Origin of the sequence: Photobacterium galatheae (assembly GCF_000695255.1) — a bacterium.
Classification (GTDB): domain Bacteria; phylum Pseudomonadota; class Gammaproteobacteria; order Enterobacterales; family Vibrionaceae; genus Photobacterium; species Photobacterium galatheae.
Window position 1 is genome coordinate 1 of sequence record NZ_JMIB01000002.1, and the last position, 57,671, is coordinate 57,671.

The 57,671-nt window shown below is 50.4% G+C and carries 56 protein-coding genes (1 of these 56 running past the window's edge); 29 read left to right on the forward strand and 27 right to left on the reverse strand.

Features of this window, described 5'->3' with window-relative positions; all coding sequences use genetic code 11:
• Positions 1-153: 153 nt before the first annotated feature.
• From EA58_RS00420 to EA58_RS00430, 3 genes are all read right to left on the reverse strand, one after another.
• A complete protein-coding gene (locus EA58_RS00420; RefSeq protein WP_036747632.1) occupies positions 154-1,764 on the reverse strand; it encodes an RNA-directed DNA polymerase in 1,611 nt (536 codons plus the stop codon).
• A gap of 184 nt (positions 1,765-1,948) precedes the next feature.
• Positions 1,949-2,167, reverse strand: a complete 219-nt coding sequence (locus tag EA58_RS21790) for a hypothetical protein (protein WP_036747636.1) — start codon at positions 2,165-2,167, stop codon at positions 1,949-1,951.
• Positions 2,167-2,379 (reverse strand): hypothetical protein, encoded by a 213-nt coding sequence (locus EA58_RS00430; protein WP_036747639.1) that lies wholly within the window; start codon positions 2,377-2,379, stop codon positions 2,167-2,169. The genes EA58_RS21790 and EA58_RS00430 overlap by 1 nt, the downstream gene beginning before the upstream one ends.
• A gap of 405 nt (positions 2,380-2,784) precedes the next feature.
• On the opposite strand from EA58_RS00430, the gene EA58_RS00435 reads away from it, so the two are divergent.
• Both EA58_RS00435 and EA58_RS00440 read left to right on the forward strand, forming a co-directional pair.
• Positions 2,785-3,051: a hypothetical protein gene (locus tag EA58_RS00435; RefSeq protein ID WP_036747641.1), complete on the forward strand. Its 267-nt coding sequence runs from the start codon at positions 2,785-2,787 to the stop codon at positions 3,049-3,051.
• Positions 3,041-3,454 carry a hypothetical protein gene (locus EA58_RS00440; protein WP_036747643.1) on the forward strand — a complete coding sequence of 138 codons (414 nt, stop codon included), beginning with the start codon at positions 3,041-3,043 and terminating at the stop codon, positions 3,452-3,454. The genes EA58_RS00435 and EA58_RS00440 overlap by 11 nt, the downstream gene beginning before the upstream one ends.
• Before the next feature lie 194 nt (positions 3,455-3,648).
• Here the strand turns inward: EA58_RS00440 and EA58_RS00445 are convergent, their stop codons facing one another.
• From EA58_RS00445 to EA58_RS00455, 3 genes are all read right to left on the reverse strand, one after another.
• Positions 3,649-4,149 (reverse strand): hypothetical protein, encoded by a 501-nt coding sequence (locus EA58_RS00445; protein ID WP_036747645.1) that lies wholly within the window; start codon positions 4,147-4,149, stop codon positions 3,649-3,651.
• A 523-nt stretch (positions 4,150-4,672) separates the two neighbouring features.
• A complete protein-coding gene (locus tag EA58_RS00450; RefSeq protein WP_036747647.1) occupies positions 4,673-4,870 on the reverse strand; it encodes a hypothetical protein in 198 nt (65 codons plus the stop codon).
• Positions 4,871-4,960: 90 nt separating this feature from the next.
• Positions 4,961-5,227, reverse strand: coding sequence for a hypothetical protein (locus EA58_RS00455; RefSeq protein ID WP_036747650.1), 267 nt, complete (start codon positions 5,225-5,227; stop codon positions 4,961-4,963).
• A 551-nt stretch (positions 5,228-5,778) separates the two neighbouring features.
• On the opposite strand from EA58_RS00455, the gene EA58_RS00460 reads away from it, so the two are divergent.
• The 24 genes from EA58_RS00460 (at position 5,779) to EA58_RS00580 (ending at position 38,258) form a co-directional block, all read left to right on the forward strand.
• On the forward strand, positions 5,779-6,585 hold the full coding sequence (locus EA58_RS00460; protein ID WP_036747653.1) for a hypothetical protein: 807 nt from the start codon (positions 5,779-5,781) through the stop codon (positions 6,583-6,585).
• A gap of 306 nt (positions 6,586-6,891) precedes the next feature.
• On the forward strand, positions 6,892-7,224 hold the full coding sequence (locus tag EA58_RS00465; RefSeq protein ID WP_036747655.1) for an STAS domain-containing protein: 333 nt from the start codon (positions 6,892-6,894) through the stop codon (positions 7,222-7,224).
• A gap of 16 nt (positions 7,225-7,240) precedes the next feature.
• On the forward strand, positions 7,241-8,086 hold the full coding sequence (locus EA58_RS00470) for an OmpA family protein (RefSeq protein WP_051641799.1): 846 nt from the start codon (positions 7,241-7,243) through the stop codon (positions 8,084-8,086).
• Positions 8,086-10,188 (forward strand): SLBB domain-containing protein, encoded by a 2,103-nt coding sequence (locus EA58_RS00475; RefSeq protein ID WP_036747657.1) that lies wholly within the window; start codon positions 8,086-8,088, stop codon positions 10,186-10,188. The genes EA58_RS00470 and EA58_RS00475 overlap by 1 nt, the downstream gene beginning before the upstream one ends.
• The gene (locus EA58_RS00480; protein WP_036747658.1) at positions 10,185-10,895 is read left to right on the forward strand and encodes a P-loop NTPase family protein; all 711 of its coding nucleotides are present in this window, start codon (positions 10,185-10,187) and stop codon (positions 10,893-10,895) included. Before EA58_RS00475 ends, EA58_RS00480 begins: the two co-directional genes overlap by 4 nt.
• A gap of 82 nt (positions 10,896-10,977) precedes the next feature.
• Complete coding sequence (locus EA58_RS00485; RefSeq protein WP_161781004.1) at positions 10,978-12,558, forward strand: SpoIIE family protein phosphatase; 1,581 nt, start codon at positions 10,978-10,980, stop codon at positions 12,556-12,558.
• A 48-nt stretch (positions 12,559-12,606) separates the two neighbouring features.
• A complete protein-coding gene (locus EA58_RS00490; protein WP_036747660.1) occupies positions 12,607-13,419 on the forward strand; it encodes a phosphate/phosphite/phosphonate ABC transporter substrate-binding protein in 813 nt (270 codons plus the stop codon).
• An 11-nt stretch (positions 13,420-13,430) separates the two neighbouring features.
• Positions 13,431-16,565 (forward strand): PAS domain S-box protein, encoded by a 3,135-nt coding sequence (locus EA58_RS20745; RefSeq protein WP_051641801.1) that lies wholly within the window; start codon positions 13,431-13,433, stop codon positions 16,563-16,565.
• 208 nt (positions 16,566-16,773) lie between these two features.
• On the forward strand, positions 16,774-17,871 hold the full coding sequence (locus tag EA58_RS00505) for a glycosyltransferase family 4 protein (RefSeq protein ID WP_051641802.1): 1,098 nt from the start codon (positions 16,774-16,776) through the stop codon (positions 17,869-17,871).
• A 204-nt stretch (positions 17,872-18,075) separates the two neighbouring features.
• Complete coding sequence (locus EA58_RS00510) at positions 18,076-19,347, forward strand: glycosyltransferase family 4 protein (RefSeq protein ID WP_051641803.1); 1,272 nt, start codon at positions 18,076-18,078, stop codon at positions 19,345-19,347.
• A complete protein-coding gene (locus tag EA58_RS00515; protein WP_051641804.1) occupies positions 19,334-20,512 on the forward strand; it encodes a glycosyltransferase family 4 protein in 1,179 nt (392 codons plus the stop codon). Before EA58_RS00510 ends, EA58_RS00515 begins: the two co-directional genes overlap by 14 nt.
• Entirely contained in the window at positions 20,505-21,929 is a 1,425-nt protein-coding gene (locus EA58_RS00520; RefSeq protein WP_036747662.1) for a lipopolysaccharide biosynthesis protein, read from the forward strand. The genes EA58_RS00515 and EA58_RS00520 overlap by 8 nt, the downstream gene beginning before the upstream one ends.
• Positions 21,926-23,392: an O-antigen ligase family protein gene (locus tag EA58_RS00525; RefSeq protein ID WP_081819507.1), complete on the forward strand. Its 1,467-nt coding sequence runs from the start codon at positions 21,926-21,928 to the stop codon at positions 23,390-23,392. Before EA58_RS00520 ends, EA58_RS00525 begins: the two co-directional genes overlap by 4 nt.
• 86 nt (positions 23,393-23,478) lie before the next feature.
• Positions 23,479-24,249, forward strand: coding sequence for an acyltransferase (locus tag EA58_RS00530; protein ID WP_036747665.1), 771 nt, complete (start codon positions 23,479-23,481; stop codon positions 24,247-24,249).
• Positions 24,239-25,366 (forward strand): glycosyltransferase, encoded by a 1,128-nt coding sequence (locus EA58_RS00535; RefSeq protein WP_036747666.1) that lies wholly within the window; start codon positions 24,239-24,241, stop codon positions 25,364-25,366. Before EA58_RS00530 ends, EA58_RS00535 begins: the two co-directional genes overlap by 11 nt.
• Positions 25,363-26,859 (forward strand): GumC family protein, encoded by a 1,497-nt coding sequence (locus EA58_RS00540; RefSeq protein ID WP_036747890.1) that lies wholly within the window; start codon positions 25,363-25,365, stop codon positions 26,857-26,859. Before EA58_RS00535 ends, EA58_RS00540 begins: the two co-directional genes overlap by 4 nt.
• Before the next feature lie 484 nt (positions 26,860-27,343).
• Complete coding sequence (locus tag EA58_RS00545; RefSeq protein WP_036747669.1) at positions 27,344-28,429, forward strand: glycosyltransferase; 1,086 nt, start codon at positions 27,344-27,346, stop codon at positions 28,427-28,429.
• A 58-nt stretch (positions 28,430-28,487) separates the two neighbouring features.
• Positions 28,488-30,374, forward strand: coding sequence for a sugar transferase (locus EA58_RS21930; RefSeq protein ID WP_036747671.1), 1,887 nt, complete (start codon positions 28,488-28,490; stop codon positions 30,372-30,374).
• Positions 30,375-30,594: 220 nt separating this feature from the next.
• The gene (locus tag EA58_RS00555; protein WP_036747674.1) at positions 30,595-31,866 is read left to right on the forward strand and encodes a lamin tail domain-containing protein; all 1,272 of its coding nucleotides are present in this window, start codon (positions 30,595-30,597) and stop codon (positions 31,864-31,866) included.
• Positions 31,867-32,149: 283 nt separating this feature from the next.
• Positions 32,150-32,818, forward strand: coding sequence for an SDR family NAD(P)-dependent oxidoreductase (locus EA58_RS00560; RefSeq protein ID WP_036747676.1), 669 nt, complete (start codon positions 32,150-32,152; stop codon positions 32,816-32,818).
• A gap of 157 nt (positions 32,819-32,975) precedes the next feature.
• Entirely contained in the window at positions 32,976-33,722 is a 747-nt protein-coding gene (locus tag EA58_RS00565) for a helix-turn-helix domain-containing protein (protein WP_036747677.1), read from the forward strand.
• A 175-nt stretch (positions 33,723-33,897) separates the two neighbouring features.
• Positions 33,898-35,928 carry a VIT and vWA domain-containing protein gene (locus EA58_RS00570; RefSeq protein WP_081819508.1) on the forward strand — a complete coding sequence of 677 codons (2,031 nt, stop codon included), beginning with the start codon at positions 33,898-33,900 and terminating at the stop codon, positions 35,926-35,928.
• A 197-nt stretch (positions 35,929-36,125) separates the two neighbouring features.
• The gene (locus tag EA58_RS00575) at positions 36,126-37,823 is read left to right on the forward strand and encodes a BCCT family transporter (RefSeq protein ID WP_036747679.1); all 1,698 of its coding nucleotides are present in this window, start codon (positions 36,126-36,128) and stop codon (positions 37,821-37,823) included.
• Positions 37,824-37,886: 63 nt separating this feature from the next.
• On the forward strand, positions 37,887-38,258 hold the full coding sequence (locus EA58_RS00580; RefSeq protein ID WP_036747681.1) for a hypothetical protein: 372 nt from the start codon (positions 37,887-37,889) through the stop codon (positions 38,256-38,258).
• A gap of 94 nt (positions 38,259-38,352) precedes the next feature.
• Here the strand turns inward: EA58_RS00580 and EA58_RS00585 are convergent, their stop codons facing one another.
• The 7 genes from EA58_RS00585 to kynA form a co-directional block, all read right to left on the reverse strand.
• On the reverse strand, positions 38,353-38,952 hold the full coding sequence (locus EA58_RS00585) for an MliC family protein (RefSeq protein ID WP_036747683.1): 600 nt from the start codon (positions 38,950-38,952) through the stop codon (positions 38,353-38,355).
• A 105-nt stretch (positions 38,953-39,057) separates the two neighbouring features.
• Positions 39,058-39,480: a MarR family winged helix-turn-helix transcriptional regulator gene (locus tag EA58_RS00590; RefSeq protein WP_051641807.1), complete on the reverse strand. Its 423-nt coding sequence runs from the start codon at positions 39,478-39,480 to the stop codon at positions 39,058-39,060.
• A gap of 107 nt (positions 39,481-39,587) precedes the next feature.
• The gene (locus tag EA58_RS00595) at positions 39,588-40,454 is read right to left on the reverse strand and encodes an AraC family transcriptional regulator (RefSeq protein ID WP_036747685.1); all 867 of its coding nucleotides are present in this window, start codon (positions 40,452-40,454) and stop codon (positions 39,588-39,590) included.
• A 68-nt stretch (positions 40,455-40,522) separates the two neighbouring features.
• Entirely contained in the window at positions 40,523-40,765 is a 243-nt protein-coding gene (locus tag EA58_RS00600) for a hypothetical protein (RefSeq protein WP_036747687.1), read from the reverse strand.
• Positions 40,766-40,990: 225 nt separating this feature from the next.
• Entirely contained in the window at positions 40,991-42,232 is a 1,242-nt protein-coding gene (gene kynU / locus EA58_RS00605) for a kynureninase (protein ID WP_036747690.1), read from the reverse strand.
• A gap of 28 nt (positions 42,233-42,260) precedes the next feature.
• Positions 42,261-42,890 carry an arylformamidase gene (gene kynB, locus EA58_RS00610; RefSeq protein WP_036747692.1) on the reverse strand — a complete coding sequence of 210 codons (630 nt, stop codon included), beginning with the start codon at positions 42,888-42,890 and terminating at the stop codon, positions 42,261-42,263.
• The gene (kynA, locus tag EA58_RS00615) at positions 42,883-43,761 is read right to left on the reverse strand and encodes a tryptophan 2,3-dioxygenase (RefSeq protein WP_036747695.1); all 879 of its coding nucleotides are present in this window, start codon (positions 43,759-43,761) and stop codon (positions 42,883-42,885) included. The genes kynB and kynA overlap by 8 nt, the downstream gene beginning before the upstream one ends.
• A gap of 116 nt (positions 43,762-43,877) precedes the next feature.
• Here kynA and EA58_RS00620 point away from each other — a divergent pair, with 116 nt between their 5' ends.
• Positions 43,878-44,783, forward strand: coding sequence for a LysR family transcriptional regulator (locus EA58_RS00620; RefSeq protein ID WP_200872137.1), 906 nt, complete (start codon positions 43,878-43,880; stop codon positions 44,781-44,783).
• On the opposite strand, the gene EA58_RS00625 is transcribed toward EA58_RS00620, so the two are convergent.
• The 11 genes from EA58_RS00625 to EA58_RS00670 all read right to left on the reverse strand — a co-directional run bounded on the left by EA58_RS00625 (position 44,731) and on the right by EA58_RS00670 (position 53,941).
• Positions 44,731-45,231 (reverse strand): GNAT family N-acetyltransferase, encoded by a 501-nt coding sequence (locus EA58_RS00625; RefSeq protein WP_051641808.1) that lies wholly within the window; start codon positions 45,229-45,231, stop codon positions 44,731-44,733. The genes EA58_RS00620 and EA58_RS00625 overlap by 53 nt on opposite strands.
• Positions 45,232-45,263: 32 nt before the next feature.
• Positions 45,264-45,704, reverse strand: a complete 441-nt coding sequence (locus EA58_RS00630) for an NUDIX domain-containing protein (protein WP_051641809.1) — start codon at positions 45,702-45,704, stop codon at positions 45,264-45,266.
• Complete coding sequence (locus EA58_RS00635; RefSeq protein ID WP_036747697.1) at positions 45,704-46,147, reverse strand: VOC family protein; 444 nt, start codon at positions 46,145-46,147, stop codon at positions 45,704-45,706. The genes EA58_RS00630 and EA58_RS00635 overlap by 1 nt, the downstream gene beginning before the upstream one ends.
• A 32-nt stretch (positions 46,148-46,179) precedes the next feature.
• Entirely contained in the window at positions 46,180-46,596 is a 417-nt protein-coding gene (locus tag EA58_RS00640; protein ID WP_036747904.1) for a GNAT family N-acetyltransferase, read from the reverse strand.
• 287 nt (positions 46,597-46,883) lie between these two features.
• Positions 46,884-47,012, reverse strand: a complete 129-nt coding sequence (locus EA58_RS22105; RefSeq protein WP_268748937.1) for a hypothetical protein — start codon at positions 47,010-47,012, stop codon at positions 46,884-46,886.
• 115 nt (positions 47,013-47,127) lie between these two features.
• Positions 47,128-47,706: a nucleotidyltransferase family protein gene (locus EA58_RS00645; RefSeq protein WP_235199515.1), complete on the reverse strand. Its 579-nt coding sequence runs from the start codon at positions 47,704-47,706 to the stop codon at positions 47,128-47,130.
• Positions 47,703-48,275 carry a DUF6151 family protein gene (locus tag EA58_RS00650; protein ID WP_036747699.1) on the reverse strand — a complete coding sequence of 191 codons (573 nt, stop codon included), beginning with the start codon at positions 48,273-48,275 and terminating at the stop codon, positions 47,703-47,705. Before EA58_RS00650 ends, EA58_RS00645 begins: the two co-directional genes overlap by 4 nt.
• Positions 48,276-48,310: 35 nt before the next feature.
• Complete coding sequence (locus tag EA58_RS00655; protein WP_051641810.1) at positions 48,311-48,664, reverse strand: hypothetical protein; 354 nt, start codon at positions 48,662-48,664, stop codon at positions 48,311-48,313.
• A 98-nt stretch (positions 48,665-48,762) separates the two neighbouring features.
• Positions 48,763-51,882, reverse strand: a complete 3,120-nt coding sequence (locus EA58_RS00660; RefSeq protein ID WP_036747701.1) for an efflux RND transporter permease subunit — start codon at positions 51,880-51,882, stop codon at positions 48,763-48,765.
• The gene (locus tag EA58_RS00665) at positions 51,879-53,285 is read right to left on the reverse strand and encodes an efflux RND transporter periplasmic adaptor subunit (RefSeq protein ID WP_036747703.1); all 1,407 of its coding nucleotides are present in this window, start codon (positions 53,283-53,285) and stop codon (positions 51,879-51,881) included. Before EA58_RS00665 ends, EA58_RS00660 begins: the two co-directional genes overlap by 4 nt.
• A complete protein-coding gene (locus EA58_RS00670; protein WP_051641811.1) occupies positions 53,285-53,941 on the reverse strand; it encodes a TetR/AcrR family transcriptional regulator in 657 nt (218 codons plus the stop codon). Before EA58_RS00670 ends, EA58_RS00665 begins: the two co-directional genes overlap by 1 nt.
• Before the next feature lie 298 nt (positions 53,942-54,239).
• Between EA58_RS00670 and EA58_RS00675 the strand changes: the two genes are divergently transcribed.
• On the forward strand, positions 54,240-54,851 hold the full coding sequence (locus EA58_RS00675) for a beta/gamma crystallin domain-containing protein (RefSeq protein ID WP_161781005.1): 612 nt from the start codon (positions 54,240-54,242) through the stop codon (positions 54,849-54,851).
• Positions 54,852-54,942: 91 nt separating this feature from the next.
• Here EA58_RS00675 and EA58_RS00680 read toward each other — a convergent pair whose 3' ends face one another.
• The 3 genes from EA58_RS00680 to EA58_RS00690 form a co-directional block, all read right to left on the reverse strand.
• On the reverse strand, positions 54,943-55,359 hold the full coding sequence (locus tag EA58_RS00680) for an ACT domain-containing protein (RefSeq protein ID WP_036747708.1): 417 nt from the start codon (positions 55,357-55,359) through the stop codon (positions 54,943-54,945).
• Positions 55,360-55,395: 36 nt separating this feature from the next.
• Complete coding sequence (locus tag EA58_RS00685) at positions 55,396-55,881, reverse strand: GNAT family N-acetyltransferase (protein ID WP_036747914.1); 486 nt, start codon at positions 55,879-55,881, stop codon at positions 55,396-55,398.
• Positions 55,882-55,974: 93 nt separating this feature from the next.
• The gene (locus EA58_RS00690) at positions 55,975-56,196 is read right to left on the reverse strand and encodes a DUF7661 family protein (RefSeq protein WP_036747710.1); all 222 of its coding nucleotides are present in this window, start codon (positions 56,194-56,196) and stop codon (positions 55,975-55,977) included.
• A gap of 1,071 nt (positions 56,197-57,267) precedes the next feature.
• Here EA58_RS00690 and EA58_RS00695 point away from each other — a divergent pair.
• Positions 57,268-57,671, forward strand: the 5' end (the start) of a protein-coding gene (locus tag EA58_RS00695) for an alanine/glycine:cation symporter family protein (protein ID WP_051641812.1). It continues 982 nt past the right edge of the window; 404 of the gene's 1,386 nt are visible here — the first part of the coding sequence; its start codon is at positions 57,268-57,270; its stop codon lies off the right edge, out of view.

Consider the following 57,671-nt stretch of genomic DNA (forward strand, 5'->3'; position numbering starts at 1 on the left):
AAACGGAAAAGCCCCTGAGGATAAACTCAGGGGCTCGGTCGCCATCAATGTGGGGAGAGTGGCAGAAGCTTGGAAGCGGTGGGAGGGGGATATATCATTGTATCAAACCCTCAGCATTAAACTTTAAACATTAAAGACACTTTATTAGCATACTTAGAACGGATTATTACCCATGGGGCGATCTCGATACAAGAAATACCTAAGTTGCTCTGCAGTTAGTCGGCTAAAGTTTTGATACCTAATTTTAGGATCGTATCGTTCTAATTGAGCTGGGTCATAAAAAGAAACGTCATATTCAGATAGCGTTGAAAATCCGCCTGAATTTTCAATGTAATCAGTTCCGTCAATTGACGCAAGCCACCCCTTTCTGAGAGCCTCGTAGGCTAGAAGCCAGTTACCTGTTTTTAGTTCTGATTGAGTCATCAAGCTTGACCAAAAGTCGAAACTGACATCTCTTGAAATTAATCCTCTTTGCTGGGCATCCAGTGTCAGCAAAGCAATAAAAGAGTTTTCAATATTTTTCAAACTATCAATTACATTTGAATCAAAATCAAGATTTAACAGCATCATCCCCCATATCGCCCAACAAATCTCACTTGTATGGCTTTGCCGAGAATTCTCAGTAATAATAAACTGCAATGTCTTTTTAACTTCAGAGAGTTCAATTATAATTCCGGCATTCTTATAGAACGCGATAAAATCAATTACAATTGGTAACGTGGATGGTTCTGCTATTGCCCATTGTAATAGAATACGTTGATAAAGACTGTAGTTTTCACTTTGCACGATATGAGATGAGGTCCGTACAACTGCATACTTTAATATTGGTTCACTTGGCTCTTCAGATAAAAACTCCATCGTCATGTCAAAGAATGCTAATAAACTTCTTCTTTGTGCCGCAGGAGTTACCATCTTGATATCAAACTTTTGAAGTTCATGCAGCCACTTAGGATCGACTTCAAGAGGTAATTCAATAATTTGTGTTTTTGATGTATTCAGCTCTAGCTCGAATGAAGCGAGTACCTCTTGAAGTGTAGATAAAATAATTTCTGCTTCTTGGAGAGTTTTGCACCCAAACTCAAAGTCATCTATATATCGATGATAGTTAGAACCAATCCTCTCGACTAGTTGTTTATCAACTTCTGACATTATCAATTCAGCAATAGCATAAGAGGTATCAGTACCTATGGGTATGCCCTTTGTCTGTTGATCTTGACCATTTCTAATTATCGTATCAATTTTATTACCAAGGCTATTTCGAAATCTCCTTTGCATTTTAGCAACAGGTTTTGTATGTATCGCCCAAGGTATACTATGTGTATAAATTGTTGAGTAGAAGTTTGAAATATCTGCTTTCAAGATATATCTAGATGCTGTACGTGTTTTTAGTTTGGACTCTGGCAGATGCGAAAACCCTTTTTCCCACTTTAGAGCTCTAGACTTATCATCTTCAACAGGCTTACTTAAAGATTGAGAAGAACGATTATATACTTCCTCAAACTCAGCCCAATGATCAGAAATTAACTTTGATATATGATAGTAATTTATTGGATTTGGGACGCTCAAAGGACGACGTAACTTACCTCTTCTTGCCAAATTATACTTTGCACATTCACTTGTATATTTGGGTCCGTCGCGTCCGTAAGAAAAAGGAGATAAATCCTGAATTTCAGGGTTTAATAGAACTCTACTATAATCTTCGGTACTGAAAACACCAGGCAACTCTTGCGGAAAATAACCCTTTTTTAAAAGCTTTTCTATCATATCACTCGACCTTATTTCATATGGCTAATATTATATTTTTACAAGCCCATACAATACCCATGATGCATACTCAATTCCTTGCACATGCTCAAATTATGCAATAAAACATAAATTTCAACCAATTTCATTACCCAAAGAGTGGTAAAGCAAACGCCATCTCTGGCGTTTGCTTACTCCGATCACATCAATAGAAGCTCAGCCCCACCGGCACTTCCACCCACTGCTTACACCTGCACAGCGCGACGCCCTCTGCGACTTTGACGCAGCGGGATCGGATGACGCCTTGGTGGGTGAAGATGCAGTGGCCGTATTCGCAGACGACGGCGGGGTACGGCCCCGACAGTTCCTGATACATGACATCGAGTCGTTTTGGTTCAAGTTCGGTAATATGAGCCTGTACCATTATTCTGCCTCCATCTTGAATAAGGCGATGTCGAGTTTTTCGTAGATGGATGCAAACAGATAAAAAAGATGTTCAGCGGTGAGAGTTTCAACCGGGCCTGAGGATGCGCTGGAGATTGCGGCTAACCCGCCAATCATTTCCCGGGCTTCGAGGACTAAGGTGTGCGGATCTTTGTTGATTGCCTGGAAAGCAGAAGCTGAATTTATAGACATAGCATGTCTCCTCTTAGATGCAATTCATGCTGCCAAATCGGAGACGCCAATACTCACGATGGTGGCAACTCGGACAGGGTTGGCGTAACCGGCCTAAGAGGAACCGGCGCGACCGAAGTCGCCCCTGCCCAAGCTACCATAGAGTACTGTTTTTTCCAGGTGTGCGCGAGCGCAGCCCAACAAAAAAGACGCTGAGCGCGTCTTTCGGGCTCTCTTAGTTTGCTGGACGCCAATCCAGATAACAGATTTTGCTGTTATGAATATGAGCTTAACTGCGCATTTTGGGGGTGTCAAGGTTGAACGACAACGAAGATCACTTTACTTGGCAATCAATAAACTCCGTTGTCACTCCATAAAATATCCACTAAAATTGGCATAGCTACGGATATTAAGAGGAGTAGCACTATGTCTCCAAAAACTGAAGTTCGTGTTTCTGTTGACTCTGAATTCCTGAGTACACTTCAGAAAAGATTAAATGTGTCTAAATCAACTGACTTAACCAGACTTGCCCTTACTCTGCTTGACTGGGCATCAGAAGAAGTGAGCCATGATAGGACAATTTTATCAGCAACAAAACAAGGCAAAGATGTCCATCGATTAGTCATGACAGAACTATCAAACATCAAGAAGGCAAAAGAAGAAAAGCCAACAAGGGAACCAAATGCCGGATGATCTAGATTTGCAAAATGCAAAGGAAACAACCCCTAATATTGCCCCAGTTAGTGAACCAGAGCCTTTGACAGGTAAAGAAAAAGCCGGTGTGTCACTTACCTGGGGCATCATCGGGGTGTTGGTTGGATTTCTAGTAGTCATCCTAATCATTTTCACGTGGGGTGAATCCAGATACTTTAATGCGTTTGATCAGTTAGAAACGATAAAGGCAACAAGCCAAGCACTAACTACAGAGCAACTCCAAAAGATCGATGCCCTTTCAACTTCTTATGCTACTCAAAGAACTGAGTTTCGGGCTTTTTGGTTCGATACTCTTCAGCTTATTTTGTTAAATGTTCTATTCCCAACGTTAACCGCGTTACTTGGTTACGTCTTTGGAACAAGCAAAAATAACAACTCTTAGTTCATTCAATCAAAAGGAAGCCTGAGCTACTCTCAGGTTTCCTTTCACATCTTCGCTAAATGTACCCGGCCTCGTTTCAAAGTCCTTGCCGCAAGCGAATTCAACTGTTTTGTTCGAACTTGTTCTGCAAAACGGGCAGCATTAACATCACTTAATTGAGTTTTACCAAAAGAACTCGATTTGATAGTCATCTCCTACCCCATGTCGAAACACATACATTTCATAGCTCTTAAGGTTATCTTTATGGTAATTGTATTCGATTTCGCTCTCAAACACCGACATATAGCTAATAAACGTTCATGCAGCATATCTACTTCAGACGTATTATCTTTACAAGACAATATCTCTCCGATGAGAGCGCTTAATCCAGAGCGCATTAAGCACCCTAATATTGGGTCACCAAAAATAAGAGGTGGCATATTTTCTATAAATTGTTCAGCTTGGCTTTCCCCTTGAAATAATTCAGTGATTGGTATAAATTTTGTTGCCCAACCATGTTCTGTCAATAAATCTATTACAATGCAAACAGACTCCTCCATCAATATAATTTTAACTATAGCTTCAACGGTTCCACCTTCAGGACTTTTAATTGCCTTCAAAATAAATTCAGCCTCACCATTAATCAAATTTTCATTATTCCATCTAATCTGAAATTCATATTCCCTCCCGTTAACATCTTTAATTATCTTGATCATAAGGAACCTCACAGAAATTTTCACATACAGTGTAATCTATATTATTCAGGCACAACGTCTTAAAGGTCAGATCAAGAAATGAAACCTGCCATAGGAGCAGACTTGAGATATAAAAGGAATATAATATTATCTTTAATCAACATTCTTTCCTGTTTACAGGCACTTCCACCCACCGCTTACAACGGCACAAGGCTATCCCCTCGCGATTTTCACGCAGCAGGACGGATCACGCCTTTGCTGTCGCAGATGCGGTGGCCGCATTCGCAGACAACTTCATTCACAATGGGTTTCGCTGAGTGGAACTGAGGGAGTTGTTGTGCGGTATTCATGATTTGCTCCTAGCTTTCTGCCGTTCGTCTGCACTGGCTTGTACTGTTGTCGCTCATCATATCCAAGCTACATAGGCAAAATTGCCCAATTTTTCAGCAGAATCAGAGGGTCTCGGTGTCGATGCCTTTGTGCTTCAGCAATGGTGCTGACAATGGCTTCAGATGCTTCCAGGGGGTGGCGATCATGTTCTCTTTCAGTGGCCCTGTTGCAGGGCTGCAACTTTTTTGACGTGGCCCAGCACGGCCTTCTGCCCTTCCCGGCTCTGGCCTTTCAGCCAGCTGATGCGGTCAGTCTGGCTGATTCGGTCTTCCTTTGTCACTTCGTCTACAAACACCACCTGCTCATAACTGAGGGTATTGGGGTGTGCTGCGCACGGCCAGCACGGCTTCATCAATGGATTTGCTGACGGTGGCGGTCGCAACTGTGGTGCTGAATATGATGATTTTGATGCTGGAGCGTATCACGCAAAGGAATGAATATTTCATTTAAATACAAATCTTATAACTAAGAATAATAGCAATAAATGTAATGACATTGGCCATAGTGCCACAAAACTTTGGAAAGCCAAAACAATCGCCGCGATTATAGCGAAAGGTGCAATGACCCATAATAAAGCAATGAATGCCTTTCGTAATCGACCTGTTGCGGAATCAATGATGACATTAACTAACCAAATGATCCCAAATAATATAACAAAGAAAATGATTGTTACGAAAAATTTAAAGTCAGCAGAAAAATCAAAAGGCATAAAACACTCCCAAAATGAATCATTTTTTATAAAATATCGTGTACAATGACCACAAGTTACTTACTTGCTTTTAAAATTAATTAACTTGCATAAACCCCAAAATAAAACACTATTCTCACCTTCTCATTCCTTCATTGATTACACATTTATCTTGGGCTAAATATTCTCTCATCATGAGTGATGTGACTTGTCTTCACTCAAGTGATGCGCTTAAAGAACCATCTTTATTTAAACGTATAAACAATCTTATTCATTATGAAACTCAATTTATAACGATTCACTCTAAAAAAACAAGCAAAAGTTCTACATTGCTTCACTCTTTGACCCAATTCCGTGCTAATTGCCCTCAGAAAAACAACACAAACATCTTTAGAATGCGAAGAAAAATACCTTCAGGAGATAAAAATCACTCAGTTAACCTCGACATTCAACTCACAAAATTCATATATCAACCCACTCTCACCATGCAATCAAATATGATTTTGAGTTACATTTGTACCAAACTGAACACAGTGATTTTCATACACATGACACCCATAGGATGATATCCAGTGAGAACCTTTGAACATCGCCTTCGTTTTATTCAGCAAGACCGGACCCAGTCAAACTGGGCAGAAAGCTTTGGGTTGTCTGAGCGCGAATTTGCAGCCATATTCACCGGCCAGTTTCCTGATACAGCGTCCCTTCAACTGCTTCGCCGGGTTGAAAACGCAAATCTGAACTGGTTACTGACGAATGATGGCGAACCCTTTTTCGTCAACCATCACCTCTCAAGAGAAGCGTTTGCGAATAAGATTCAGGCGAAATTGGCATACAAACCCTGGCAGGTGTATTTGTGCTCACTGGCAGAGCAAACAATGCTGCTCCTCACCCACCCGGCTCAGATTGAACACAAGGGCAAGACAGTCGATTATCAGCAACTTGAAATTCATGTCGGTCCGAACACTCAAGCGCTGGCCGACACGCTCCGTCCGTCAGCAGAAAAAGGACAAGTCCTTGTCCCGCAGTTCAATACAACCGAGAAAAAGTCGATTGCAGGCGGCCAGCTTGGCACCTACGGGCTAATGCGAAATCGCGCCATGATAAAGACCGAGTGTCATGTGGCCGAACCTGACTCCCTGCATTTTCCGGACAAGCACGCAGCAAAAAATCAAGTAGACACGATTTTATTGCAAACACTCATAAAACTGCTTGAGCAGTATCTTGCTGAATCTGATGAGGTGCTGAGTGGTGAAAGCAGAGCCAAAATTATTTCAATACTTTACGGCTTTACAGGCAAGATGAAAATGACGGCCACAGACCTGACACCCGAACTGATCCAAACTGCAATCAAGATCATGCATGAGCAGAATCAATAAGCCGTTTCCTGTGATCGCGCAGGCAATCCCTTCATTCATGAACGCAGCTTTTTGCTGACTTGCTAAGTCGCTGATCTTGATTCGAAATGCAACTTGATTCGCAAAATGCAAACCCTCGTCTTTCCCAATCTGTCCTCTCTTTTCATTGAATTCAGGAACCCGGCTGCCATCCGGCTTTCGGTGCCTCTTCTCTGTGAATCATGACGCATTGGCATACTTCCTGCCTGAGCATTTTCGAGCAAATTTCATATTTTGATTTCAATGTATTGCATTCACTGTAATGCTCAGACCGTGTCGGGAGTCGTTATGAAGCTGGAATATATTCAGGGGAAAGACAGTCAGATCACAATTGTTATTCAGGGCGAAATGGATGCAGAGGGCTGCCGGGATATCCAGCCTTATCTGGACCAGATCATTACGCAGGAAAAAGGGCCGGAAATCACCATGGATTTCAACCAGGTACCCTTTATTGATTCGTCCGGCATTGGTGCCATTGTTTATCTCTACAAGCGGCTTCGCGAACAGCATTGTACGCTTTCGCTGAATCAGGTTCATGGCCAGCCTTTGGAACTGCTGAAGCTGCTCAGAATCGATCAGGCAATTTCAATCAACCCGTATGCCCCGGTTACAGAAAAATAATCTCAGGGAATTGCCCATGTGTACGGACAGCAGATGGATCCTCACTTTGTTGCTCACGTTCCCCCAGCTTTTGCTGACTGGCTGCACCGTCTGGCCGGAAAAAGGCACCGGGGGGATGGCAGAGCATTATCCGGTGACGCTGGCCCCTGTGATGCCGGATCAACCGCTGGGGCCTGAGCATGGCCTGCGCTTTGAACTGGACATGGTCAGCCAGCATTTAGACATTCTGGTACTGGAAGGTGCAGAGCAGTGCTTTCCAGCAACTGTTGTCCAGGCAAAGCAAAATCAACAGCGCATCACCAGAGAGCTGGAAGGCGGACTGAGTTACGATGCGGCCAACGACTTAATCGTTCAGCGAAATCTGCTGAAAAGACTGGAAAACCAGCTTGATCATGTAAAAAACAAAGGGGCATGTCAGCCTCAGACGGCGAACCTGCCGGCACCGGCAGCACTGGCCAGCAAACTGTATCAACTACTCAACAGCGACAATCAATTTGCGTTCAACTCACCGGAAGTGAATCCCAAGTACATGGGGCACCTTGCCGAGGCCGCCATTCTGCTGCGGGATATTCCCACCTATCGCCTGCACATTACCGGTCATGCCGACCGGGTCGGCACGCCTGAATTCAATCAACGGCTCGCACTGAACCGTGCGAAGCAGGTACAGCGATACCTTGAAATTTTCGGACTGCCGTCAACACGGATCAGTATCGCTTCCGTCGGCAGCGAAGACCCGTTATTTGAAGGACACGGCCCGGCAGTGCGTCTGACAAACCGCAGAGTCAGTATCGAGCTTGTTGAGATCGCCCACCCCATATCCGGGTCCTATGCACAGCCCAAGCACGGTAAGGAGTCGCCCTGATGTCTGGCTTACGTCTATTCCTCTCGGCAATTCTGATTGTAGTGGTGTCTGCCACGGCATCAGCGTATTCCATTCAGCATGGTGATCAACTGACCATCAGCCTCCCGGGGGAAGCATCTCTGAACCGGACCTTTCAGGTTGACCGGCAGGGCCAGATTCAGTTACCGGAAATCGGCCCTGTGAAAGTCGCCGGGCAGACCGAGGTTTCTGTCACCACTTTTATTCGCGACAAACTGGGAAGTGTGATTCGCGATCTGGATCATCTCAGCGTGTATGTCAGCAAGCGACAGTTGCTGATCAGTATCCAGGGCTATGTCAACACACCCGGTGAATACACCCTCCCCGCCAGCGCATCGGTTCAGGCCGCGATTGTTGCAGCCGGGGGCATGCGTCCGGGGGCACAGCTAAATGTCATGCAGCTCAAGCGTGCAGGCCACACCCGCACATTTAACTACAAAGCCTTTCTCGACTCCGGCGATCAGTCTTTACTGCCGGTTTTGCAATCTCTGGATGTCATCTTCGTTCCCGCCTCGCCCATGATCGGGAATATCGAACAGGATTTTGACCCCCAGAATCTGGCAGATGCCGGAGATGCCGCCAGCGACAGAGGGGCCGTTAAAGTGTTTGGCGAGGTCAATCACCCCGGCAGCTTTTCACACAAAGACACGGCAAATCTGGTCGACTTGCTGATGCGGGCCGGCGGCGTCACCCGCTATGCCGGTGTTGAGCAAATCCGGGTCATTTCAAACAATGAACCCGTCATTTTTAATCTGAAACAGTATCTGGATACCGGTCAGGAAACGCTGTTACCGCCCATCGTGCCGGGGGCAACCGTCTTTGTTCCCCGTCAGGAAGAAGAGGTTAAGCGTGGCGCGAACACCATTTATATCATGGGTGAAGTCGCCAAACCCGGCGCTTACGAGACCAAACAGGGCACCTCTTTTATGGATATTCTCGCCAATGCCGGTGGCCCGACCCGCTTCGCTGAATCCCGCCAGATCCGCATTATCACGGCAAAGGGAGACATCAAGTCTTTCGACTTGTCTGGTTTCACCGAAGGCACGTCACGCAGAGCGCTTCCTCAGGTTTCCCCGGGAGACGCGATTTTCATTCCCGAAAAGACCGACATGAACGAAAAATCATGGCTGAAGGTGTCACCACAACGTGCCGTCAGAATCATCGGAGAAGTCATTCGCCCCGGCCGGATTGAATGGTCAAGTGAAATGAATCTGCTTGATTTGCTGGCCCATGTCGGCGGCCCGACCTCACGGGCAGATACCGCCAGAATTGAAGTGATGACCCCAAGTGCTGCCGGTGTGAACCAGACCTACACCTTCAACCTGGATCAATTCCTGAAAAACAGTTCCCGCAACAGCGATTTACCCCCGGTCCGTGCGGGCACAACCGTCCGGGTGCATGATTTACCGCAGGATCCGACCGATAACAAATCGCAATGGGTCCGACAGAGTTCTGAATTGTCTATCTATGTGTTTGGACAGGTCGGTGCGCCCGGTCGCTATCGGTTTACAAACCGCATGCATTTTCTCGATATTCTGTCGGCGGCTGATGGCCCGACCGCCAATGCGGATATCCACAATATCCGCATTACCCATCGCCATGGCGATACCGCCAGAGTGACCAAACTGAATCTCGCGTTATATTTCGAAACCGGCGATGAAAACCTGCTGCCCAAAGTCACCACAGGAGATGCCATCTACATTCCGGAAAAAGATCGCAACTGGCTGGAAGAAAGTAAAGAATCCACCATTCGGGTGCTCGGTGCCGTGAATAAGCCGGGACGCTACCGTTTTAATGACAACATGACCCTGCTAGATTTACTCGCGCAGGCTGGCGGACCAAGTGGCAACGCCTATGTCGAAAAAATTACCGTGGTCAATCTGTCCTGTTGCCGGGATCAGGCCAGAACCTTTGATCTCACTGAGTTTGGCCGGACCGGTAATTTCAGCCTGCTTCCTGTCATACGCGCCGGCGATACCGTGTATATTCCGGACCGCAGTGAGAGCACGATGGAAGCATTTCGGCGCGGTATGAATGATCTGTTCCAGTTCGCCGCCACAGCCGCACTGGTGGGCTTATTATGAATACCTTCTCACCCGACTTGCCTCAAATTGAGCAAATCTATCGTCACATTGTTCAGGAAGAACTGAAAAGTGTGGCGATTACCTCAGTGAATGCAGAAGAAGGGGTGACCTCACTGGCGGTGGCTCTCGCCCAGCGGCATTTACTTTCCGGTAAAAATACATTGCTGGTCGACCTCAACCTGCACCACCCCACACTACTGCCGGTTCAGCTTCATCCTGAAACAGCAACTGAGCCGTCATTTGGCACCCCCTGCACAGTCTGTATTGATGCTGCGCCAGTCATTCTCAACGGCATCATTGCGCCCTCAGGCAGAGCCGACCGGATGATGCTGCGACGCCCGCATGCCATCTCAAGCTGGATCAAAGAATGGCAAGCGACTTATGACCTCATTATCTTTGATACATCCCCTGTCTCGCAGACAAACCAAATCTGTATTCCACCGGAAAGCGTCGCAGCCGCCTGCGATGGCTGCCTGCTGGTGGTGATGGCAGGCAAGACTACCGAAAGTCTGGCGGAGTCATGCGCACAGTCACTACGTTTCGCAGGTGCCCGACTGACCGGCACAATTCTCAACGACCAATACCATCCGCCACTGCGTTCAGAGATCCAGCGTGAACTGGACCGACTGCCGCAATGTTGCCGACGGCTGGTCATGGCATTGCGCAAAAAAGTGTCTGAAAACAAACTACTCTCCATAGAGCTGTAACATGGATGACAAAAAAGCCGCCGACAAACGTGAACATACAATGGATCTGAATATGGACATGAACATAAACATGAACATAAACATGAACATGAACATAAAAACTGTTTTACTGGACATCGAACAGCCCGCTACCCTCGCCAGTGTTACGAAAATCCGGCGACTGCTTCAGCAGGCACTGAGCCTGAGTCAGGCTGACCGTCAGACAGCCCATCAAATCGCCCTGTGTTTTGCCGAGGCTGCAACCAACCTTGTCCAGCACAGTGTTCCGGCTGCCCGGTTATTCAAGGTCAAATTCAGCATGTCCTCTCAGGCGTGGTTACTGACGCTTGAGGACGATGGCGGGAGCTGGGATCCGACTCAGTTAAACCCTGCCACGCCGGACACCCTGCTGGATGCATTTACACTGGATGCCCTGACGCTGGAAGCTGAATCCGGCCGGGGAATCGCACTGCTGAGAACCCAGTGCAGTGACCTCGCTTATCAGGCGGCAGACACAACAGCCAATGCATTCAATTGCCTGACGATCACCTGGACCAACCGCCTGAACGATCCCCGGCCAACGATCGTGATTGTTGATGACGAACCCTCACAGCAGCGTCTTTACCAGACTTACCTGACCGAAGACTTCCAGATACTGACCGCCGATAACGGCCAGCAGGCACTGGCTGTCATCCGGCATCAGCATATTGATTTAGTCCTGTCAGATATTCAGATGCCCGGGATGAACGGCCTGGAGTTCAGAGAACAGCTCAACTCACTGTCGCCCGGTGCGGCTGTACCCTTTATCTTTCTGACAACGGCCAATACCAGTGAAATGCTCCAGCAGGCTGCCACCATAGGTATTGATGACTACCTGACCAAACCCGTCAGCAAGCAAATGCTGTTACACACCGTGCACCGCGTGCTTGAGCGCTCGAAACAAGTCTACCGCCATCTGACCGGTCAGGTGAACCGGCAGATTGCCAGCGCCCTATCACCTCAGCTTCCTGCCAATTGCCCGGGCTGGCGTCTTGCCGTCAGGCAGCGAAATACAGGTATCGGCGGCGGTGATTTTGTGATTGCTCAGCCATGCGAAAACAGCTTTTTTATCGCGGTCACAGACATCATGGGGCACAACGATACCGCCAAATTTTTCTCTTATGCCTACGCCGGTTATCTGCGGGGGATGTTGTTAAATCTTGCGGAAATTGATTGTCCGCCGGATGAGGTCTTGCGGCGTCTGTCCATGGGGGCACGCACCGATCATTTTTTATCTCAGGTCACCCTGACCTGCAGCGCACTCTGTCTGCATCCGGACGGAGAGGTCGTTCTGGCTTCCGCCGGACATCCACCACCACTGCTCATCACGAAACAGGGCATTCAGGCTGTAAACATCAGCGGTATTTTGCCCGGGCTGCTGGACGACCCGCACTACCCCACCATCACTCAGTCGCTGGAACCCGGACAACGTCTGGCGGTGATCAGCGATGGCTTGTTTGAATCGGCTATGACACCAAGTGGCCGACAGGAACTGGAACGAAAAATGCTAGATGCACTCAGAAAGACGCTTTCCCAACCACTCGACGATGCCATGGCGCACGTCATGCAAGTCTTTGATGACTTCACCGGGGGAAAGCCGAACGATGATGCCCTGCTGCTGCTGATTGAACGGGATTGCGAATGAGCCCATTCCTTCAGATGCAACCGCTTAAGCGAGCTTTAAGGAGTCAAGATGAGAATTCTGATTGCCCTGTTCCTTGCCTTGCTGGTGACCCAGCCAGCACATACCAGAGAGATTATTTTTGGGATTGTTCCTCAGCAAGCCGCCAGCAAACTCGCCCGGGTATGGACGCCAATCCTCACGCAGGTTTCAGCGCTGAGCGGCCATACCATCCACTTTGCAACCGCGCCTGATATCCCCACCTTCGAAAAACGTTTAAAAAACGGGGAATACGATCTCGCCTACATGAACCCGTATCATTATGTCGTTTTCCATCAGGAACCGGGGTACAAAGCAATTGCCAAGGCAGCCAACAAGCAAATCAAAGGCATTATTGTGGTTCGGAAAGACAGCGGGATCGCAACCCTGCCGCAGCTTGACCAGCAGACACTCGCGTTTCCGTCTCCGGCCGCATTTGCGGCCAGCATTTTAACCCGCACCGATCTGTCCGCCGCCCATGTCCGTTTCACGCCCAAGTATGTGTCATCCCACGATTCCGTTTATCTCGCGGTGGCTCAGGGCATTTTTCCTGCCGGTGGCGGTGTAATGCGCACGTTCAACAGCATTGACCCGGCGGTGAGAAACCAGCTCACCCCCATCTGGACAACCAAAGGCTATACCTCCCATGCCATCGCCGTGCATCCCCGAATTGATCATCAGACAGCCACCAGCATCCAACAGGCACTGATCGCACTCTCAGACAATCAAAACGGCCAGACAGCCCTGACTGAATTAGCCATCTCCGGGTTTGAGGCTGCCCAGGACGGTAACTGGGATGATATTCGCGCCCTGCAAATCGACTTATTGCACGATTTATTGCATTAAAGGAGCCCCTGATGAGTATTCGTCTGAAAACCATTCTGGGCATTGCCTTCATTGAAGTACTTGTACTGGTGCTGTTAGTCAGTAACGCGCTGAACTATCTCAGCCAGTCAAACCAGTCCCAGCTGGAACAACGCGCGCAGGCAGCCACAACGCTATTTGCCCGTGCCACCAAAGATGCGGTGCTATCTTACGACCTGGCAACATTAAACAGCCTGGTTGACGAGATGATGGCGATTTCAGACATCAAATACGTCCGGATCAGGAATCAGGTCCAGATGCTTGCTGAAGGCGGTGATGTCCCCTCCAACCCACCAAGTTCAGGTAAAGATCGCGGCATCAGTGACGTCGATGACGGCATATATGACATCCACTACCCAATCGTTGAAGCCGGAACCGTCTACGGCAGTATTGAGCTTGGCTTTTCGACAGCAAAGCTGGAAACCCTGCTCACCGACGCAGGAAAGATGTTTACATCCATCGCGGGTCTGGGGGTCCTTCTGGTCGCAGTCTGCTCGTTTGTACTGGGAACCGCGCTCACCCGGCAATTAAGCCGGCTCAAAATGGCAGTTGATGAAATCACGCACAACGGTCCGGGGATGACGCTGCCCAATCACACAAACAATGAGCTGGGGGCTGTCGTTCGTTCATTGAACACCATGTCACTGACGCTGGCGAAAAATCAGCAGGAAATCCAGAATTTGCTGGCGGACAATAGCCGGACCCTGCATGAGCTGCATCGAAACGAAAAAATACAGCAAGCGATCCTCACAGCGTCATTGGATGCCATCATTACCATCAATCAATCCGGCTACATCGTTGATTACAATACCAACGCCGAAGTGATTTTCGGCTGGCACAAAGATGAAATCCTGCATCAGGAAATGGCAGCGTATCTGGTGCCGGAACACCTGAGATCGCAGCACCGTCAGGGCATGCGTCACTTCATTAACACCGGCGAAGGACCGGTGCTGGGCCGTCGCATTGAAACCCTGGCGCTGCATAAAGATGGTCATACTTTTCCGGTGGAACTGGCCGTCTCTCCGGTTGAAACCGACGGAGACTATTTATTTGTGTCGTATATCCGGGATATCACAGCCCGCAAAGTTGCCGAAAAAGAACAACTGCTGGCCGCTCAGGCTTTTGATGCTCAGGAAGCCATCTTTTTTGCAGACGAGTCTGGCAGTATCCTTCGCTACAACCCAACCTTTCAGCAGTTAACCGGTTATGACCCGGAGTCCTGCGCGCCACTCCCCAGCCTCAGCCGCCTTGTGCCCGTGCATCAGGAAATGTGGCAAACCATACATCAGGGCGAAAAGTGGTCTGGCGAATTGGTATTACACCCTGTTCGCGGCGAGGCTGTCCCCATTTATTTCAGTGCGTCGCCCGTATTCCCGAACGAGCAGGATACGCTTTACGTCTGCCACTTCATTGATATTTCAGAACAAAAAGCCCATGAGGCCAAGCTACAAACAGCACGACGGGAAGCAGAAAAAGCCAATGAAGCCAAAAGCCGCTTTCTGGCCTCGATGAGCCATGAAATACGGACTCCCATGAACGGCGTGCTGGGTATTCTGGATATCCTGCAGGGCGAAACGCTCTCTTCGCATCAGAAAAATCTGGTTCAAACCGCCCATGAATCCGGTAAACACCTGGTGGCCATCATCAATGACATTCTGGATTTCTCCAAAATGGAAGCTAACAATCTGGTGCTGAACAATGAGCCCTTCCATATTCAGCAGGTATTCCATCAGGCCATTGAACTGATGATGCCTCTGGCTGAGAAGCACCATCTCGCACTGTCATTATCATTGCCTCCGGAAGCCAACAACTTCGCGCTGGGAGATGCGGGCCGTATCCGTCAGATTCTGCTCAATTTGATCCACAACGCCATTAAGTTCACCCCTCAGGGCGGAGTTCGCGTGGAAGTCTCGCTCACCCAAACCTCGCTCACCCAAGCCTCGCTCATGGATGTCTCTTTCACAGAGACCTCTTGCACAGACGCCTCTTTCAGGAAAAAAGCGTGCTGGCACCTGAACTGCCACGTCATTGACAGCGGGATTGGCATCGCAGAGGAAGCACAAACCAGCCTGTTTGACGAGTTCACCATGTCTGATCAGGGATATACACGAGCAACAGAAGGCACAGGTCTGGGATTGGCAATTTGCAAACGCCTGATACAACTCATGGGGGGTGAGATAGGCATCTCCAGCACCCTCAAAGCCGGGAGTGATTTCTTCTTTAACATCCCCTTGGCATTTGCATCGCAAGATGCGACGCATCTTCTGAACCAGACTCAGTCACCGGTTATGACAACCGGCATGAAGATTCTGGTCACAGAGGATAATGCCGCGAACCGTCTGGTCATTGATCACATGCTGAAATCTGCCGGCATTGAGGCCGACATGGCCATCAGTGGCGAGCAAGCAATTCGTGCCGTGCAGAATCATCATTATGATCTTATCCTGATGGACATTTCGATGCCCGGTATGGACGGCATGGAAGCAACACAGCACATCCGCGCCCTCTCACCCGAGAACCAGTCATTACCGATCATCGCTTTAACCGCCCACGCGCTGACCGGCGACAGGGAACGTTTTCTGGCTGCCGGAATGACCGACTACCTGAGCAAGCCCATTCACAAAGCCCAGTTACTGGACTGTCTGAACCAATGGATGAAACCAGCGCAGTGCGACTTAGCACATCCGCTCTCCGAATCGTTTCAGACCATTGATGAAGCCGAAACCTTCAGTGCAAATCAAGACGAAATTCCGCTGTCGCTGTATCCACTCGTTGACCCAAAAACGATTCTCCAGTTGATTGAAGATACCTCTTTCGAGGATACCGAAATGCTGGTTGAACTGTATCTTGAAGACAGTAACAGCCGAATTGCAACCATCCGCGCGGCCATCCGGAAAAAGAACCCGGAACAATTGCAATTTGAAACCCACGCGCTCGCCAGCAGCGCTGGAAGTTACGGCAATATCCGGCTGTCCATGCTGGCAAGACGCATTGAACATTTGTGTATCCAAAATTGCCCAGCGGATGCGCTCAAACTGGGTGAGCAACTGCTGACTGTCGCAGAAAAATCATTCCTGCAACTGAGCGCCTTAGATCTTCACACAATTGCCCTGAAAACAGGGAGCTGAGCTGTGTGGGCGGTGGGTGGTGGGTAGTTGGTGAAAGACGCACTTTGAGTTGCAAAATGCAACTGCAACACAAGTCACCGAGAAGGCCGGTATGGCTCAACACCCTGCAGTACGTCCAGCGTCTATTCTGTCACAGCTTTTTTTGCCACAGAGAGTGGCATCAAACTTGCCGGGATACCGTCTCCGATTGTCTGCTGCGAGACTCTGCATGAGTAAGAAAGTCATCCCCGAAAACATACGCAAAAGCATACCCGAAACCACGCCCGCCAGATCGGCCAGCCGTCCGATCTGGCTGATTGTGGACAGCCAGACTCTGGGCGGGATTGAAACCCATATTCAGGAATTGGCAACCGCATTAAAAGCCAGTCACTATGAGACTCAGGTCATCCTGTGGCAAGACTACGGCCAGACACACCCGCTGATCGCCAGACTGACGGCACGCGCAGTCTCCGTATCCGTGCTGGACGGCAAACTCAGCAGCCTACTCCGTCTTGCAAAACACACTCGCCCCTTACTGATTCATACCCACGGCTACAAAGCCGGAATTTTATGCCGTCTGCTCAAACCCTTTTTGTCCTGTCCGGTGGTTTCGACCTATCATGCCGGTGAAACCTGTCATGGCAGGCTGGCGCTCTATGACATGGCTGACAGAGCCACGGCCTGTTTTGCCAATGCCACATTTGCCGTCAGTCACAATATTGCCAGCCGACTTTCCCGGCCATCAATCGTGCTGGATAATTTCATCAATCATCTGAGCCAGACGGCTTCTCAGGGCCACCAAATCGCTTTTGTTGGCCGTCTCAGCCATGAAAAAGGCCCGGATCGCTTTGTTGAACTGGCCCGGCGATGCCCGGCATTTCAGTTTGACTGCTATGGCGACGGTCCGCTCAAAACTGCGTTAGCACAAAACTGCCCGGCGAACCTGCACTTTCACGGTATGCAAGCCGATATGTCTGACATCTGGCCGAACATTGGTCTGCTCATCATGCCTTCCCGACACGAAGGGCTGCCGATGGCCGCACTGGAAGCCCTTTCGTTCGGCATCCCTGTCATTGCAACGGCGGTGGGTGCAATGAGCCGCGCGATCATCCATGACCATAATGGCTGGCTGATTTCCCCGGATGAGCCTGAAAATCTGCATTACTGGCTGAATCACTGGCTCACACTCCCCGCCGAACAACGCATGCACATGCGCCAGCAAGCGCTCCGTTCAGTCCGGGAGCAATTTTCAGCCGAAGCCGTTCTGCCCGCATTGCTGGCACAATATTCGCTTGTCGTCAATCTGACACCAGCAAAGCTGATCTGACGAAGCAGCACGAATGAACAATCAAACGGGCAACATCTGAATCACACAGTTCAATCACACAAGTGTCTTCGCACACGCAGCTGGTTGGCACAGATAACGCATCGTCAACACTGAGTCTCGAAAAGATATGTATCGAAAAGATGTGTATCAAAAAAACGCATTGTAAAAACTCGCACACCCATCGACATCGGTTCGGAGGCAATGATGAACAGGGAATCAAACAAAACCAAAACCATTTTGTTTGTTCACTATGGCGACGAGGGTATCCGGGGAAGTGAGCGGTGCCTGCTGAATCTGTTCGCGCATCTTGACAGACAGGCCTATACACCGGTGCTGTGGTGTAACAGCCAGGAGTTAGCGATGGCGGCCAGAGCGATGGGCGTCGCCTGCCATGCCACACCTTTTTCCTTATTACTTGGCTGGGGAAAACCCAAGTTCCGGTTGTATGGCTGGTGGCAACTGGTTCGTGCCGGTCAGCGCTTAATTCAGTCCTACCGCGCAGACGTGGTCCACTGCAATAGCGGCGCCCCATGTCAGTGGATGCACTGGGCTGCCAGATGGTGCCAGACGCCGATGCTTGTTCACCTGCATGCCCATTATTCACTTCGGGATCGCCTTTCTCTGGGTCTCTATCAGGCCCCCTTACTGGTCGGTGTCAGCGACTATGTGCTGTCACCCTTTATGCAGGAAGGATTCTCTCCGGATCAATGCCAAATCATTCCCAACGGCCTTGATATCCAGGCGCTGGAAGCCGTTGAAGCATTTCCGTTCCGAAGCACATTGGGCATTCCCGAACATGCCATCGTTCTGGGCTATGCCGGGGCAATGTTAATGGAAAAAGGCATTGACCATTTGCTGAATGTCACCCACAGGCTGATCGCAAAAGGATACCCGGTTCATCTCGTACTGCTCGGCGAAGGACGGGATCAGCAAACATTTGAAGCGATGGCAGAAAAACTGAATATCCATGATCGCGTTCATTTCGCAGGTCAACAGGCCGATGCCATTGCCTGGATGAAAGGCGGGATGGATATTTACGTCTCCAGCGCACACTCCGAATCGTTTGGTCTGGCACTTGCGGAAGCCAGTCTGGCCGGGCTGCCCGTGGTCGTCAATCAGATTGGCGGCGTTGGCAGCGTGATCAAAGATCAGATCACCGGGCTTCTCGCCGCCACAAACAATGAAGTCGATTTACTCGCCAAAATCGAAACACTGTTGTCCGATCCGAACCTGCGACAACGTCTGGGCGCATCCGGACAAAACAACGTGCGTGAAAACCTGACCATTGAAAAATATTGCCAGTCATTTGAAGCGCTCTACGATGTCCTCGCCAGTAACACTGACGCCTTCCCTCGCTTGCATAAAGACTGGCATCTGCGGGCCATGTCCCGGGGCATTCTGAACTTTCGTCCAAACAGACTCACCCGGTTTCAGGCACAGCGCTGGTTAGAGGAACCCTGTCATGGCGAAAAGTAACACCATCTTCATCATCGATCCCATCGCCTTTGGCGGCGGCAGCAAAAATGCGACGGTTTCTCTGTTAAAACAGCTCCCTGCCGGGCAATTTCAATTCCGGGTGCTCACCAACGATCCGGAAAGCTGGCCACTGCCAGACTGTGAACACATCCCGCTGTGGCGTCCCCGGTGGCTGCCCGGAGGACCTCATGGACTCGGCTATCTGATGCGTCACCTGCTGACGGCTGCTGCGGGTCTCAAAGTCTGCCTGAAATATGGCCAGCCCGCGCTCTTGCTCGGTGCGTCTGGCCCCGGGGTCGATTTTTCTCTTTTCCTGATCAAAAAGCTGACCGGCTGGCCCGTGCTGCAACTTATTCATGGCCCTGTCGGACATTCCCGCCTGCTTGGACGAAGCCTGTCAGCGGCTGACCGAGTCTGTTTTCTCGAAAGTTGCCAGGAAAGCCTTACGGCAGCGCTTCACAAGGCTGGCTACCGATTTGCTCCCTCCCGAGTGAAATTTCTGTCGTTTACGAATGGCCTTTGCGCGGAACAGTGGCCCAGCGCCTGCCAGTATGAACGCCCTCGCCTGCTGTGGGCCGCGTCATTACTGAAGTGGAAAGGGCTGGATCTGCTAATTGAGTCACTTGAATCACTGCCGGTTCAGCATCGACCGGAAACAGAGATCTGCTACCTCACTCCCCGGCAAACCCAATTGTCGGTGTCTGAAGCCGGACATCCGGTCGCCCGGGTTCACTGGCATGAAAACCCATTCAACCTTGATGCTATCAGATCGCGTTCTAACCTGTTCGTTTCGACCAGTGTTCAGGAGCCTTTTGGCCTTTCCATTCTGGAAGCCATGGCCGCAGGGCATTGTGTTGTGATCCCATCTGACGGGGCTTACTGGGATTCTGTGTTAATGGATGGCATTCACTGTATCAAATACCCGCCGGGTGACTGTGATGCACTGGCTCACACCCTGTTATGGCTGAGCCAGGACATGACAACAATTCAGCGGATTGGCACCAGAGCGCGCCAGCTCGCCGAGAATTACAGCGCGGAAACATGCTATCAACCTGTCGTCAAGGCAATCACCGAACTCTGCGCACCAACTGCCACCGATATACCCCCCAAATTGCCGCTATTCCAACGCGTGAAAGAACGAATCAGAGGCGTCAGACATGGTTAAACTTCCCGTTCCTAAAGCGATGCAATCAATGATGTTGTATGGCATCAGTCTTGTGCTGATGAAAGGGGTTTCCCTGTTGATGCTACCTTTCATCACCCATCAGCTACCGCCCACTGAATTTGGGCGATTGGAAGTGCTGACCAGTATTGCCATGTTTGCCAGCATTATTCTGGGCATGGGGTTAAGCGAAGCGCTGTACCGTTTTGCCGGTGCTGCGCAAAATGAGCAGGATCAACGATTTCAGGCCAGTCAGGTGATGGGGATTACCCTCTGCATGGCCATCCTAACGTTGCCCCTTGTCTGGACAGCCGCCACAGTCCTTGGCGATCTCAGCCCGACCTTGTTTTCCCGTTATGAGTTACGTCTGATGTTCACCGTCCTTGCATTCGAAAGCTGCATCGCTGTCCCGCTGGCATGGCTGAGAATGCGTGATCAGGTCTGGACGTTCTTCCTGCTGACAACAGGGAGAGCCATCATTCATGCCGGGTTGATTCTGTGGATGCTTTATGCCGGCAAGGGTGTGACCGGTATTCTTGAAGCCGGACTGATTGTGGCACTGACGCAAGCCGCGCTTTTGCTCATCATCCAGTACCGGGATACCGGCATCCGGATCCAGCGAGTCAACCGACGGGCCATTCTCAGCTACGCCTGGCCGATCATGGGCAGCGGCTTACTGGCATTTACCCTGAACGGATTCGACCGGTGGGTTTTGGCTCACTTCGCCAGCCTGCAGGATGTCGCCCAGTATGCCGTCGCCAGCAAATTTGCACTCGCCGTGGTCCTGATGATGCAACCCTTTGGCATGTGGTGGATGCCCAAGCGCTTCGGAGTGCTGTTTGGAGAAAATGGCCGGGATCAGGCCGCCCGAATGACAACCCACGGTCTCGCCCTGCTCGGACTGATTACCGTCAGTGTCAGCCTTGTCGCCCCTGTATTCATTCACTGGCTCATGCCAGCCAGCTATGCACAGGCCAGCCGCTATGCGTTTGTTCTGATCCTCATCGCTGCGCTGCGAGAAATCTGCGAGTTGCTGAATCTCGGCGCTTTAGCGACCAAACGTACCCGCGCCCTGATGATGATTCAGGGCTTGAGTGCCATGATCGGTGTCAGTCTGATGATCCTGCTCACGCCACACTGGTCTGTCTGGGGCATTCTGACTGCGCTGCTGACCGCCCAGTTCATTCGTGTCCTGCTGACATGGCGTTTCAGTCAGGTACAGCATCCACTGCCCTTCCGCAGAAAAGCACTGGCAACCGGCGCAGTCCTGACCATGTTTGCGATGAGCCTGAGCATATTCGCGTGGAGTACGGCGACTCAGATACTGCTTGCCGGTATCGCAACCCTGATGCTGGCCGGGTGTTTTCATCATTTGCAGCTCTTACCGGGCTTCTTCAGGCAAAGGACGCTGTCACGATGACGAATGGAGATCTTCAGTCGCCCAGAAATCAGTGCCTGCTCGGGCTGGCATTGTGTGCTTTTTGCGGCGCAATATGGCAATTGATCCCACACCCCCTGCTCCTGCCGGTATTCGGCCTTGCGCCGTTTGCCATCTTGTTTGTGCTGACCCGCCCCTTCCTCATGGTGCTGCTGTTTGTGGTTTTTTCTTTCTTCCGCATCCATGAAGTCTTCCCACAGCTTTACTCACTGAAAATTCCGCTGCTGCTGTCACTGGCTTCTTTGGGTGCCTTGTGCTGGCATCTGGGGATCTCGCAGCAGTATCGCGCCTACTGGCACCGGGATCTGACCGTGCTGACAACCTTCGCCGTCCTGGTTTTGATTGGCGTCATCATGGCCGAAAACCGCGCGATTGCCCTCACATACTTTAAAGCAACTTACTGGAAAATCCTGATCATGGTCTTTGCGATCGCCTGGTTGTCCCGGACCGCGAAAGACTTTGCCCTGTCCTCTAACACAATCGCGTTTTCAGGTATGGTGGTCGGCCTCGTCGCTTTGTACAACAAAGCCAATGGGATCGGGCTGGTAGAAGGTACCCGCGTCACAATCGGGCGCGCAATCGGCTCAATGCTGGGCGATCCCAATGATCTGGCATTGGTTCTGATGTTCCCGACATCATTTGCTGTTGCACTGATGCTGACCAAAACCATGCCGCTTTACAGCCGGTTCATCGGGCTGCTATCGACGCCTATTTTGTTCAGCGCAGTGCTTGCGACCCAAAGCCGTGGCGGTCTGCTGGGGATCCTCGCCGTCTTCGGCTTATTCGGCTACCGGCGAATGCAATCCAAAACCCTGTTTTTCTCACTCGGCGCTCTGGCGGCCGCGTTTCTCTTTCTGGCCGCCGGTATTTCAGACCGGGCTTCTGGCGGTGCCGCTGAAGAAGGTATCGATGCCTCCGCCATGGGCCGGCTGTATGCCTGGGAAGCAGCCACAAAAATGGCGGTTGCGCATCCGTTCACCGGCGTCGGGCTGGACAACTTCTATGCCAATTACTTTTTCTACAGTCCGCACTGGGACGGCCTGAACCATGCAGTTCACAGCACCTGGTTCGGGGTCCTGGCTGAAACCGGATTTCTGGGTCTCACGGTTTTTGTGACCCTGATTATTTGTCTGATACGCACAGCTTTTGTCAGTCTGGGCCGGATTGAGTCAAACCTTACACACTACGATCCTGCCGTGTATACAACGGCGCAGGCTGTGCTTGCCGGATTACTGGGAACTGTTGTGTCTGGCACCTTTCTGACTCAGGGGTTTACCTGGCCCATCTATATTCTGGCGGCACTGGTGATTGCTGTCGGCAACTATGTGAAAACTCAGACACAACGAATGTCCCCGTCCGGCGACTCATCCCTTGCACTTTGCGAAGCGAACTGCCATCAATCCATCAAGAAACCGAAATTGCCTTTGAAAACATCCCCGAAATGACGAACTGGCACCGCCTATGCATAACCCTGAGACTAGCCTGATTAATGACATTGATTGTTTCAGCAATTGTGACTGCAGGAGGTCTCATGTCCGTTGTGTCGGTTTATCGTGTAAAGCAATGGCTCAAATACAGTCAACACCCACTGGCAAAGCGCTTATTGCAACTTTGTCTGTGGCTGCGCCGATTAGAAATCCCTGCGCCGCGCCTGCTTTGCCTGCCGCTTTATCACGGTTGGAAAGTTGTGCTGACCTCAGTTCAAACCCTGACCCGGGTTTTCTGGTGGACGCCGCTGTTCAAAGGTCGTCTGACGGAGTGTGGCCCGGGCTTAAACCTGTATGGCGGCCTGCCCTTTATTTCCGGTCCGCTGAAAATCACCGTGGGACATCGCTGCCGGATCTCGGGACACACGACTTTCAGTGGGCGGGCTCATGGCTCCCGAGTGCCTGAATTGCGGGTGGGCGATAATGTCGGGATTGGCTGGCAAACCACCATTGCAGTAGGCACTCAGGTGATTCTGGGCAATAACGTCCGAATCGCCGGACGCAGCTTTCTGTGCGGCTATCCGGGTCATCCGCTTGACCCAGTCGCCCGCGCCGCCGGGCAGCCGGATACCGATTCACAAACCGGCGACATTATTCTGGAAGACGATGTCTGGCTGGGCACAGGTGTGTCTATTATGCCCGGGGTCTGTATTGGTCAGGGCACCATTGTCGCTGCCGGGAGCATAGTGACCAAAAGTCTGCCACCGGGTGTGCTGGCAGCAGGAAACCCGGCACGGGTGATCCGTCCCTTAGCCGCCCGGCTCCACCCTCAGTCCCAGATTCAGCCAGACGGAGAAAAAACAGATGCCGCATGATCTGATTGTCTTCGGTGAAGACTGGGGGGGCCTGCCTTCCAGTACTCAGCATCTGATCCAACATCTTGCGCAAGACCGGCAGGTGCTTTGGATCAATTCAATTGGCCTGCGTCGCCCGGCCCTGACTTTTCATGATCTTCAACGGGCATGGGTCAAACTGTTTGCTTCACGGGAATCCGGCCAGCAAACACAGTCCGGTATACCGGTGCCCGACAAGATGCAGATCATCAATCTGAAGACGATTCCTGCCCCGCGCTCCCAATGGGAACGAAAACTGGCCGCCTGGCTGATGCGTCGTCAATTACTTCCAATTCTCAGGCAATCCAAACTGCGCGATCCCATTTTGTGGACTTCCCTGCCCACTGCCGCCGATTTATGCGGGCAACTGAGCGAATCGGCGGTGGTTTACTACTGCGGCGATGATTTTTCTGCTTTGGCTGGTGTTGACCATCAGACCATCTCCCAACATGAGCAAACACTAGTGCATCGTGCCGACTTCATCATGGTGGCCAGCCCGGTGCTGGCTGAACAGTTTCCGGCTTCGAAAACCCGGATTCTTCCCCACGGCGTTGATTTCTCGCGCTTCAATTCACCCGTGCCGCGGGCCGCAGACTTACCGGATGACGGTCGGCCAGTCGCTGGATTTTACGGCAGCCTGTCTGAGTGGCTGGATTATCCGCTGCTGGCTGAAGTGATCAAACGCTTACCAGACTGGCATTTTGTTTTTATCGGTCAGACGCATACGGACATCAGCCCGATCGCTGCACTCCCTCAGGTTCATCTGCTGGGCCCTCGTGCGCACGACCAGTTACCGTCCTACAGCCAGCACTGGCAAGTTTCATTATTGCCCTTTGTCGATAATGCACAAATTCGTGCCTGTAACCCGCTCAAACTGCTTGAATATCTGGCCGTCGGTCAACCCGTGGTGGCGACGCCGTTTCCTGCGCTGACCCCGTTCCGGAAACTGATTCATGTGGCCAGAAACGCCGATGAGATGGTGCATGCAATTCAGCGCGCATACCAGCAATCTCCGGTGCCTCATCAGGCAAATGTTGTCGCTGACCACACCTGGCAACAAAGAGCTGCGCAGGTAAGCCAATGGCTGGAGGTCCTCTGATGCGACTGTCACACCGGTTTCTGATCATTCTGGAAGCGGCCTGGCGGCGACGTTATCTGATCGTATTGCCGATTCTTATCCTCCCGGTGTTCGGTGGCATCATTGGCACCTTCAGCCCGAAGTCCTACCGATCCCATACCAGTATGCTGATTCAGGAAACATCGAAAATGAATCCGTTTCTGGAAGATCTCGCGGTTTCAGCCATGCTGAAAGACCGCATGGACGCCTTAAAAACCCTGCTCCACAGCCGGCACATCCTTGGCGCGGTCGCTCGGGACCGAGGGCTCATTCACGATCACACCAGCGATGCCGAAGCCGATGCGGTGATTGCCCGTCTTTCTGCCGGTCTGTCCGTCAGTATGATGGGTAAAGATTTGATCCGGATTGACTACCGTTCCGGTGCTCGGGAGGGTATGAAAGAAACTCTGGATATTGTGAGCCGTCACTTCATTGAGCAAGTGCTCGCCCCTGAGCGTTCTTCCATGAAAGATTCCAGCTACTTTCTGTCGGAACACATTCAGTACCGGCGGGAAGAACTGGAAAAAGCCGAACAGGCACTTGCCAGCTATAAAAGCGAGCACATCACTGAGTTGCCCGAGTTACAGGTGTCAACCATGACGCAGTTGGGCCAGCTCAAACAGCGTCTGGCTGAAAAAGACTCCGAACTTGCCGGTGCCGTGCGGAGCCTCGGCGGTCTGGACCAGCAGTTGTCCAGAACGAATCCGGTGATTGGGCGTATTGAAGAACAAATCATCAAAACCCGTAGTGAAATCACGCTTCTCCGGGCCAGGTATACGGATCAGCATTCTGCGGTTCAGGGGTCGCTGCGTGAACTCCGAAGACTGGAAGATGAAAGGCAAAAAGTCCTGTCTGCCACGCCCACCCCGGTGAACCCTGAACAGCTCTGGGACATCGCTTCGCACAACACGGTCTCTGACAACGGACACACACAGCCGTTACTGATTTCACAGCTCGAACAGCTCCAGCTCGCCCGCAGCAAAGTCGACGCATTGCAGGAAGAAACCGCCAGTCTGAAAAACATGGTGCATGAACTGGAAGCCAAGGCGCACGCGTTCGGTAATAAAGAACAGGAACTAAAACGTCTGGAGCGGGATCTGGCCGTCAAAAGCCAGCTCTATGACGAACTGCTCAAGCGATATGAAATGGCCCGGCTCACCAGTTCTCTGGGTATTTTTGAACAGGACAAACGCATCAAAGTGATTGATCAGCCCTTTACACCCAGCAGGCCGTCGAACCTGTCTGTCATTGTATTCATTCTGTCTGGCATGGTTGGAGGCATTTTCATTGGTAGCGGCGCGGCACTGATGCTTGAACTGACGGATACATCGGTCCGAAGAAAAGATCGCCTGTCCAGTCTGACTGGCGTGCCCGTTCTTACCCGGCTGCCACCACAACCTCAGACTGCAATGACTTTAGACCTTGGTGCATCCATTGAAGAAAGACGCACAGAAAACAGCATCCCGTCGCCATAAGCGATCCCATTTTCATCTTGAGTCTCAAAATGCAAAACCCCGACCCCAGCCCTGTCTCTGAATCACATCTGAAAGATCATGAGACTTGGCAAAATGTATGGTCCGCCCCGCGAAAGCGGGGAACCAGTGACTTTTGAGGAAGAGCGACGCGGAAAATGAGAGGCAAAATGACTCTGGCAGATTCTTTTCATCTCTTGCCCTGTGGATTCCCGTCTGCGCAAAAATGGATGTAACTTGTTGATTCTGAATGATAATTTGTCGATTTCCCATCAAACAATTTGTGTTGGAAAGACAGGAACCCAGCCAGGGTTTCGAGCCTGATGTGTCGCATGAAACCACATCGATTCGCAGATGGCATAAGTTCGTAGATGACGACACAGATTCATCGATAAAGACACAGCTTCATTGATAAAAAGGACACCACTGATGGCACGGCATTTGCTCTACGAATCATAGATCACCCAGCCAGTTGAAGGTGAAGCGAATGAAGACAGTGATACAAGTTGTACAACATTTGAAGCCGGGCGGTCTGGAAGCCCTTGCTCTGGACATTCTCCGGTTTTCGGCCAATCAAGACAGCATGTATCTCCTCAGCCTTGAGGGCAACAAAACCTCAGCACTGGAACACTGGCCGAGGCTGGAAGCGGTTGCCGATAAACTGATCTTCATGGACAAAGCGCCGGGATTCAGCCCAGAGTTAATTCTTGCGCTCACCCGATTATTCCACCGTCTGAACGCCAATATTGTGCATACCCACCACATCGGGCCATTACTGTATGCCGGCCTGGCCGCAAGACTGGCAGGTGTCCCCACCCTGATTCACACCGAGCATGATGCCTGGCATCTGGCGAATGAAAAACGGTGCCGGCTGCAAAAGCTTGCGCTCACGTTTTGTCGTCCGCTTCTGGTCGCAGATGGCGCTCAGGTTGCAAGTCAGCTCTATCAACGTCTCAAACGTCGTCACGTCATGACTATTCTGAACGGCATTGATACCGAACGGTTTCGACCGGGTCGTCAGGAAAAGGCACGACAGTCTCTTGGATTACCGCAGGATGCTTTACTCATTGGGACCGCCGGACGGCTCGAACCGGTCAAACGACAATTTTTGCTGATCGACGTGCTGCCAGAATTACCCCACCACGTCCATCTTGTGATCGCAGGACAAGGCAGCATGGCCGATAAACTGTTCAACCACGCTCTCAGCCTGAACGTCACAGAACGCGTTCACTTTATGGGACTGGTGGAAGATATGCCCCAGTTTTATCAGGCGTTGGATTTATTCTGTCTGGTTTCAGCGGCTGAAGGCTATCCACTGACCCCGCTTGAGGCTCAAGCCTGTGGCATCCCCGCCGCAGTGACAGATGTGGGCGCATGCAAAGAAACTTTGTGCCCGTTCAGCGGCATCATCCTCAGTCCGGAAGACCCGCGAACACTCACATATCAATTAACAACAGCGCTCATGACGAAGCCAAGACAAAATCCCCGTCATCATATCCTGCAGCACAACGATGTCCGGAAAATGGCGCAGGCCTATGATGAACTTGGCCGTCTGGGGAAACTTCCGGCATAGAGCCGGCTTAGAGACTGCTTAGCCGCGGATTAGACGCAACGTAGAAAAAGGAACCGATATGTGGCAGCAAATCATCAGTTTTCTTACCCTGTCGGCAATCGTCTTCATCATCTATCATCATCTCGGCTATCCGTTGCTTTTACGCTGGCTGAGCAAAAACGCGTCATCCGTCAAACCACAGGTCATCAAACCGCAGGCTGTCAGCCGGGAATATCAGGACAGCGCTTCGGATGCAGATTTACCCTCGATTGCCATCTTAGTGCCAGCCTATAACGAAGCGGCCTGGATTGCAGAAAAAATCCGGAATCTCGCTGCGCTGGACTATCCCGGCAACAAGCTCAGTATCGTCATTGCCTGTGATGGCTGTCAGGATGAAACGGCCGCGCTGGCAAGGCAGGCAGCCGATGAACTGGCCTGCCGCCATCTGAACATGACTGTGATGGAATTTGCAGAGAACCGGGGAAAAGTCGCCACCATAAATGAAGTCATCCCCCTGCTGGAATGCGACCTCGTGGCCCTGAGTGATGTTTCTGCCATCATTTCCTGCGATGCATTATTGCAGGCCGCCGCCTGTTTTGCCGATCCAACGGTTGGAGTGCTCAACAGCCATTATCAGATCTACCAACCGGGCACCGACGGCGAAGCAACCTACTGGCGATATCAGGGGCGACTCAAAGCTCAGGAAGCCGCGCTGGGTGCAACATTAGGTGCCCATGGTGCTTTTTACCTGTTCCGTCATGCGCTCTTTGAACCGCTCCCGACTGATACAATCAATGACGACTTTGTGTTGCCGATGCGGATAGTTGCGCAAGGCTACCGGGCAGCACACGAAGACCAGATTATTGCTCTGGAATTGGAAGCCTCATCGGCCGCGATGGATTTCAGGCGTCGGCAGCGAATCGGCGCGGGAAACCTGCAACAGGTCGTCCGGTTAAAACAGCTGCTCAGTCCCAGATATCGGGGCGTTGCCTTTCTCTTTACTTCCGGCAAAGTCCTGCGGGTTCTGAGCGGTTATCTGATGGTGTTTGCACTGGCCGGCAGTCTGCTGCTCGCCGGTGAATCCAGCGTATTTCTCTGTCTTGCGATACTCCAAAGCGTGCTGTATCTGATCGCCATCATCACACTGATTTTCCCGGCTGTGCCGACAGGTAAACCTGGGCACACCCTCGCTTATCTGGTCAGCGGCCATGCTGCCAGCCTGATCGGTAGTCTGAAATACGCCCTGGGACTGGAAAAAGCTCGCTGGCAGCGGGTCACAGCCCTTTCAACATCAGACAGACGACCCTTTGTTATTTACGCCAACCAACACCGGAGCAGCACGATGAGTCCGATCACCGCAAAAACGAAACGCACGATGGATATCGTCATTGCCGGACTGGGACTGGCGCTTACGCTCCCCGTCTTTCCGATCATCGCACTGGCCACCAAACTGGACTCCCCCGGTCCTGTTTTCTTTCAGCAGCGACGGATAGGACAAATGCTGCCTGAGCAGACCCGAATCTTTGACATCTTGAAATTCAGAACCATGGTTGCAAACGCTGAATCCGTGACAGGTGCAATCCTGGCATCTAAAGCTGATCCCCGCATTACCCGCGTTGGTGCTTTTCTCAGAAAAACACGGCTGGATGAACTCCCCCAACTGATCAATGTGCTCCGGGGGGACATGTCCATCGTTGGCCCCCGACCAGAAAGACCGGAATTTTATCAGCAGCTCGAATCCGCCATTCCCTTTTTCACAGAACGAACTTATGGAATTTTGCCCGGGATTACAGGCTTGGCTCAAATCAACCAAGGCTACGACACCAGTATCGAAGATGTTCGCAGCAAAGTTGCTTTTGATCACAGCTATGCGCTGGTACTGGGGTCATTCTGGCCATGGTTCAGGACAGATCTGATGATCATGTTCAAAACATTCGGGATCATGCTGGGGCGCAAAGGGCAATGAATGTGATTGGCGCGATAACCGCGCTGACTCACAACGCAATTCAACTGATTCGAGCATAAGTCTCCCTAACAAGTGAACGCCACAACTTTCTCGACTCTGTGATCAACCTGACTCTTTTCTCGTGGTGCTCGTCTATGGTTGCTATGCAGATTGCGCGACTGAGGCGCTGATGTACTGCCCTTTTTAATCTGATTTTCAAGAACTTGAATAAGGGCATATCATGACAAATATTTACCAGGAGATTTGGAATGCAGACCAGTCGGGCGCTGGTGTGAAAGCAATTCTCGATAATGAACCGGGAGACCAGAGCACCGGGTTTGTTAAAGTGAACCACCAGCTTGATGCGCAGAACCGGGATTTGAAAGTTCTGACGGAAGTTGCTATCCCTGAGTCTAAAAAACAGACCTATGAATTATGCCGTGTACTTTTTGATAATTACGCGCTGGCAGAACGTGATGAAGAAACAGAAACACCGGAAGAACGTGAAGAAATCCATGACTTAGTTCATGAAATGGTTGATACCGCACCGATGCAAGTGGCCAGAGAATACGTTGCGATGACGACAGGCACCAGCATTAGCCGCGACAGATGGTACAACACCCTGATGGAAATGTGGTTCAGACGTTTTGAAATGGGAGGCGATCCGCATCTATCCGGCTTTGAACATGTCGTGGTCGGCGAACAGGAAAAAGGGAAAGTACAGGGCTATCACTTCTGGTACAAATATTACCTTGATGATGGCTTTGGCCATCTTGTTGATGGCTCTCAGGAACATTTCCCCGGCCTTCAAAAGGACCGAATTATCTATCTGGGCTCAGAACAGTCCAGCGGTCAGAAACAATATCCGGAGTCCGTGACCATTTCCTACGGTTGGAATGCGCCGGATTATGAACGCAATGCTGTTCGGCCGTTAACCAAACCCATTGGCGGCTTTTTTGTCGGCTGCAGTGTTGAAGGCTTACTGGCACTTGGAACCGTCAGAGCACACATCGGCGCAAGAGCACCAAAAACAGCCATCATCAATGATGCACTTTACGACCTTAAAGTCTTCCGCAGCGCCAATAACCGACACATTCGAACCTTCTATCCCATGTTTAAAGGCGCAGCGCAGCCTTCTGATGTGCCGACCGTACCGCATCACAATGGACCTACGGTCACTCCGACTGTAGACGGACCCGTGCGGATTATCGCAGCACTGGTGAATCCGGAAGGACACGATCCGGGCCATGAGTCGGTCACGATACTCAATACCTCACTCTCGAAAGTCGACCTGAAAAACTGGCAGCTGGTTGACCGAAATGGCAATGCCCAGGAACTCAACACCATCAGCCTAGACGGCGGTGAGTCACTTCGTATTCCACTGCAACCCAACAGCGTACAACTATCCAATAAAGGCGGAAGTATTCGTTTAGTCATGCCAAACGGAAAAGCGGTCCATACCGTCACTTATTCGAAAAATCAGGCTCAATCCGGCAGAACGATTCTGTTCTGAGATTGAGCGAATTGCTCTGCAACGACCGTATCAATCTGAACATCAAATTACCATCAGGGCCACAATGGTCCTGATGGTTTTCATGATTACCCAGCCATCGGAATCACGAATTAACCTGCACTTTCCCGGCTTTGCTTTGAATCGCTTCAATCTGTTGCTTCAACGCTGCCGGTCTGGATTGGTTGGGTGCGTTTACGGCTTGATCCAAGTACATCCAATATCCACTCTCTCAAATGATCACTATACTTGGCCCTATAACCCCATAAGAAACAGAAGGTAAGCAATGATCCTCATTACCGGGGCCAGTAGTGGACTGGGCGCTGCGCTGGCAAAAACTTACGCTCAGGATAAGCACACGTTAACGCTGACAGGCCGTCATGATGAACGGCTGCATGAGGTGGCTCAGGCGTGCCAGCCTGCCAATATTTGTACACTGACCGCTGATCTTTCTGATCCGAAAGCAGTCACCCGACTTTTTGACCAGCTCCCCGCGACACCGGAAACCATCATTTTCTGCACCGGCAGTGGCTACTTTGGCAATCTTGAGAAACAGGAACCCGATGCCATTGCCCAGTTAATGCACAATAACCTGCTGTCTGCGGCCTATTTCCTGCGTGAGGCCGTGATTCGTTATCGCAACACCCCGCTCAACATGGTGATGGTGATGTCTACAGCAGCGCAAACCGCAAAAGCCGGTGAATCAACCTATTGCGCCGTGAAATGGGGTGTCAGAGGTTTGATGGAATCCGTCCGGCTGGAACTGAAAGACAAACCCATGAATCTGGTGGGTGTCTACCCGGGCGGTATGGCCACAGAATTCTGGGCCACCAGCGGGAAAACGATGGATCTCAGCGGCTTCATGACGGCAGATGAAACCGCAACCATGCTGAAGCAGGCCCTGCAAAATGCCAAACATGGTTATATTTCGGATATCACAATCAACCGTTACTGATGGCCACACTTTTTCAGGTATCACGACTTGCCAGACTTCAGCCAGTCATGACGGCTGGCTGATGACCTGTGACCCAAGGCACAACTGCATCAAACTCTGTTTGCATACAACCGGTTAGCGTTGTTGAATTGCCTTTCGCCCCATAAGAGAAAATCACATGTCCGAATGCCACCAGCTGGTTTCTGAACTCAAAAAACAACTCAAGTTACATGGCGTGCAATATCAGGATATTGCGCGCACCCTTGATCTGAGCGAAGGCTCCGTCAAGCGATTGCTGGCTGAGGGTGGCAATTTGAGTCTGGAACGTTTAGGAAAAATCTGTCAGCTCATCGGCATGGACATGGCAGAACTTTTTCAGCTGAGTGCTACAAGTCATGCTGGTTTGCAATCGCTGACCCATGATCAGGAAAAACAACTGGTTGAAGATAAAGCGTTACTGCTGGTGGCTGTCTGTGTATTAAACGGCTATCGTTTCGCCGACATTCTGGAACAGTATCATTTTTCAGTGCCAGAGCTGATTCAGAAACTGGCGCAGCTGGACCGGCTGAAGATTATTGAATTACAGGCGAATAATCGCATCCGTCTGAAAATCTCCCCTTCCTTTTCCTGGTTAGCCGGAGGGCCGATTCAGTGCTTTTTCCAGCAGCAGGTTCAGAAAGCGTTTTTTGCCAGCCACTTCAATGAAGACGGCGAAAAACTGGTGATGACAACCGGGCTCATGTCGCTTCCGAGCAACCAGAGAATGCAGCAACGGCTTCAGAAACTGGTGAGCGAATTTTACGCAACCTGCCGGGAAGATGAAAACCTGAGTATGAATGCCCGTCATGGCACCTCGATGATTCTGGCGATTCGGCGCTGGCAGTTCCCCCTGTTCGACGAATTCAATCCAGTGCAAAAGTCATAACTGATGTAACCTGAGGTCACATCAGAAGTGACCTGAAATTTAACACTGTTCGATTCAATGAATATCCACCAAGCTTCTTTGCGTAAATTATTGTGGTCTGACCGCGAACTGCAAAGGAGGCACTCATGTCACACCATCGTTCACTCGCAAACATTGCAAAACACATGCTGTCTGTATTTCTGTTTATTGCTGTGGTTTTGTCTGTCCGGCAGCGTTAGCCAGCGGCCTGCTGAAACCGGTGAAAAGCCAGTATCAGGATTTACAAATCCAGTCCCATCACGTCAATGTGGTCATCGAAGACGGCTATGCAACCACCAGCATTGAGCAGGAATTCTTCAACCCGAACGAGACCGAGCTGGAAGCGCTCTACGCGTTTCCTGTGCCACAAAAAGCTGTGGTCGGTGAATTCATTTACTGGATCAACGGCCAACCTGTCATTGCTGAAGCCGTTGCCAAGGACAAAGCCAGAGTGATCTATAACGAGCAGAAAGATCAGGGGAACGCGACAGCCCTGACGGAAAAAAACAGCTACAAAACCTTTGAGATGCGTGTTTTCCCGGTTCAGCCGCAACAGCGGGTGAAAGTGAAACTGGTATACGTGCAGGATGCTCTGCTGGATCACGGTGTCGGACGTTATGTATATCCGATGGAAGAAGGTGGCGTAGATGAACAGGCTGAGTCTTTCTGGACCCGAAATGATCGTGTTGAAGAAACGTTCTCTTTCAATGTCACCGTCAAGTCAGCTTATCCAGTCGATGGCCTGCGGCTACCAGCCCATCCTCAGGCACGCATCAGCCAGTCCCAACAAGGCGAACAAACCATCTGGCACAGTGAAATGACCAATCAGCAATTTCAGCAACAACAGACGACTGAAACAAACGATACGCAGACCGTCAGTCGTCCCTTCAGACTGGATCAAGACATTGTGGTTTACTGGCGGCTGAAAGACGGATTACCCGGCCGTCTGGATATGATTGCCTATCGCGACCCACAGCGTAGCCCACGCGGTACAGTCAAGCTGACCTTCACGCCGGGTGATGATTTAGAAGCCATTACGCAGGGCCGCGACTGGACGTTTGTGCTGGATAAGTCAGGGTCGATGACCGGTGACTACAGCACTCTAGTCGATGGGGTCGAGCGTGGCTTGAGTAAACTGCCAACAAACGATCGTTTTCGGATCATCATGTTTGACGACAGTGCCCATCTGGCGACCAAAGGCTTTTTACCGGTCACGGCAGAAAACATCCAGACCGCCTTCGCGTCTGTTAACCGGTATCAGCCAGACGGCGGTACCAACTTATATGAGGGCATTGAGCTTGCTGTCAGCAATCTTGACGCTGACCGCCCGTCCGGCATTGTGCTCGTCACTGATGGCGTAGCGAATGTCGGGACGACTGCAAAGCGTGAGTTCCTGAAGCTGATGCAACAATACGATGTACGCCTGTATACCTTTATCATGGGCAACAGTGCCAACACCCCCTTGCTGGAACCGATGACCAAAGTCTCGAATGGATTTGCAATTTCCGTTTCGACCGCCGACGACATGCTGGGTCACCTCATGAACGTGAGCAGCAAACTGACACATCAGGCTTATCGCGATGTACAGCTTGAAATCGATGGCGTCAAAATCAAAGACCTGACCCCGAAGCAAATCAACAGCTTATATCGTGGTGAACAATTAACGGTGTTTGGTCATTACTTTCAACCGGGCAAAACCAGCATCACGCTTTCCGCCACCGTGAACGGCCAGGAACGTGAATACAAGACCGAGATCAATCTGCCTGAAAGCACTTTAATGAATCCTGAAATTGAACGGTTATGGGCTTTCTCTGCCATTCGTGATTTGGAAGAACAGATGAACTATCTGGAACAAAAAGACAGCGATAAAGAGCAGGCCATTGAATCACTGGCGGTCGAATATGGTCTGCTGACCGACTATACGTCGCTGCTGGTGGTGGAAGATGCCGTCTTTGAACAATTGGGCATCAAGCGCCAGAACAAACAGCGGGTTGAAAAAGAACAACAGGCACGCCAGCAACGAGAGAACAGCACAGCCGCATCAACCCGGGTGGATCACACACAGCCCATGTTCCATCAGTCTGCACCGAGCTATTCTCGCGGCAGTGGTGGCGGCAGTCTGAATGGTTTCGCCCTGTTTGCCCTGTTTATCCTGACCATCTGGAGAATACGACAACCACAAAACTAACCTCCAACATTTTTATTCCCTGAAGAAGCCAGCCCTGCGCTGGTTTCTTCCAGCGCATCTCAGACCTTGCTCACCTTTAAAGCATCAAAGACTTGCCACTCAACTATAATCAGCACTTCATTGAATCTTTTATTGAGCGAGCCTTTTCTGTCAATTGATGCAGTAAAGTTTCACCCCCAAAAAGTGCGGAGGTTCGGATGTCCTCAACCAAATTCAACGACATCATTGATAAGCCAACATTTTTTGGTTCCTTATTTTTACTTTTTGCCGTCACACTACCCTTGGTCTTTTTCCCGGAAGCAGGTGCCGCCTGGGTACGAAACGCCAAAGACTTCGTGACTGATCAACTGGGCGTGCTTTACCTGATCCTCGGTCTGGGTGCCTTCATCTTCATGGTTTATGTGATTTTCAGCGACATCGGACAAATCAAACTGGGGACACAGGAAGAAGACCCGGAATTTTCGACTTTTTCCTGGGCCGCCATGCTGTTTTGTTCTGGGATTGGTGCTTCCATTCTGTACTGGTCGATGATCGAATGGGCCTATTATTACCAAACACCCCCTTTCGATATTCCGGGGCAAACCCACGAAGCCGCTAAATGGGCCGTCACTTACGGCATTTTTCACTGGGGGCCACTGGCATGGTCCATCTATCTGATCCCCGCCCTGCCCATTGCCTACTTCTACTATGTTCGGAATCACAGTGTACTCAAAATCAGTGAAGCGCTGATGCCAGTGCTGGGTGATGAACGCGCCCGTGGCTGGCTGGGGAAACTCATCGATGTATTCTTTATCTTCGGCATGCTCGGCGGTGGTGCCACAACGCTGGGACTTGCAGCACCCCTGATCAATCAGGGCGTTCATGAACTGCTGGGGGTCCCCAATAATCTGTACACCCAAATCGTTGTGCTCATCATCTGTACGGCCATTTTCGGTTACAGCGCCTATGCGGGACTGAAAAAAGGGATTCAGATGCTCTCCAACATCAACATGTGGCTGGCCGTTGGCATTTTGCTGTTTATTTTTATCACGGGCCCGACACTCTTCATGTTGAATACCGGGGTCGATGCACTGGGCAGGATGATCAATAACCTGTTTGAAATGGCAACCTGGACGGAGCCATTCGCACAGTTCCGGCAGTTCCCGGATACCCACTTTCCACAGGACTGGACCATTTTCTACTGGGCCTGGTGGCTGGTATTTGCGCCGAGTGTCGGCCTGTTTATCGCGCGTATCTCCAAAGGACGTACCATCAAAGCCATGGTTGTCGGTTCCATTTTTTACGGAACACTCGGCTGCTTTCTGTTCTTCATGATCATGGGCAACTACGGCATTTACCTTCAGCTTTCGGAACAGTTAGATGTCATTTCCATCCTGAATAATGAGGGCGCAACCACGGCCATCTTTGCCATGCTGAACACGCTCGCCTTAAGCAAGCTGGTGATCTTGGCATTTACCATTCTGGCGGTGATCTTCACGGCAACCACATTTGATTCAATTTCCTACATTCTCGCCGCTGTGGTGCAAAAGGAAATTGATGAAGAACCGGCGCGCTGGAACCGGCTGTTCTGGGCATTTGCTTTATCTGTCATGCCGATTACGCTGATGTTTCTGGGTGGGCTGGATACCCTGCAAACCGCCAGTGTGATTGGTGGCGTGCCCCTGCTCATCGTCGCGTTTCTTTTGTGTGTTTCCATCATCCGCGCAGCGCACTTTGACCTGCGCTATCAACCTGATTTTGAAGACAAAGAAATCTATATCGAAGAACTGCCGGAAGATGACCCCTGGACCGAAGAGGGTTCCTGGGATCTAGAACCGCCGGAAGAACATGGTGTTTCTCATGATGATAAACCTCATGAGGAAGGGGATCCCGACAGCCATCCATCCAGACTTTAAGATGATTTTGCAAACCAACGTCAGTCCGGGCACATACCCTCCCTTTCAACCTGGGAAGTCAACATGCGTCTCCTGATTGGCCTCATTGGTGTTTTCATTGCTGGCATGGGATTAATTCTGGCCGCGGAACCGAGGCTGATTCTGGATTTTATGTCCCGACACAAAAAACGGCTCTGGCTTCACATGGTCGCTGTCGCAGTCCGCTTACTGATTGGCTATCTGCTCATTGAGTATGCAGACAGCACTGACCACCCATTACTGGTGACTGCGGTGGGTTGGTTCGCCATTATTGCCGCACTGTTCTTACTGATTCTTGGCAGGGAAAATTTTAAAAAACTCATTCGGTGGGCGGTTGAGCTGAATGATATACAGGGGCGAACAGGCGGTGTTCTCGCCGCGCTGTTTGGGGCTTTTCTGGTTTATATCGCGTTATAAAAACCGATAGCTCCTCATCAATACATCCGTAAAAACAAGCCTGAATCGTGCCGCCCGGCAGGATTTAAACTAAAGCCAATGCAAACGACTATTGCTATTTATAGACTTTGCATTTCAACGCATGAGTGCCGTATCCCCAAGTCACCCGCACCTCACCCTGCTCCTCCCAAAGACTTTCGTTACGTCCGACATATCGCAGACCCCAGTCTGTTTCTTGCTGAAACATCAGCGACACACTGTCGCCGCGTTCGGCAATCAGTGATGGCGGTTCAGTCGGATAATAGGTCGCAATCACTTCACTGCCCGGGTGATCATCGCAGCGATAAAACACGGTGCCCGTTGACTGAATCAAGGCATATTTGGCTTGTAACTCCGCAATACGGCGCTGATATTCCCCTTCAACACATTGCCTTTGATCATCGGCTTTCCAGCAGTCATTCCGGCCTTTGATCCATCCCCGCTGCTCTGCCTTCAACACCGGGGGATGTTCATTGGTCGCTTTTGCGGTTGCCTGCCGGTAAACATCAGCCAAGCGGTTATCCAAAGCAGATAACGCTTCATCCTGACAAATCAGTGCTTCCATACTACCCGTTTCAACGGCACTGCAATCAAATGAAGGCTGAGCCGATTCTGCCTGCGTATACACCAGAACACATGAGGCAATCACCGTGAAAACGACCCAGCCGACTTTCATATTTTTCACAAGTTTCCGCCTCCGGCGCTGCACTGCCCGTTACAAAATCAACTATAGGCAATAGATTTTCATTCGTCAGAAAAGTATGCAGCACAGGCAGACGAATCATTTCAGTTTACTGAGCAAGCCCATCAGTTGATTCAGTTGGGTTACCGTCATTCCCTCAGCCATGCTTTCAGCACCATGATTAAAACTGACTAAAGCATCCTGATAAATTTCCTGTCCGGTTGGTGTCAGTTTCACCAGACTGACTCTGGCATCCCGGCTGTTTTTCTCTTTTTCTACCAGATGATTTTTTTCCATCGGGTTCAGTAACCGAGTCACGCCGGAAGCGGTTAAGCCCACCGCTTCCGCCAGTGCGACCCGGCTCATCGACTGACCCGAAGTTTCACTGAGCTGATGCAGCACAAAAAACTCAGACACACTGATCCCGTGAGCACTCAGCTTCCGGTCGATGCTTTTCATCATTTGAGTATGGATTAAAGTCAGTTCCATAAACAACTGACCCTGTAGATTCATTGAAGACATACGTCTCTCCTTGCTGGTCAATACTTGATAACTCAAGTATTGATCAACAATTAGTGCGTTATCAAGCAATTTTTCAAGCTTCTAAGGAAATTCAGCTTTCACGGTCATCAGGACTTTAAAGGCAAATAAATATCCGTGACGGCCTCATGCTCTGCAACATCAGGAAAAAAGCGAACACGTTCAAAGAATAACGGGAAATCTGCCAATGACTCTCCACTTTCAGGAAACCATCGGCCATACAGCGCCTGGACAACGCACACCAGACCGTCATCAGAACCAATATGTCTGACTCTGGCATAGCGCCCGGCCGGGATCGTTTTACTGACAATTCCGGCAGCGTCATCCGTCATTGATTGTTTGACTTCAACGGCTAAATCAAATCGGTATTCATCTGGCGATGTTGATTCCGGATCATCGTAAAGTAAGTTAAACGTCCGGCTGATATCAGGCCGCAGACCGACAGACTTTCGCCAGGCAATAAAACGCTGAATGCTTGCCCCGAGTGTGACAGGGTCACCTTTGTGTTCCAATACCGCGAGCTGAATCTCCGGCAATTCAACCATTTCAACTTGAGGAGATAATTCTGACATATTTTTTTTCCTGACCATCGAGAGTGACTGATGCAATGACTGCCAGTGTTCCCAGTTCGGATTTACCCGGAACGCCGTTGGACTCACACCAAATACCTGCCGGAAAGCACGAGAAAATGACTCCGCATTTTGATAGCCGGCGGCAAATGCAATGTCCGTGACACAGTGATCCTGCCGGTACAGTAGCTGGTAAGCAGCCTGTTTCAAGCGCCGTTGTCGAATGTACACATTAACGGGCATCCCCAGCATCGACGAGAACAGACGATGAAAATGAAACGGTGACAAGCAGGCAACCTTGCTTAACTGTGCCACGGTCAGCGATTGCTCCAGATTGCAGTCGATGGCATCCAGCACCCTGTTCAGCACGTCTTGATAATCAGTCATGATTTACTCCGGTTATTTCAGTCACCATCATACAAAAACGGACCATTCGATGCCTGACTCATCTTGCTTTATTGGTCGTGGCTTATCCTTGATATTCCGTATCTGCTGGTAAATCTTGGCTTGAGCGTACAGTCAACCTTCTTGTTCCATGGTATGTCGCGCATAAAATCTGTATCAACCTCAGTCTTTCCTGATGCGCGCCAGACACTCTTTGTGAGCACAAAGAGTGCCCAGAAATGCTTTTCTTTCTCTGGTGCTGGCCGGGCTGGTTGTAGGCGCTCCCTGCGCCGACAACCTAAAAATTCATCCATGAATTTTTCCCTGGCATTGTAAATGAATTGAGTTCTCGCGTGTGAATGAACAGTTCCGTTTTAAAGTAACCAGTCAGAACGAGTCATCTCAAGTAAACGAAACGGACAGATTGCATTCGAACTCATTTACTTATTTCAGGTGACTCACCTAACATCCATCAAAAAAGCCGGGATACTTTGGCTCCCGGCTTCATCTTCACACTGATCCGCGCTTTGACGCCATGCTCAAGTCACAGCGGTCAGCTTCTTGAACTCTGCTTTGTTCCAAAGATCATGGGTCATAATATCCACCAGCGCATCGACACAATCCCACAAATCGACATAACGAACATAGAGCGGCGTAAATCCAAATCGCAAAATATTTGGCGCTCGGAAGTCACCGATGATATTGCGGGCAATCAGGGCCTGCATGATGGCAAATCCCTGTTCATGGGTCAGAGAAACCTGACTCCCGCGCACTGCCGGATCTTTGGAAGAAACAATCCCGAAACCAAACTGGCCACACCGCAATTCAATCAGCTCCATAAACAACTGCCCCATTCGGAGCGATTTTTCGCGGATCAGATTCATGTCAGCAGCGGCCATGATGTCGATGCCGACTTCCAGCAAACTCGCGCCGACCACAGAGGTAGTGCCACACAAAGTTCTTTCAATGCCCTGTGCTGGCTCGTAATCGTCACGCATGGCAAATGGATTCGCGTGACCAAACCAGCCACTCAGTGGTTGCTCCAGATGGGCCAGATGACGTTTGGCGGCAAACAGGAAACCCGGCGCACCCGGCCCGCCGTTCAGATACTTGTAACCGCAACCCACCGCAAAATCGGCTCCGACCTGATTCAATGCCACTGGCACCGCGCCAGTACTGTGGCTGAGATCCCAGATGATCAACGCGCCTTTTTCATGGGCTCTGGCCGTGATTGCCGCCATATCGAACATTGCACCGCTTTTATAGTGCACATGCGTCAGCACCACCACGGCGGTCTCTTCATCAATCGCGTCCATGATGCAGTCGCGCGACTCTGTAACCAGGCGTACCTTGCCATCCATGAAACTTTCCAGCCCCTGCAGAATATATAAATCTGTCGGGAAGTTGCCGGGCTCAGACAAAATTTTGCTGCGACCGGCGTTCAGTTTGACCGCTGCGGCAGCCAGCTTAAACAGGTTCACCGATGTCGAATCGGCCACTATCACTTCACCCGGCTCAGCCCCAATCAGACCAGCGATCTTGTCGCCGACACGGCGAGGAATATGAATCCAGTCATAGGTGTTCCAGCTCCGGATCAAGCCTTGACCCCACTGTTCTTCCACCACTTCCCGGGCTTTTTCTTTGGCGGCTTTCGGCAAAACGCCCAGCGAGTTCCCGTTGAGATAAATATGGCCTGCCGGCAGATCAAACTGCTCGCGAAATTCTGCCAGTGGATCAACCTGATCCAGCGATTCAAAATAGGATCTGTCCAGTGTTTCCATGTTACTTCACTCCCTTAAATGATGTGCTTTACACCACACTGCGCAGCAGTGCACGAACCGGAGACGCATCCAGTGCGTCCAGTTTGAGTGGCGGCGCAATCAATTCGTAGTCTCCCGGGGGAACATCATCTAAAACCAGTCCTTCCAGAATCGCCATTCCATGGCGCCGGACCGCATGGTGCGCACGCATGGATTTAGACGTCTGCGGATCCAGTGACGGGCTATCAATGCCAATCAAGCATGCACCCCGTTCGGCCAGTAAGTCGATGGTCTCAGCAGCGACTGCCGTGAAATCAGCAACCCATTGCTCGTGTGGGAAGTGGGCGTAAGTTTTCAGAATGACGCGCTCAAGCTGATCCGGTAGCTGGCTGATGATGTCCTGCGGTTTCACCCATCCAATCGCCTGCGTCGCATCAATCACCACGCAGGGGCCGATGTAATATTCCAGGCTGACCGCGGCCATGGTTTTCCCTGTGGCATCATAATGAACCGGTGCATCCGCATGGGTGCCCGAATGGGTCGACAGGGTCAACTGACCAACATTCACCGGACACTCGGCACTCATTTCCCAGTGAAATTGCGAAGAAAACTCGGTATCTCCGGGCCAGACAGGCAAGCCTTTCCGCAACGTTTGCGAGATATCCCAAATCTTAATCATGCTTCGGCCCTTCAATTGACGTACGAACCGACCACAACTCAGGGAAAAACTGTAAATCCAGCGCTTTAGTGAGATATTTCACCCCGGACGTCCCGCCCGTCCCACGGCGATAGCCAATGATACGCTCCACCGTTTTCATGTGGCTGAAGCGCCATTTCTGGAAGTTGAATTCCATGTCCACCAGCTTTTCAGCCAGCTCGTACAAATCCCAGTATTCGTTGCTGTGGTTATAAATCTGAGCCCAGATACGCTCAACAGCTTCACAGGACTGATAAGGCTGCGAAAAGTCACGATGAAGATGAGAATCGGGCACGTCAAAACCGCGATCTTTCAGCAACTGCAGGGTGACATCGTAAATACTCGGCGCATGTAACACCGTTTTCAGGTGATCATAATATTTCGGATGAGCCCGATGCGCCTGAATCATGGCTTCGTTCTTGTTCCCCAGCAGAAATTCCAGCTCGCGGTACTGGTACGACTGAAACCCGGAACTCTGCCCCAGCTCATCGCGGAAGCTGGCATAATCGGCTGGCGTCATCGTCGCCAGTACTTCCCAGGCATTCAGCATCTGAGACTGAATCCGTGTGAGGCGACTCATCATCTTGAACGCCGGACGCAGCTTATCCTGACGAATGTTCTCAACCGCCGCATAGGCTTCGTGTAAACACAGTTTCATCCATAATTCTGAAACCTGATGGATGATGACAAACAGCATTTCATCATGTTGTTCTGTGACCGGGTGCTGGCAGGATAACAACGGCGCCAGGGCAAGATACTGGCCGTAGCTCATGTCCTGATCCCAATGCACTTTCTCATTGGCCAGATCCACTTTCAGCTTTGGCGCGTCCTGTGCCTTATCCACTTCACTCATAGCATATGTCCTTATTCTCAGAGGTCACTTAACCTTTCATTAACAAGTTTACGAAACGCTTTTTTACCTGTAAATTTCATAAAATATTTAAAATCCATTCATTTTTTTCATACTTTATGGCAACGAAGATCAGTACCCGTCACTTACAAATGGTGATGGCGGTGGCGAAAGCAGGCAGTGTGTCAGAAGCCGCCAGCGAAATCGGACTCACTCAGTCGGCGCTCAGCCATCGTATCCGCGAAGCAGAAAGGCTGCTGAATACCGAACTGTTTTACCGGCAACATAAAAAACTGATTCCAACAAGTGCCGGACAGCGGCTGCTGTTATCCGCATCCGTCGTACTCAGTGAACTGGAACGAGCTGAAAATGATATCGACAAGTTATCGGTCGGAATTGAACATGTCATTCGAGTTGGCAATGAAGTGTTCGGGGGATATCACTGGTTGCCCCCTTTTATTCAACAGTTTAGCGAAGCTTATCCGAGCTATGCCGTCGAAATTATTCCGGATGTGTCGCTCGACCCATTTACGGCGTTACGCAATGGCACAATCGATCTTGCGATTGTCTCAGGTACAGTGACCCAAACCGGATTTCGTGCATTCAAGCTGTTCCGGGACGAAATGGTCGCCGTCTTGCCCAGCGAACACCCGGATGTCGGGAAAGCCTGGCTCACCCCGCAAGATATCGCCGCAAACACTTACATCACCTACCATACGACGCCCGCACCGGGCCGTGAGTATGAACAGTTATTCAGCCCAAACCACCTGCTGCCGCCGAAAGTCATTCGTGCCGGCGTGACAGAAGCTGTCGTAGAATTTGTCAGAACGGGGACAGGCATTACCATCATGCCCAGTTGGATTGTGAAGCCTTATCTGAAGGGGGGCGGTTTAAAGACGGTGAAAGTGACCCAGCAGGGTCTTTACATCCATTGGCAAGCTCTGGTCCGAAAAGATGAACGTTCAGACTCACCTATTGTGACTTTTGCCAAAGCGCTGAAGAAAACTGATCTGCAAGCGTTGTAGTCTCTGGCAACACAAACGACAGTGACTGATAGCGCAGACCTGCAAGTTCAGCAGGCCTGCCATCTTTCTGAAACCCCAGCGATTCATAGAAAGAGACCGCATTCAGCGAGGCTCGCACCGTCAGCTCAGCATCACGGCAATGGGGCAACAACGATTGCAACAAACATCGGGCAATCCCCTGTCCCTGCCATTCAGGCAACACAAACAGCATCGACAAATGAGCGCCCTGTTTCAGCTCGGCCATACCGGTAATGACATCCTGCACTTCATCCACCAGCATCAGATTATCTTCCTGAAGACGAAGCAACAGGGCTTCTTTTGACGCAACCTTGAAAAAGGTCTGAACCCCTGCCGGGCGTAAGCTGGCTGCAACGGAAGCCATAAACGATGCTTTCACCAATGCCTCAACCTGTTCGACATCATCTGCTGTCATCCGTCTGACGGTCATCTGCTGGTTCCCCTTCAATTAAACTCAAGTGCTTATTTTGTTTCAGTATCCTGCGTTTCTGGAACAGCACCATTCAGCATTGGCAAAATCACCCGGCGATATTCTGCCAGCGCGATGTTATCTGCGGCAATGGTGGCCGGCGTGGTTTCATGTAACGACGTCCAGATCACCGCTTCTGCCTCTTGCGCCGTGATCTCTCCGGCCCATTCAGTCACCACGTAATAATGCAATCGCTGCAATTCCAGCGTTGGATGATACAACGTACACAATGGAAAATAGCGGACAGGCGTGACAGTCAGCTCTTCTTCAACTTCACGGAGTAAAGCCTGTTCCAGCGTTTCACCGGCTTCGACGTGCCCGCCGGGAATCGCCATTAACCCCGGATCAACCGCTTTGGTGAGCTTCCGTTTTTCCAGCAGTATCTCTTCACCGCGAATCAGCATAAAAGACACACAGTCATGAACATCTTGCATCATGGTTGCGTTCTGCCTCGTGTTGCCATCGGGTGATCCGGATTCAGTTGTAGCAAGTCCCACTGATTACCATATAAATCTTCAAACACAGCAACTGTGCCATATTCCTGCTCACTCGGCGGACGGACAAAACGGATGCCCTCAGCGACCATACGTTCATAGTCCCGCCAGAAATCATCTGTGTTCAGAAACAGGAACACACGACCACCGGTCTGGTTTCCGATATGTTCCTCTTGTGCCGGATCGGATGCCCGGGCCAACAACAAGGTCACACCATTGGAACCCGGGGGCGAAACCACGACCCAGCGCTTATTCTGTTCAGGTTGCTGCCCCTGCTGAAAGCTGTCCTCTATCAGCTCAAATTTCAGCTTATTCACATAAAAATCAATCGCTTCATCGTAGTCTTTCACCAACAATGCAACGTGAACAATGGCTTGTTTCATCCCTTCAACCTTCCGTTCTCCGGATAAAAAGTTCAGACATTCTGATTGTCTGAAGCATTAAAAGAATACATCCGAACTTCATCACGAGCGAACCAGCCCAGACGTTCATAAAAACGCTGCGCGGCGACATTCTCGCAGAATACAAAAAGATGCGTTTTCGCGATACCCACGGCTGCCAGTCCTTCCACAGCCTTCTCAATCAGCATTTGCCCGATGCCTTGCGAACGGTGCGATTCTGCGACAGCCAGATGTTGCAGATATCCCCTGCGTCCGTCAGTCCCTGCCAGCACAGTGCCGACAACCCTGCCATGTTGCTCTGCGACAAAACTGGTGCCCGGATTCCGGGCCAGATAAGCTGCAATACTTTCCGGTGAATCCGCATCCCGCAGCGATAACCCTTCCGATTCGGCCCAGATTTCCGTCACAGCCGGGTAATCATCCATCGTCATCTCACGAAGGCGAACCGTCTCTGATACCCAGGGTTGTATCACTTCCATACATCGGCCCATCCTTGTTTCTCTTCCATAGTTTCTTTTCTGTCGTTCATGCTTGTCCAGAGCGATACACAGAACCACCCACCCACAACCTTTCATCTTCCGCATGCAAATGAATCAGGTTGTCATAATCGGGGTAGCCCATATGAACCGCTTGGGGTGAATCCAGCAACATCCGACACCGCCATCGCATTTCCGCCCCGATCAGCACTTTGACCAAAAACCTGATAAATTTCCATCGGTTACTCTAAATAAGGTTCAATCACAGACAGGCAATGATTCACCGTGTCTTCTTTCTCGCCCACAGGGGCAACGTAATGCATCGCACTTTTTGCAAACGAAACACCCGCAGTTTTTGCAATCAGCCACATTGAAAGATACTGAGAAGCCAGACATCCCCCTGCGGTCGCAATCGACTGGCTGGCATGAGATTGTTGCTCAAGAATCTGAGGATAGCGATTTCACAGCATAGTCATTTACGCTTATCTATCGTCCTTGCGGTAGCACAACCTTCAGTTGAGGCCAGTGCTTGAGCCACTGTTTCTCTTCCACCCTTGTCTGAAATGTGGCCAACGGACGACGAGTATTGTGCGTCAGGTGCCCTGCAAACAAAGAAGCCAGACCAAAACCCGCGATAATTTCCAGATCACCGGCGACACAACGAGCCGCAACGGCCGTCTCACATTCAACCCAATGACGAATGGCATCCAGCGTGCTGGTATACGGCTGATCGCCATTTCGAGTGTGCATCAGCGCCTGATTGCGAACCTGCCAAACTACAAACGGATAATCACGGTTCAACTGTGCTTCAATTTGCCAGGCATTTTCCTGTGTCTGCTCAGACCGGTCGAAATAAACCACATCGACATCATTGAGCGGCGTCTGCTGGGTAAAGTCATGTAAGTGATCCCACACCAGATTACGAACAAACCCGGCACCGATATACCCTTGCGGCAAATTCAGCGATTCAACAACAGCGAGCACTGACATGCGCTGGGCATCCTGTCGCAGCCACTGCGACAGTCTGTCTGCCAGTTCAGCTTCCCGGTTCATCACCTGATTCATTTGTTCACAATTTCCGGCTGGACCTTCGGCTGACCATCGCGACTGAAAAACGGATTCGGGTGGCCTTTGCCCGTCAGCTTCCAGCCCAGAATTTTCAGCATGATCCGGATCATCATTGGCCAGACCCGATTGGTTCGCAGAATTTCTTCCGGTAAAACAGGATCGGCATGTTGCGGGTAAGCATGGGCACGAATCGGCCCCAGGTGCGCTTCGGTTCTGTCTTCAGGCACAATCGCGGTTTCAATCAGCCCAACAAAAGGGAATCCGGGTTTCAGGGTATTTGCAAGTGGCGTCTGGCAGCAGCCGGCATACCAGCGATAGAGTCCTTTAGGCGTCAGACGCAGACAGCGAATCTGTTCTGCCCCTTTTGTCCATTGCACGCTGGAAGGACTGACCTGAAAAATCGCGGTACCGCGATGGGCGGTTAAAATCCGTGCCGGCTGTAACTGTTCGGCAAATGCCTGACAATCTTTGCAATAACACACCACACGATTACCGGACGATGGTGCAGGCACCTGTGCCGTGCCCTGAACTTTGCCGCATTCACAAGCCAGATGTATTGTTGCCATACCGCGCTCTCCCTGATGGATGATTTCTGAATACACTATTGCGTTACGGGCAGATTCCCCTCAGCTCGCGTCGTACGCCTTTCAGAAGCGACTGCCAACTGTGCACGCAAATGTCTTGCATACTCTCTCAAACGTAACGCATTATTGGCAAACTTTTTGTTTCCGCAGGGAATACCTCGATAAGAAATTTCCGGACTGGAATAAATAGGCAGTATCTCATCAGCGTATGACATGATCGTTCCCTGACCACCGCATTGATAACCAAAAGCATAAAATTTGAATAAATGCTTTAAGTGCGACGGGATCGTTTCGATGACCTCATCCAGAGTCATTGCCGTCTGCGCTGAAAATGTGTCGATATCATGCCAAGCCGAAAACTCATATCGCATCCGCCGCACATGATGACAACAGCATAGGCACATCGCTTCAGGTTACTGAAGCGATTGCTTCAAAAACATATGCACCCATTCCTTCTGGGCTCGGCTTCTCAGTTTTCCATTGCATTAACCGGAAGTGATTGTTTTATCGCCTGATTTCTCCGGATATCCGCCAACACCCCATACAGACAAGGCACGACAAATAACACCAGAACACTGGCTGCCAGCAACCCAAAGGTAATACTGATCACCAAGGGGATCATCACCTGCGCTTGCAGGCTGGTCTCAAACAGTAGCGGCAGCATTCCCGCGATGGTCGTCGTTGACGTCAGCAACATTGCCCTGAGCCGTTCCTCACTGGCTTTTCTTGCGGCGTCGTGCAGCGTCAGTCCCTCACCAGCATTGGCTTTCACGAATTCAACCAGCAGGATGGCATTATTCACTACAATCCCGGCCAGCGACACAAACCCCACCAGACTGGGCATCGTCAGTGGATAACCCATCAACAGATGGCCGCCGATCACTCCGACCAGGGACAGTGGAATTGCCAGCATCACAATCAGCGGTTCGGCATAGCTCCTGAACTGGATACTCAGCAATATGAAAATTCCGACCAGTCCGGCCAGAAAACCGGAACGCAACGACATCTGAGTCACCTTGCTGTTTTGAATCTCGCCTTCCGCCGTCATGATGATGCCGGGAAAGCGGGTTCGCAGTGTGGGCAGAAATCTCTCGAAAGTATCTGCCACGACCGCTTGGGCATTGGTGTGCTGTGTATGAATCGCGCCGAACACAGTCACAGTCTGCTGACCATTGATTCGGTTGATACGTGAATCATCCCGCTCAAAATGAATGTCTGCGATGCTGGCTAGTGGAATCCGTGTTCCGGTGACCGGGTGAATGATGGGGAGATATTCCAGCGTTTCCAGACTGCTCGCTTTCCGGGTATCCAGTTGAACGTTGATTTCAACTTCTTCCAGACCCCGGTAGATCTGATCCACCGCTTTGCCATAAAACGCCTGACGCAACTGGCTGGCGACTTGCGCTGTCTTCACTCCGGCTGCCAGTGCTTCAGGTTTCAGTGTCAGACGCAATTCTGGCCGTCCGGCCCGTAAATCATCAAAGACGTTATAAACGCCGTCATAGCCCTGAAGCCACTGCTGTAAGGCAAATGAAGCTTCAGACAAAGTGGCGGCATCACGCCCCTGCAAACGCAGTTCGATGGCTCTGCCTGCCGGACCAATCGCAGGTTCGGTGAAAATGACTTTCGACACCTGAGGCAAAGACGGTAAGGCGGCCATCCAGGCTGCTGTCAGAGTATCCACATCGGTTTTGCGCTGCTCTGCGGTGAGCAGATCGACACTGATCGTCGCCAGATGTGCGCCGGATTCGAAAGCATCCACATTTTTGCTGAAACTCACCGTGACTGCCTGTACCAAAGGCGAAATTTCCTGCTGATTCAAAGGCTCAATGGCCTGATTCAGCGCGCTGAGCACGGTGTCGACGGCAGATTCGGTCTCTTCCAGTCGCGAACCGGCAGGTAAGATCAGCCTGGCTTCCAGCACATCGCCATCCATTTCCGGCAGCGCCTGAAACCTCAAATGGCCGCTGGCCAGCATCGCAACAGACAAAATAAATAATGCGACACCGCCGCCAATCACGGCATAGCGGTACTCCATCGCCTTATGCACAGCTTCGCCTGTCGCACGCTGTAAACGACTAAATCCGCGATCAACTGCTTGTCTGAACCGATTGTCTGTCTGTGGCTTTTCATGTGCCAGCGTATGATGTAGATGACTGGGTAAAATCAGAAATGCCTCAATCAGACTGACCGTAATTACAATCAGCAACACCGACGGAACCACCCGCAGGATTTGTCCGATATCGCCCTCAATCGACAGCAGTGCCCCGAAAATCAGCACCGTTGTCAAAAAAGAAGACAGAACACCCCGGGCAACCATAGAGACACCATCGGTCACCGCAGACAGCGGCGGTTTCCCCTGCCGGGACTGCGCAGCAATACTCTCGGCAATCACAATGGCATCATCCATGAGAATTCCCAATGCCAGCAGCAGGGCGACGATACTCATCATGTTCAGGGTGATTCCCAGTGCGGATAAAAAGAAAAAGCTCGCCAGAAAACTCACCGGCAACCCGGCGACGACCCAGAGGGTATAACGCAGATTGAAAAACAGCAGCAGGCTGAAGAACACGAGCACAAGCCCCTGCCAGGCGTTATCGATCAGCATGGTCAGGCGATCGACCACAATTGAAGTGTTGTCTTTGGTGAGCGTTAACTGCACGCTGTCCGGCAATTGTTCTCGTTCACTGGCGATGAAAGCCTCCACTTCGGCCAGGACATTCAGGCTGTCAACCTTGGTATTTTTTGAGATATTCAGCAAAGCCACCGGTTTACCGTGAAACAGCGCATAGTCTTCCGGATGACTGAAGGTTTCTTCAATCGTTGCGATATCCCCGAGCTGAACCTGGCTACCGGTTCGTCCACTGAGAATTTGCAAGCGGGATAAACCATCCACCGTTACACGTTGATCGTCCACACTGAGATCATAAGTTTGATGACGGGTATCCAGTTCCCCCAGCGGTAAACTGAGATTCTGGGAGGCAATCGCCGAACTGATCGATTCCAGTGACAATCCGTAAAAGCGTAATTGCTCCGGATCCAGCGACACACGTAATTGCCGGGTTGAAAAACCTTCAATCCGAACCAGCGGAATACCCGGTTGCCTCAGCATCTTTTCTTTCAGTTGCTCAGCCAGTGCTTTGAGTTCAGTGCGGGTGAGCAGATCGGCTGTCACAGCGACGGTGACGACCGGACTCGTCCGTCCCATTTCTTCAATGACAGGGGTTTCGGCTTCGTCCGGGAAACTATCGATACTATCCACCGCAGAGCGGATATCATCCTGAAATGTGGTGAAATTCTCACCTTCTACCATCGTCAGCGTCATCACGGCCAGACTGTTTCGGGCTTCGCACTGCACTTCGTCCATCCCAACAATGGCTTCGGTGGCTTCCTCTAATGGACGGCAGATACCATTTTCCACTTCACGTGGACTCGCACCGGGATAAGGCACCGTGACGCGAACCGTATCCGTCGCAATTTTCGGAAAAGTTTCCCTGTGCAGGGTCGGCAAATAATACAGTCCGGCCAGAATGAACAGCGCCATCAGCAGGTTCGCCGCGGTCGGATGGCCCGCAAAAAAACGGATCATGGCCTGCCCTCCCCGTCTGCTTTCACTAACGCTGTTGACGATAAAGACAGCCGTTGCTGCAAGGCCACGTCCTGTTGCAGGGTAAGCGGCATCCCGAATATCGCAGGCGTCAGATCACTGGTGATCACCGGGGTGCCAGCCGGAATCACATCCGAACTGAACAGCACCAGATCCTGCATCGTCAGACTGGCTGTTGCAGGCAAACGGCTCAGTCTGGAATCTTTATCTGCAATCAGCAAATATCCCTGATGCACTGCATGACGCGGAATCACCACCGCTCGAACTTCCGTCCCAATCAAGCTGGCAACCACGGGCATCCCCGACAGCAAAGGCGGCCGACTGCCAGGGGTCAGCCCCTGATAAGGCTGATCAATCGCCAGCCGAATTCCCAGCGTATGCGACTGGGGGTCCAGAGATTCTCCCAAACTGACAATCTTCCCGCGCCAGGATGAATCAGAAAAGCCCGGCACCTGAATCTCAGCCTCAAGTCCAAGTTTCACTATCAAGGGTTCAAACAAGCGGGCATCCGTGAGATCCATCAATTGTGTTCTGTCGCCAACAAGGGTTTGAAAAAAAGGTTTCAGTTTGGCAACAGGAAACTGCACGGTCACTTCCATCCGGTCAATCCCGCTGGCTTCAAATAACATTTGTCCGGCCTGCATGAACTGCGCCTGCTCCGCCTGTACTGCGGTGATCCGTCCTGTGAAAGGCATCACCACACGGGTTCGGGCCAGATTGCGCTGTGCCTGCTTCACTTGTGTCTCGGCAACCGCCTGCCGTGCAATCAGCACATCGCGTTTGGCGGGCAGGACAGCCAGCTCGTTCTCCAGCAAGGCTTGTTCCTGCTGAAGCTGAATGAGTTTCTGCCGCTCGCCGTCGACCTGAGAAGCCGACTGCGCCCCGCGCTGATTCAGGGTTCGTTTTCTGTCCAGCTCACGTTTGGCGACAGTGATTGTGTCCTGAATCAGTGCTTTACGGCGCTTCAGCGTTTTCTCCGTTTGCGCCAGCTCAGCCAGATTGGCCCGGGCAATCGCCAGTTCAGCTTCAGTCTGATTCAACGCGAGCTGATAATCGGCCGGATCCAGTTCGACCAGCACTTCGCCCTGATTAACCAGACTTCCCTGCTTCAGCAGGGGCGAGACCTGACTGACGGTGCCAGACACTTCTGCAATGGCTTTGACTTTCACGGCCGGCTCAATAAAACCATGTCCTGTCAGACGGGGACGAATCAGCACTGACTTTGATTCAATGTAAGACACCGCAATCGGCGTGACCTCAACCGGCTGATGTTTTACCGGAGAGCGGGTTTTCACGAGCATCACCAGCACAATCACTGCGCAGCCGATGAACAACGGAGCTGCGACTTTCATTTTCAGCAAGTGACGTATTTTTTGAGGGTTCATTAGATTTTCCCTTCGCCGGGTGTTTGTTGGCCGAGTCCCTGAGTCAGTAACAACGTTAAATGTTGTTTCCAGGCATCCGAACGCAGCACCTGACGGTCAACACCCAGAACCCCTTGAATCAAAGGTTCAGCAATCATGGGAAATGCCATCAGGCTAACCATGGAAGCTGTGGCAAAATGAGGATTCATATCTGCCCGTAAAATGCCTTTTTGCTGCAAGACTGAAAACATCGTCAACAATGCGTGGCCGATACGAACAGGGAACGTTTTCACAAAATGCTCTCTCAGCCGCCCTTCACTGGCCAGCACTTCGTCTTTGACCAGGTGAATCAACCACGGCTCTTCCGTCATGATGTCTGAGACGGTCTCGACCAGCATTGCAAGCACCCGATCCGGCTGTGTTTCAAGTAAAACTGCTACCTGCTGAAGTCGGCGCTGCCGCATATCACCGGTGCGATCCAGCAACGCAAGAAATAGCCCTTCTTTGTTACCGAAGTAGTAACTGATCATTGCCGATTGTGTCCCGGCTTCTGCTGCCAGTTCACGTATGGTGATGGATTTGTAGGACTTTTTATCCAGCAAACGTTCAGCTGCATCAAGCAATGCCGCCGTCATCTGCGCCTGTTTTTCCGGATTTTGCGGTCTTCCTCTTGACATGATCTTCCTCTGGAGCTGTGCGCCAATTCATTAATCAAGTGATTAACTAAAAGATAAAAGGGATCGGCGAATTTTGCAACGCATAAAATTTGTACAGAGATCAAAAATTCAGGCAGAGAAACAAACCAAACTCACCCCGCTTCAGAAACGGGTTCAGTGAAGCAGAGTTGCCGTCATGCAGGTTCTGTCGAATAAAACTTATTCCTGTTTTGCATAATAAGATAACGAGTCTATTTTTAGACTGGCTGACAATTGAAGTTGGCTTTTATTTAAAATAATGACAATAAAGGTGAGAAAAATGAACAAAACAATGGATTTGGCTTTTTATCGTGAAAAAAATTTTGGTGGTACACCTGAATACTATTCCCTAGGAGACGATGTGACGTTTCACAATGGTGATAACTTCAATGATAAATATCTGTCCTTAAAAGTCATCAATCCGGTGAAAGTAAACTGTTATCAGCATTCTGATGGTTCCGGTATTTTTCACAGCTATACATTAGGCGACTATGCAAGCATTGAAGAAATGGGCGGACTTTCGAAGTTCCAGATCATTGAAATAGATACACATTTCGCAATCAGCATGCGTTTGATTGATGAAACCGGAGGCGAGCCTCGCCAATTCATGATGACCTTCAATGCACACAATATCGGCGATGCGCAAATCTGGTCTGGTGATCAAGAATATAGTTTATTACCCGTCACTGAAAATGATGACTTGGTGACTTGTGCCATTTATATTCGGGATATGACAACCGGAGAATATATTGCCAACGGCTCTATGTATTTCCAATATAATACAAACAATGGCATTGTTGAGATCGTGACACCGCCAGAAACCTTCCCGCCAAATCTGACCGTGAAACGTATTGACAATACGAAATTCGATTTCACACTGACAAGCCGGTAAAACCTGATTTCATGTGCCTCAATCATTTATCTGTTGAGGCACAATGATTCTGACTTTTATCCTGCCACCGAATGACTTTCCACTGATTTCCTTAATCTTGATTTCCTGAACTCTGGTTAGCCAATGCCGTTAATATGGCAACTGCTTGGTCTGCCTTGCCAGCCGGTACAAAAATATGATCATGGTAATAAGCAGCAATCACATTCGCGCTGATGCCATGTTCGGCCAACACAGTCGAGACAGCAGCAGTCAACCCAACAGCTTCCAGGCTGGAATGCACCGTTAAGGTGATACAGCGAAAAGTCGTCTCGATGGTGACGCCGATTGTCTCTGCGGCCGACTGTGTCACAACAAGTGTCAGCCCTTCCCGCTCCCGGAAAGTTGCAATGGGTGATAAAGCCAGATAGTCAGCCATATCCCCTTCGACACAACAAAATACATATGCTTCCGGCTGCAACTGTGGCGACATTGAACGAAGCAGTTCCTGTAAATCCGTCATACCTGACATACTGACCCCCGATATTTCCTTATCTTTATTTCTATTTCACGGTTGAAGTTGTTTGTACATCACAAAAGTATCTACGTCACCCAAAGTACGGTGCCGGTATGCGCCGGGAATAGTACCTACAATTTGGTAGCCAAGTTTCTGCCATAACGCAACTGCGGCTTCATTGGTCGATACAACCGAATTAAACTGCATCGCACGAAACCCCAGCGTAATCGCCATTTGTTGCGAATGCTCACACATCGCTTTAGCTACCCCTCTCCCTCGCGCTTCAGGTGTCACCATATAACCACAATTACACACATGATCACCCGGCCCCTTCGCATTCGCTTTCAGATAATAGGAGCCCAAAACAATGCCATCCTCTTCACAGACAAAAGTTCTTAACGGCTGCTCGCACCACAATGCATATGCTTGCGACTCATTCATCTGTGGATCAAACGCATAAGTTTCCCGGGCCTGAATAATGGCAAGAAATGATGGCCAGAATTGATGAAAATCTGATGCGGTTATTTCTCTGATCAACATGCTTTTTCCTTCTTTGTCTTACCGAGAATAATCCGGTGAATCACTGACAGTGAAATCATATCAGCCCTGGCCCCCTGATGATCAGCCATTTCACGATTCATCTCTTTCAACACTTGGATACTGAGCCGATGCCTGCTCATGGTAAATATCAGCCAGATAGCCTGCCAGCTCCTCCTCACGCAATTCAGGCGGAATGACCACATCATACACCCGGGCTCTCAGCGAAGTTTCGGACTCCATAAAAAGCAGCCATTCGCTATCTTTACGTTGAACCGACATCAGATGGCCAAATACCTTAAATTTGATGAACATGATGGATATGCTCCCTATTGATTCATTCATTGCCATCTTAGCTCGTATGATACTGCGCTTCCCCATAGAGCCAGAATTTGTTTACTGATATGCACAGATGCATTTAAAGTCAGGTCGTACAACGATTGAGTGAGTGCTATCTGCTTGAAACCAAAAGGAATGGAATGAAGAGGAAGGAAACTAATGAAGTGTAAGTGAAAAAATTCGGGGCTTTTCAGCCCCGCACTCAAGGAACCATAGTTCAGTTTCTTATTATAATTCCGACGGCTGGTGACTCGATGTCACCATGCCATTAACTTAAGCGTATTCAAACGATCACAAAATGGCGAAAAATAAACGCAAAAAAACGTCAAAATTTCGTCATGATCACGAATGAATCACAGGGCTTTTGTTCAAATGGGCGTAAACAGCACGAAGAGTGAACGAAACAGGGGCATTGTCTGAAGGAGAAACCACCTGATATGTCGAATCGTTGTACTACACCAAAACCCGTGAAAGCCATCATGGCTTTCGATACAGCCATAAACAATTTCAAGACGTTAGCATTGATTTATGACAGTACGAATACGTATGGACAACCTCTGAAAGCACATCGCAATTTACTTTGAAACTGCATTCAGCTTGTTGTACCACGGCCTGTTGACTCACTGATTCGCCTTCAATACTGCGATCTCTTTCAACAGGAAACAAAAGGATACATTTTCTCATATCTGTTGGCAATTATTCTCTTCTGTCATATCACCACCACGCCATATCCAAATAACAAGGTACTTCTCTTAACTCAACCCCCACGACGGGAAAATATGGTCAATGAAACACAAGATAATCATTAGAATACGAATATTTATCGATTATTCATGCTACTGCTCAATGACTATCCCACCGAAAATAAGTGACAAGAGTCACACAAAAATTGGCTAAAATCGCAAATAGAACTGTATTAACTTAGGGTAAACCTATCTGAGCGACAATATATTGACAACCCAATAAGTTAGATATCTAACCAATATTAATCGGAATCAGTTTGAATTTATTGATTCACAGTTTTGAACCATATACAGGAAGTTAGTCATGATTGAAGAATGGATTAACACTTTCGTGGGTTTTGTCTGGGGCAAACCCATGTTAGTGCTTTTGGTCGGCGGTGGAATTTTTTTCACCCTTTACGGTAAGTTCACCCCTTTTCGTTATATAAAACACAGCCTTCAGTTACTCACCGGGCAATTTGATGACAACTCCGGCAGCGGCGATTTATCTCACCGTAAAGCTTTGGCTGCAGCGCTATCCGGCACATTAGGGCTGGGCAATATTGCTGGTGTTGCCCTGGCTCTGAGTGCAGGTGGTCCCGGTGCAATATTCTGGATGTGGCTAACTGCCCTGCTGGGCGTATCTACTAAGTTTTATACCTGCACCCTCGGCGTGATGTACCGTCAGAAAGACTCACGTGGCCAGGTACATGGTGGACCGATGTATAC

Bases quoted from the DNA above. Each gene is read 5' to 3' on its own strand.
- EA58_RS00420 (WP_036747632.1), bottom strand. From the start codon at position 1,764: ATGATAGAAAAGCTTTTAAAAAAGGGTTATTTTCCGCAAGAGTTGCCT.
- EA58_RS21790 (WP_036747636.1), bottom strand. From the start codon at position 2,167: ATGGTACAGGCTCATATTACCGAACTTGAACCAAAACGACTCGATGTC.
- EA58_RS00430 (WP_036747639.1), bottom strand. From the start codon at position 2,379: ATGTCTATAAATTCAGCTTCTGCTTTCCAGGCAATCAACAAAGATCCG.
- EA58_RS00435 (WP_036747641.1), top strand. From the start codon at position 2,785: ATGTCTCCAAAAACTGAAGTTCGTGTTTCTGTTGACTCTGAATTCCTG.
- EA58_RS00440 (WP_036747643.1), top strand. From the start codon at position 3,041: ATGCCGGATGATCTAGATTTGCAAAATGCAAAGGAAACAACCCCTAAT.
- EA58_RS00445 (WP_036747645.1), bottom strand. From the start codon at position 4,149: ATGATCAAGATAATTAAAGATGTTAACGGGAGGGAATATGAATTTCAG.
- EA58_RS00450 (WP_036747647.1), bottom strand. From the start codon at position 4,870: ATGAAGCCGTGCTGGCCGTGCGCAGCACACCCCAATACCCTCAGTTAT.
- EA58_RS00455 (WP_036747650.1), bottom strand. From the start codon at position 5,227: ATGCCTTTTGATTTTTCTGCTGACTTTAAATTTTTCGTAACAATCATT.
- EA58_RS00465 (WP_036747655.1), top strand. From the start codon at position 6,892: ATGAAGCTGGAATATATTCAGGGGAAAGACAGTCAGATCACAATTGTT.
- EA58_RS00470 (WP_051641799.1), top strand. From the start codon at position 7,241: ATGTGTACGGACAGCAGATGGATCCTCACTTTGTTGCTCACGTTCCCC.
- EA58_RS00475 (WP_036747657.1), top strand. From the start codon at position 8,086: ATGTCTGGCTTACGTCTATTCCTCTCGGCAATTCTGATTGTAGTGGTG.
- EA58_RS00480 (WP_036747658.1), top strand. From the start codon at position 10,185: ATGAATACCTTCTCACCCGACTTGCCTCAAATTGAGCAAATCTATCGT.
- EA58_RS00485 (WP_161781004.1), top strand. From the start codon at position 10,978: ATGAACATGAACATAAAAACTGTTTTACTGGACATCGAACAGCCCGCT.
- EA58_RS00490 (WP_036747660.1), top strand. From the start codon at position 12,607: ATGAGAATTCTGATTGCCCTGTTCCTTGCCTTGCTGGTGACCCAGCCA.
- EA58_RS20745 (WP_051641801.1), top strand. From the start codon at position 13,431: ATGAGTATTCGTCTGAAAACCATTCTGGGCATTGCCTTCATTGAAGTA.
- EA58_RS00505 (WP_051641802.1), top strand. From the start codon at position 16,774: ATGAGTAAGAAAGTCATCCCCGAAAACATACGCAAAAGCATACCCGAA.
- EA58_RS00510 (WP_051641803.1), top strand. From the start codon at position 18,076: ATGAACAGGGAATCAAACAAAACCAAAACCATTTTGTTTGTTCACTAT.
- EA58_RS00515 (WP_051641804.1), top strand. From the start codon at position 19,334: ATGGCGAAAAGTAACACCATCTTCATCATCGATCCCATCGCCTTTGGC.
- EA58_RS00520 (WP_036747662.1), top strand. From the start codon at position 20,505: ATGGTTAAACTTCCCGTTCCTAAAGCGATGCAATCAATGATGTTGTAT.
- EA58_RS00525 (WP_081819507.1), top strand. From the start codon at position 21,926: ATGACGAATGGAGATCTTCAGTCGCCCAGAAATCAGTGCCTGCTCGGG.
- EA58_RS00530 (WP_036747665.1), top strand. From the start codon at position 23,479: ATGTCCGTTGTGTCGGTTTATCGTGTAAAGCAATGGCTCAAATACAGT.
- EA58_RS00535 (WP_036747666.1), top strand. From the start codon at position 24,239: ATGCCGCATGATCTGATTGTCTTCGGTGAAGACTGGGGGGGCCTGCCT.
- EA58_RS00545 (WP_036747669.1), top strand. From the start codon at position 27,344: ATGAAGACAGTGATACAAGTTGTACAACATTTGAAGCCGGGCGGTCTG.
- EA58_RS21930 (WP_036747671.1), top strand. From the start codon at position 28,488: ATGTGGCAGCAAATCATCAGTTTTCTTACCCTGTCGGCAATCGTCTTC.
- EA58_RS00555 (WP_036747674.1), top strand. From the start codon at position 30,595: ATGACAAATATTTACCAGGAGATTTGGAATGCAGACCAGTCGGGCGCT.
- EA58_RS00560 (WP_036747676.1), top strand. From the start codon at position 32,150: ATGATCCTCATTACCGGGGCCAGTAGTGGACTGGGCGCTGCGCTGGCA.
- EA58_RS00565 (WP_036747677.1), top strand. From the start codon at position 32,976: ATGTCCGAATGCCACCAGCTGGTTTCTGAACTCAAAAAACAACTCAAG.
- EA58_RS00575 (WP_036747679.1), top strand. From the start codon at position 36,126: ATGTCCTCAACCAAATTCAACGACATCATTGATAAGCCAACATTTTTT.
- EA58_RS00580 (WP_036747681.1), top strand. From the start codon at position 37,887: ATGCGTCTCCTGATTGGCCTCATTGGTGTTTTCATTGCTGGCATGGGA.
- EA58_RS00585 (WP_036747683.1), bottom strand. From the start codon at position 38,952: ATGAAAGTCGGCTGGGTCGTTTTCACGGTGATTGCCTCATGTGTTCTG.
- EA58_RS00590 (WP_051641807.1), bottom strand. From the start codon at position 39,480: ATGTCTTCAATGAATCTACAGGGTCAGTTGTTTATGGAACTGACTTTA.
- EA58_RS00595 (WP_036747685.1), bottom strand. From the start codon at position 40,454: ATGACTGATTATCAAGACGTGCTGAACAGGGTGCTGGATGCCATCGAC.
- EA58_RS00600 (WP_036747687.1), bottom strand. From the start codon at position 40,765: ATGGATGAATTTTTAGGTTGTCGGCGCAGGGAGCGCCTACAACCAGCC.
- kynU (WP_036747690.1), bottom strand. From the start codon at position 42,232: ATGGAAACACTGGACAGATCCTATTTTGAATCGCTGGATCAGGTTGAT.
- kynB (WP_036747692.1), bottom strand. From the start codon at position 42,890: ATGATTAAGATTTGGGATATCTCGCAAACGTTGCGGAAAGGCTTGCCT.
- kynA (WP_036747695.1), bottom strand. From the start codon at position 43,761: ATGAGTGAAGTGGATAAGGCACAGGACGCGCCAAAGCTGAAAGTGGAT.
- EA58_RS00620 (WP_200872137.1), top strand. From the start codon at position 43,878: ATGGCAACGAAGATCAGTACCCGTCACTTACAAATGGTGATGGCGGTG.
- EA58_RS00625 (WP_051641808.1), bottom strand. From the start codon at position 45,231: ATGACCGTCAGACGGATGACAGCAGATGATGTCGAACAGGTTGAGGCA.
- EA58_RS00630 (WP_051641809.1), bottom strand. From the start codon at position 45,704: ATGCAAGATGTTCATGACTGTGTGTCTTTTATGCTGATTCGCGGTGAA.
- EA58_RS00635 (WP_036747697.1), bottom strand. From the start codon at position 46,147: ATGAAACAAGCCATTGTTCACGTTGCATTGTTGGTGAAAGACTACGAT.
- EA58_RS00640 (WP_036747904.1), bottom strand. From the start codon at position 46,596: ATGACGATGGATGATTACCCGGCTGTGACGGAAATCTGGGCCGAATCG.
- EA58_RS22105 (WP_268748937.1), bottom strand. From the start codon at position 47,012: ATGTGGCTGATTGCAAAAACTGCGGGTGTTTCGTTTGCAAAAAGTGCG.
- EA58_RS00645 (WP_235199515.1), bottom strand. From the start codon at position 47,706: ATGAATCAGGTGATGAACCGGGAAGCTGAACTGGCAGACAGACTGTCG.
- EA58_RS00650 (WP_036747699.1), bottom strand. From the start codon at position 48,275: ATGGCAACAATACATCTGGCTTGTGAATGCGGCAAAGTTCAGGGCACG.
- EA58_RS00655 (WP_051641810.1), bottom strand. From the start codon at position 48,664: ATGCGATATGAGTTTTCGGCTTGGCATGATATCGACACATTTTCAGCG.
- EA58_RS00660 (WP_036747701.1), bottom strand. From the start codon at position 51,882: ATGATCCGTTTTTTTGCGGGCCATCCGACCGCGGCGAACCTGCTGATG.
- EA58_RS00665 (WP_036747703.1), bottom strand. From the start codon at position 53,285: ATGAACCCTCAAAAAATACGTCACTTGCTGAAAATGAAAGTCGCAGCT.
- EA58_RS00670 (WP_051641811.1), bottom strand. From the start codon at position 53,941: ATGTCAAGAGGAAGACCGCAAAATCCGGAAAAACAGGCGCAGATGACG.
- EA58_RS00675 (WP_161781005.1), top strand. From the start codon at position 54,240: ATGAACAAAACAATGGATTTGGCTTTTTATCGTGAAAAAAATTTTGGT.
- EA58_RS00680 (WP_036747708.1), bottom strand. From the start codon at position 55,359: ATGTCAGGTATGACGGATTTACAGGAACTGCTTCGTTCAATGTCGCCA.
- EA58_RS00690 (WP_036747710.1), bottom strand. From the start codon at position 56,196: ATGTTCATCAAATTTAAGGTATTTGGCCATCTGATGTCGGTTCAACGT.